We start from the raw sequence: 57671 nt of genomic DNA on the forward strand, positions 1-57671 counted from the left end.
AAGAAGGAATGGTAGATTCAGACCTGTATAAGTTTCAGACCAAAAAATCAACAAAAGGAGTAAGTTAAACCATTGTCGCTTAAGGTTACTATTCGTAAAAAATCCTACGAAAATCTGCCTAATTTAATTCCGCGCTTGACACTCATACTGGAATGTCCCCTATAAACTAGACAATATATAATTACAACCATATACTATTTTATAGCTACACAAACTACCCTTAAGTAAAGTATCGCTAGAATAATGTCATATTATTCTTTTATATTATATTAGTATTATCGCTCGATGATGCTAATTTGCTTTTTATCTTTATGATTTAAAGCTAGCGCATAATTAATTTTATGCCAAACATGTGAACATAAAAGCACTTACTTGAAATAAAGTAACTGTTTTAAAATTCAATAAGAATACATATGCCTTGATGGGTGCAATAAACACCCATTTATGGTGTCTGTGTACTCATTAAAAACCACACACACAATAAAAATATTCCAAAAACTTAAAAAATGTTGATTAACTAACAGCGATTAAGTTGAGAGGATATTTTATTATCAGTTTGTTGCCCGTATATTATTATAGTATATACATTATTTATATTCTAATGTGTGTTCAATAACTGTAAACAAAAAAGCTATTATTTACAATATTAATAACTTTAGTTTACATTTTTGAAAATTTTATGATATACTTCCGGCAACGAATCAATCTATAAGAGGGTTGTGAGCCTGTTTACACTTTACAGGTACACATAACCATTTTAGAAAATAGATAATAAAGGAAATAACATGGCAGAAAAAAGAAAATATAAAAAAAGATATTGTAAATATTGTGAATCAAAAGTTGATTTTATGGACTATAAAGATGTAGGAGCATTACGTTTCTCTCTTTCTGAGCGTTATAAAATTATGCCTCGTCGCCTTACTGGAAACTGTAAACGTCACCAAGATATGATTTCTGTAGTAATCAAAAGAGCTCGTGCAGCAGCATTGGTTCCTTACACAGTAACTCGTAAAGCAGTTGTAACTGCACCATTTGAAAACCTAAGATAGGTTTCAAAGTTCCCCTTTTTAGGGGACTTTAACTACTTAGCAATTCAACACATCATCCACTCATTTTAACAATACATTCAATTTATCATCGCTGTAATAATATGCAGTAAATAATTTCACTACACAACTTTTGTGTATCTTTTTGTGTATCTACACAAATAATTGTACCTTTTATTACATACACAAATATCACTTCTATATTTTCAGTAAACTCCTTATAATAGGTATTTAAGGCATATAAACAGATACACACTCTTATACAAAACTACTCTCCAGTTTTAGTAGTTGGTATATACTCAACATTATTCATAGAAAAAACATAAAGAAAGAAGTTTTCTATAGTGTATGGTTCTAAGAACTCTTTAGCCATTCTAGTAATCTCTAACTCACTTGACTCTTGCATATTATCTCTAAGCCACTCTTGGTAACTAAGTTCTTGTTCAAACTCTTCTTCTTGCTCCTTCATCAGTTGATTTTTTACTAGTGCCATTATGCAATTCTTCCTAAAACATTAGGTTCAAATTCAACATAGTCCATTCTCAAATCTCTTGCTATCCTCTTGTATGTCAACCGCGGTGTTAAAATAGGCAGTAAGAAAGCTTCCAAAAATCTATATCAAAGTATTAATTAGATACATTAGCTTAATTATTATTAAAATATCTTATATTAGGAGTCAATATTACTATGAAAAAATCTTTAATCTCAGTTGCTGCTTCGGCACTTCTTGTTGCAGCTATAACAGGTTGTTCTAGTAATGGTACTAGCTCATCTAGTTCTTCAACTAGTAGTACATCAGGCGGTATCCAATCATCTGTTCAAGCGATAGATGGTTATGTATACAATGCTACAGGTAAAGCGTATTACTTAGCAGAAGATAATGCAAGTATGAAATCAGTTACTTTAACTGCTAATAAAACAACTAAAGATGTTGTAACTAACGTTGTAACACTTGGTCAATCTACTTATTCATTACCAGCTGATACAAATGCTTCTGTTAAGAGTAGAATTAAATTCTTCAACTTCACTAACACTGCATCAAGCACAGCAGGTACAACATTCACACCTGCTGCATATTTTGAAGCGGATAACGTAGATGGATATGACGTAAATGATACATTAATGGGAGCTACAACACTTACTGTTCCAGCTAACTTTAGTATTGCTTCTCCACTAACTCAGTTAGTTTACCTAGCAAATACAGCAATATTTGGTACTACAACTACTGTTCCAACAAGTTTAGTAGATTTAAACACTACAACTTTTGCACAACTTGAAGCTAACGCTACAAAAATTGCTACAAACTTAGGTTTAACAGGTGTTAACCTTCTTACTGCGGATCCAGTTGCTTTAGCTGCTACAAATCCTACATTCAGACTTGTAACTGCATTAATGGTTGGTTCAAATCTTGCAACTGCTACTTCGATTCTTGCTGCTCCTCCAGCTACTACTTTTGCTGCTACATTAAGCAATGTTGCTGCTGCTTTACCAACTGGTACAGGTAAAACACTTGCTACTGCTTTAGCTACATCAGCAACAAACGGTGGATTTAACACTACTGATATTGCTACTATGAATATTGAGGGATCTGTTGCTGCTGGTACAATTAAAACTTTAGTTGCTCCAACAAAAACTGGAAAATTGCCTCTTAATGCTATCACATTTGGCGGTACTGATGTTGCAACATTAACTGCAGCTGGTACTAAGCTTTCAAATTCTGCAATCTCTTTAGATCTTAACATGAGTAATGTTGATGGAAATGTTTCTAATAAAGCATTTACTTTATATGTTTCTTTTGCTGGTAACAAGGCTAATGTTGCTGCAAATGAGTCAAATAATTCTGGTGCTATAAATTTTGCATTCCCATTTGAATTAAATGCTACTAACTCTGTTATTGCTCCAACTGTTTCTGGCGCTTCAATCGTTAAATATGAAGCTAAAGCAAGTGATGGTTCTCAAGTAATTACTAAAAGCGATGTTAATGCTTCTACATTATCTTTAACTGGTGCAGTAACTGTTGCAAGTAATATTGTTAAACTTAATGTTACGTCTATCGCTTCTGCAATAATTGGAAATGCAGATGCTAATTTAACTGGTTCTACAGGTCTTACTACTAGTGGTATTTCTGCTGTTAGCATGTACGTTAAAGATACTGATGGTGCTGTAATTGGTGTAACAGCTGATGGATTAAACTCTTCGCCTCTAGCGAAAGGTACATTCTCAAGTATTACGGGTGGTCTTACAGCTACTGAAGCTCTTAAAGTATTTAATGTTGCTGTAACAGATTATAGAACTACTACTACTGGTATTAATAATGAATCTAACGCTACTTCAATTAAATATAATGGTGGTGCTGAATTAGCAGCTAATGTAGCTGTTCAAATAGTCAATTATGCAGATGCTGCTACTACGGAAGCTAATTTAGTAGTTGTTGTTGCAGAAAATGGAGATACTTCTGAATCAAATGCTACGGTTACTATTTCTGGATTACCTACATGGTTTAGTGCTGAAAAGGCTACTATTGTTACAGGAAATGCTGCATCAACTGCAGATTTCAATACGACCGTAGATACTAACTTGACAATAAAGGATACAATTTCAGTAGCTAGCGTTAAAGTAACTGATGAGTTTGGTAAAGTTAATGCTGTTGATCAAAACTTCACAGTTATGTATAATGCTGTTCCAGTATTAGATAAAACAATTGCTAATTTACAAGATGGACAAGTTAACATGCCTGCTAAACTTGTTTCAGTTGCAAAGGTTGATACTACAACAATCTTGGGTACAGATGGTATTGTTGCTGCTACTTGTGGTATTGTTCTTGATACTGCTGGTGGTTTAGCTGCTACTACTTGTGCTGTTGGACTTGATGGTAATGTAACTGTTAGCTTAGGCGCATTTACACATGCTGGTGGTGACGCGAATACTACAATTACGATTACAGATTCAGTAGCAGGTGGTACTACAGATACTATGAAACTTAATATTGAAGCTGAAACTATTACTTCTGTTGCACTTGGTAGTGTAGGGTCACTAACTACATATAATATAGCTGACACTATAGTAAATATTAAAACTATGGCTCTTCTAAACGTTATTGCTAGTAAAACAGATCTTGCTAATGCTACTGAGATAAGAATGGGAATTACAGCTGGGGCCGAAAATGTTACATTTGATAATTTAACTGCTGCTGCTGCTGCAACACTCATTGACTTTGTTGATAATGGAGTAACATTGACTGAAACTGAATTAGTGGCAATTGTTACGACAGGCACTCCAATTCTTTTAACTGATGCTGATATTATTACTGTAACAATGGTAACAGGTACTGGTACTGATTTTTCTAAAGCTGCAGAAATAGATAAACTAAATACAGGTGATAAGATTGATCTTGATATTTCGACTACTTTATTGGCTGCAAATTACAAAGATGTATATGGTACGCAAGGTATTTTAGCTACAACTACAGATACTATTACTATTACTTCTGATGGTACAACTCCTGTTGCTGCAACTGCTGCAATTGATACTTTTAAATTTGCTACAACTGATACTGCACTTGTAGTTAATGGTTTCGTAGCAGGTACTGATAAGGTTGATTTTATAGCACCTACAACTACTGCTGCAGTAGCTGGTGCTGCTATATTTACAACTGGTACAAATCTATACTACTTTACTAGTGGTGTTAATGGTACTGATGCAGATACTGCTGGTGCTGCAGCAACATTTGCAACTAGTGTAGCTACAGTTACAGCTGCCGGTGCTGATACTACTGCTTATATTGTTATTTCAGACACTGATTCAACATCTATCTACAAATGGGTAGATGTAGGAGGAAGCGTTGATGAGGTTGCTGCAGGTGAGCTTACATTAATGGTGACATTTGATGCAGTTCTTTCTGCTGCTGCAGCTGACTTTACTCTTAATTAATTCGTTCCAAGCTCTCAGCTTGGAACGAATAAGCTAAAGCTCTCCAAGAGCTAAGGTTACTCACTCTCAACTTCGGTTGAGGGTGCATACTTAAAGAGCTCTATCTTCGGATAGGGCTCTTTTTTTTACTTTATACTACTTCCAAACTATCAAATTAAATAACTTCTTAACCAAATCTCTAAAAATGTATCTAACAACTACTAAAAACTAACTCCAGTTTATAATACTCATTTTAAGAATCTACAAGAAATTTCAAGCCCTTAGCTACCTCGCGTAGGCTATATGACCACTTATATTGATTCTGATAGCCTCTTTTATATTGAGTTAGAGTTGGATTGTCAATTATTGGGCTATACCAGACTGTAAACGTCACCAAGATATGATTTCTGTAGTAATCAAAAGAGCTCGTAAAGCAGTTGTAACTGCACCGCCTTTCATTAAACTTTTCCAAACAAACTTTCAATACGCCATCCTGTAACTAAATTAGGAATATTTTTTGCTTATACTTCTATAAAAAAGTACTCATATGCGCATTCTTATCATTTTATTTTTACTACTAACTTCCATTTGTGCGAAAAGCTCAGACTTTTCGCTTATAATAAATAAGCCATTTAACAATGTGCTCTTTGATATTACCCAAGACTATGACAGGCAGATTAGTGCAGTCGGTTATTCGCAAGATTACAAACACTCTTCTAAAAAAAGCAACACTACTTACACCAATGCATTTGATTATCTCTCCAGTGTAGCAAGCTCATACGGCCCACAGATGCATCTGGTCAAAATAGACAAATATGCAAATCTAACACTAAACAGAGCAACAAAAATGAGCCGTTTCAGTGAAGCAGTTGCTGTTGTTAAAACACCTGCAAACGGGTATTTTGTCGGCGGTTATACACTTGATGGTTCTCTTATAATCTTAAAACTTGATTCTAATGGAAATATAATTTTTAACAACTCTTTTGGAACAAAGAACTATGACAGGATGAACAATCTCGTTAAACTAAGTGACGGCGGTGTTTTAGCTGTAGGTTCATCAATCACCTCTCGTTCCCAACATGACAATCTGTTTGAAAGTGGACTAGGACTTAATGATATCTACATTACAAGATTCTCAAAAGACGGAAGAAAACTTTGGAGTAAAAAATACGGAACCGAGTATGATGACAGAGGCATAGATGCTGTTGAAGCGTTTGACGGTTCCATCTTAGTTTTAAGCACTACAAGTTATGATAAAAATAAAAACGTAACCCTTATGCGTATAACTGAAAATGGAAATAAAGTTTGGCTCAAACATTACAAAGCCGATGAAGTAATCACTCCAAACAAGATTATCAGACTTAGAGATAACAATTTTTTACTTTCGCTTAGTCAAAAAGACGAAATGAACAAAGAACAAATTAGACTTATAAAGTTTGACCTGCAAAAAAATGTTTTACTGGATAAAATAGTTCACACTACATATGCGAGCGGATTAAAAGATATAAAAGAGTACTCTGACGGTTCTATTATTGGAGTCGGTTATGTTCAAGACACCTATAATACAGATGCATTAGTTATGATACTTGATAGCAACCTGGATATGCTGAATCAAGAACATTACGGTGAAGAAAATTATGATATATTCAATGCAGTGACAATACTGCATAATTCTCAAGCCGCTGCAGCCGGTATATATACAAAAAAAGAGTCTCAAGAGTCAAATATGTGGATTGTAAAGTTAAACAGAGATGCCACTATGGCTCAAAAGTCTGTTAACACTATAAATATATATGAAGAACTTTTAAAACTATTTAAAGATGAGATAGATTCCGGCAAGTTAGTTATAAAAGAAGACTTGAGTATAGAGTTTATGGACGCACGGCTATATTTTGAAGTCGGTGAATATAAATTGTCTAAAGAACAAAAAACTTATTTAGACAACTTTTCAAAAAAGCTTATTCCCTTTTTACAAAGACATAATACATACATAAATACATTAGAACTAAACGGACATACTTCAAGTGAATGGGGTAACGAAAATTTTACAAACAAATATCTTAAAAATGCCAAATTATCAATGAACCGTTCGTTTTCTACTCTTAGTCATATCTTTAAAAATCAAAATCTAAAAACACAAGCCTGGCTAACAGTTATACTAAAAGGAAGCGGTCTAAGTTATTCTAAAAAAGTTATGCGTAGTGAAAATGAAGATAAAGAAAAATCCAGAAGAGTCTCTTTTAAAATTCTATTAAAATAGACTCTTGAGAGTTAGGCGTTGTAAGTTAGTGCAGACTCTCTAAAGCTCAAACGAACTTTATCTTGTTTTAGTTTTTTATATAGTTTAAATTTAGCTTTTTCAAGCTCTTCATCATTCATTGAAAATTCACTTTTTAATTCTGCATCTTCTATTTGAGCACTATCCATCGCAAAAAGTTTCAACTCTTTTTTTGTTAACTTAGCCTTTAATACACCGTATAAGATTTTATCATCTTCTATAAGTGATTCTATATCCATTTTACAAAATCTTGCAAGCATCTGTCTATAGTTGTTTTCACTGTTGTACTGTCTCCAAACTGTATTTTCCAACATTATATTTTCTCCAATATTTTTCTTAAATCTTTTTCTTTTATGATTATATTTGCCTCTTTTTCCAAGATCTCTCTTGCACAAAAAGCCACTCTTGTCCCGGCATGTGCGAACATACTCAAATCATTTGCTCCATCACCGCATACTAATGTTTCTTCTTCGGATATACCTAGAATGTTTTGAAGTCTAACCAACATATCGCCTTTTGAGAAGTTAAACATCATATCTCCGCCGACAAGTCCTGTCAACTTTCCGTCCTTATGATGCAGTGCGTTTGAGAAATCCGCATCATAACCCAAGATATCTTTTGCATATGTTGTAGCAGTTCTAAAACCGCCGCTAAAACAAACTACAGTCATACCTCTTTTTTTAAGCTCTGCAATAGTCTCGATTGCACCGGGCATATAAGGCAGATTATGACTAATCTTCTCAACCACACTAATATCTAAGCCTTTTAAAAGTCCGACTCTTTGTTGCAATGACTCAAAAAAATCAAGTCTTCCGGACATTGCTTCTTCCGTTATACGGCTGACTTCATCGCCTATACCTAATTCATCGGCGAAAAAATCAATAGTCTCGCCATCCATTAAAGTTGAATCAAAATCAAATACAGCTAGTTTTAGCATCTATATCACTCACTTTTGTTATAATGTCGCAATTATACCCACTTAGGATTTTTTTTGTTTGATAAACTCATAAATAAGCTAAAAAACGATACATATATTACGCTTGAGACAACACCAGGGCACTCACCTGTATTCTCTCCTATCATAGATAAAATAGAAGAATTAGAGTTGCAAAACTACGTAGATGCTTTCTCAACTACAGACAATCCTCTTGCAAAGCTAAAATACAACTCTCTTTTTGCAGCCAAAATGCTTCAAGAGAGATTTAACAAGCCTGTTCTTGCAACTATGAGTATGAGAGACAGAAATAAAATAGCACTTCAGTCTGATCTTCTAGGTGCGAATGAAGTAGATATAAGAGCCATACTTGCACTCACAGGCGATCCTGCTACAATCTCTGACCAACCGCATGCAAAAGGTGTGTTTGAAGCTGACAGTTCTCTCTTGCTTGATATTATAAGTGCATTTAACTCCGGGATGAACTATGCAGGTAAACCGCTGGCTCATAAACCAAAAGAGATTTATCCTTTTGCCGTTGTAAACTCATATGCAAAAAATCCGAAAACACTGCAAAAGAAGATGCAAAAAAAGATAAAACACGGAGCTCTGGGAATAATCACTCAGCCTGTTTATGACTTAGAAAATGCAAAGCAGCTGCTAGAACTAAAAGAAGCTGCAAACCGTGAATCTGGTTCGGACAATAAAAGCGCCGAACTTGTTTTAGGATTTTTCCCAATAACCAAACTCCGAACTGCACAATTTTTATCTGCACATGTTCCTGGTATCAATGTTCCGGACAACTGGATAGAAGCTCTAAGAGTTGCAAATGAAAAAGGTGAAAAAGAAGAGTATAAAGTAGGATTTGAGCTTAGTAAAAATCTTTTTGATTCTCTTAAAGAGTATCATCCAAAGATTCACCTCATGACTGCAAACCAGTTTAAACTGGCAAAAGATATTTTAAAATAAATAGGAAAATTATGATTGATTTAAAACTGCTACAAAAAGATTTTGACACACTTAATGCTAAACTTGTTCGAAAAGGTGTAGATGCTGCACTTATCGAACAATTAAAGATAAAAAATGAAGAGTTAAAAAAAGCAAAATCGAGTTTTGAGACACTACAAGCACTGCAAAACTCTATGAGTAAAGAGTTTGGTATTTACAAAAGAGAAGGTAAGGACATAAGTGAACTCAAACAAAGAGTAGATGCAAACAAGATTGTAATTAATGAAGCACTTGACATTCAAAGAACAAAACAAGAAGAATTAGAAAGTATTGCTATGTCAATCCCCAATATGCCCGATGATAATGTTCCAGACGGTGAGGATGAAGATGACAACGTAGAGATTAAAAAAGTTTTAACTCCTAAAGAGTTCAGCTTTACTCCTAAAGAGCATTGGGAGTTGGCCCAAGAAAATGGCTGGATAGACTTTGAACGCGGGGTAAAACTGGCTACAAGCCGTTTTAGCGTATCTTTTGGAATGGGTGCGAAACTTGAACGTGCCCTTATAAACTTTATGTTAAATTTCAACTCCAAAAGGGGTTTCAACGAAGTCAGTGTTCCTGCACTTGTAAATCGTCAAGCCCTAGAAGGAACTGGTCAGCTTCCAAAATTTGAAGATGATCTGTACAAAATAGACGGCCAAGAACTTTTCCTCATCCCTACTGCGGAAGTCCCTCTTACAAATCTTTTTCAAGATGAGATTCTTGCAGCCGAACAACTGCCTATTAAGATGACGGCATATACCTCATGTTTTAGAAAAGAAGCGGGAGCTGCAGGTCGAGACACCAGAGGAATGATAAGACAGCATCAATTTCATAAAGTTGAACTTGTAGCCATATCAAACCCGCAAAACAGCGATGAGATTTTTGATGAGATGGTAAATTGTGCATCTGATATTTTAACTGCTCTTGAACTTCCACATCGTCTTGTTACACTGTGTACGGGAGATTTGGGATTTAGTGCTGCTAAAACTGTTGATTTGGAAGTTTGGTTGCCTGGACAAAATACATACAGAGAAATTTCTTCCGTATCAAACACTAGAGACTTTCAGGCAAGACGTGCAAAAATCCGTTTTAAAGACGGAAAACAAAACACTATGGTTCACACACTAAACGGTTCAGCTCTAGCTGTTGGCCGTACGCTTGTTGCCATAATGGAGAACTTTCAAAATGAAGACGGAAGTATCACTATTCCAAAGGTACTTGAACCTTATATGAACTAAGTTTATGGTACTTTTTTTGCTTATTAATACCAAATAAGGGAAGTAATGGCTGAAGAACTAGAAGATATAATTATTATTGAAGAGAGTGACGCAGCTGCTTCAGATATAACCCATGAAGTAGATTCTATTTTAGATGAAGAGACTTCAAAAAAGAAAAGAATACTTATCTTCTCTATTGCTGCATTTCTTCTAATTCTTATTATTATTGTCCTACTATTTTTTATTTTCAAGTCTCCGGATGTTAAAAACTCTAAGACTATGGATTTCATAGAAACAAAATTAGAAGAAAACACTACCAAACCTATTCAGCGTACTAAACTGGAAAAGATGATTGCAAAAGCAAACTATCTATACTCTACGGGCTCAAGAGATGAAGCTCTGTTTTTGTATGAAAAAATAGCACTATACAGTGAGGCAATCTCTGTTTATAATCTTGGTGTTGCTCAATTAAAAGACGGCACATATGAATCGGCCCTGCAAACATTCAAAAAAGCTATTATCAATGATGAGAAAAGATGCGTCAGTGCCATAAATGCAGCAGTTTGTTCTTTACATCTAAAAGATGAAAAAAATTTTAACTACTATATAGATTTGGCATATGCTTATCTACCAAATGAAAAAAACTCACCTCAATACTCTTATTATTACGCACTGATAAATTATTATAAAAACAACTATCTTGAGGCACTTAGCGCATTGGAAAATCCTACAAGTGATGAATACCCGACAGCGCAAAAACACTTAAGAGCAAAAATAAATGCACTTTATTCAAATGACTATAAAGCTATTGAAGCCATGGAAAAAAACTTTCAAAATAGTGATTCTTTCAGTATTGCCTTACTATATGCAAGAGTAGGTGATTTAACACTCGCTCAAAAACATCTAAGCAATGCTATAGTGAAAAATATCGAGCCTGTTAAGTCTTCTGTTGCTCAGGCACTGATAAACCTTAAGGCGGGGAGAGTTGCAACTGCAAGCAAACAGATAAAAAATATAACAGATATGTTTCCGCAAGAGGTGTATAAACCATATCCTATTAAAGTAAAACTAAAAGATTCCCTTTTTGACCCGTTAAAAGCACAACTTAGATTTCGAGATAGAATAAAAAAAACAAAAATATTCAACTATCTAAAAATATTTTATTTCTCTCCTTACAAGGTTTTCAATGCCGATCAAACAATAAGCTATATACAAAAAGGAAATGCCAATATTTATGTAGACAATATTTCATCGGCTAAAGTATATTTAAAAAGAAGTGCTTCATCATCTAATGTAAATCAGGGCATTGTTAGAGCAATTAAAAAAGCATTGTCATTTAAACTTAGAGAAGCAAATGCCCAACTTCAAGAACTTGTTAAATCACAGCCAAAACACTCCATACTTCATTACGATCTTGCTTTAACATATGCCCAAATGGGAGATATTAAAGAAGCCAATAAGCACTTTATTTTATCATACCACCTAGATGCAAAGAATTACTTATCCGGTATTTTTGCCATTATGACCAGTCAGCTTATAAATAAGGACTCTACGAAACTGGCTACAATTCTAAAAGATACAATATCTTTGGAAGAACCAAGCGAAGAGATAAGTTTATATAAAACAATTCTAAATATAAGTGACAACAACTTAATATCAAGTGCAGACTGGCTTGAAGAAAATCATGAACAAAAACCATTATATCTTGCCCTTGATACAATTATAGCTTTGGGTTTAAATAATATTGATTATGCAAAAAAAGCCTCTCACAAATTAACTATTCTTCTTCCTAATGAGATAGTGCCTCATATGATGTATATTGACTCCTATTTCTCAGATTTAAAACCTAAAGAGTACGCAAAAGAAGTGCTAAACTATTTAAAGGTGCAAAAATTTGATTTTAACGATCTGTATTATGGGCCATACATTACCAGATACTTGTATACTCAACAAAATCTTATCACCGGAAAACTGTTTTTCTTAAGAAAACAACTACGGGAAGTACTTGAGACTACAAATAAAAACACACATGAAATTACAAGTGCTCTAGCTCTTGCATCTCTCTATGACAAAGCGTATGAAGAGTCATATACTCTATATAATACTCTAATAGATGATTTAAAAGTCAGAGATGCTTATACACTGTTTTTAGGTGCTGTGGCATCTACTGCAGCAGACCATCACGCAAATGCAGTAGCTCTTCTTGAGTTATCTAAAATGAAAGACTCTAGTTTTTTAGAAAGCCGCTATGCACTTGGACTACTATACCTTGAATTACAAAATAATCAAGGCGCAGCAGTTCAGTTTGGAAATATTGGAGATAACGGATTTATATCTGAATACTTTAATTTTGATATAGATTTGAATAAATTACTATTTGAGAGAAATCAAAAAAACAAAGAGCAGTAATCTATTTTTTAATTACTCTTTTTGGCAGCAACATAGCCGCACGGATCAATCCATACAGTATATATATTATAAACATTAGAGCAAAACCTTCAATAGGAAACATAAAAATAAAGAAAAATACAAATAGTATTACAACAAAAAGCTTCATTGCATGTTTCGGGCTTAAATCTACTTTTTTAAAACTTGGATAGCGTATATTGCTTACCATGAGTATAGATACTAAAATGGATAAAAGTACTATTACGATTCCATAATCGTCATGAAATCCGTACTTTTGAAAAAGAAGAACCAACAAAGATATAAAAACAGCAGCAGCAGGAATTGGTACACCTATAAAAACAGACGGTTCACTGCTCATTGTCATTACATTAAATCTTGCAAGCCTAATTGCCCCAAAAATAACAAATAGTGCAGATGCCACAACACCGAAACGTCCGAACTCTTGACCTACAAAAAGGTACATCAATAATGCAGGAGCAACTCCAAAAGCAACCATGTCAGCAAGAGAATCAAACTCTACTCCAAACTTTGAACAACTGTTAGTAAGCCTTGCGATTCTTCCGTCAAGTCCGTCAAATATAAGTGAGAGCATGATTAACCAAGCTGCTTTTTCAAAATTTCCGCCAACGGCACTGATAATACTAAAAACACCGGAAAATATTGAAGCGGCTGTAAAAAGATTTGGGAGTATATATATTAAATTAGAAGGTCTTTTTTTCATTATTTATGAAAAATATCCTATGAGTGTTTGAGATGCACCCAGCTCTTGTCCTACACTGACATTTAGTCTAAAGTTTTGAGGTAAATATATGGTTGTGATTCCATTAACCATCAAACCATACCTGCTGCCTTGAATTAGGTTTTGTTTTGAAATTACATTTAGTTTTATCTCATCAAAGCTCTGCTTTAACATATGTGAAATTTTAATTTTATTTTTACTTTGATCTTCAAGAACCAATTCTACTCTTTCATTTATCTCTCTTGATAAAGCTGTATCTTGAGACAACCTTGCGCCATGCTTAATATCTACATGTTCTAAGACACCGTTAAATGGGGCGCGAAGAAGAGATACATTTAAATAACTGCTATTTATTTCCAGCTTATATAAGTATTCATCATTTTCAAGTTCTTCAATTGAGAGTAAGACTCCATCAACCGGACTCAATACACTCATCTTTTCTAAACTAGGTACCATTCTTTCAGGATTTCTATATACAAATACAAAAAATAAAATCAATAGAAATGAAAAGAACTCTAAAAGGTCAAAGTCTAAAAGTGCAAAAATTGCATATGCTAAGATAGCAAACCCTATACGGCTAAAACCTTCTTTGGCTATTGGGAGTAGATTATTGTTCATCTTCTTTTCCATTATTTTCTGTCTCCATCTCTTTTTGAGACATTTTAGCATCTTCTTTTAATTCTTCTTGTATATCATCAGTATGACTCTCGACTTTTGATTCAATATTATTTTCTTTTTCAAAATTAATAATTATATCTCTTACTTCTTCACCTGTAACATTCTCTTTCTTGTATAAAAGTTTTACCATCTCTTCAATAGCATCTCTATACTCTTCAAGACGAGCAACTACAGCTTCATAACGCTCAGTTAAAGATGCTTTGATAAACTCATCCATGTTCTCAGCCATTTTATCGCTGTACTCACGCGTAGCCTGTTGTCCGCCACCTATAAAAGAGTGTCTGCTTTTTTCTAACACCATAAGACCTGCAACATCACTCATACCGTAAGTCTGAACCATAGACTTAATAATATCTGTAGCTCTCTCCAAATCATTTCCTGCACCTGTAGATATCTCACCTAAGAAAACCTGTTCTGCGGCACGACCACCAAGCAGTACGTCTACTTCAGCCCACATCTCATGGCGTTGCATCATAAATTTATCTTCTTCTGGTTTGTTAAGAGTATATCCAAGAGCGGCAAGTCCACGAGGTACAATAGATACTTTAGAAACTTTTTTAGCTCCCTTGGTTGTCTCAGCAAGAAGTGCATGACCACTTTCATGATACGCAACAATTTTCTTCTCTTTAGGATTAATTCTACGAGATTTTTTTGCAAGTCCGGCAATTGCCCGCTCAACTGATTCATATAAATCTTTTTGAGTTACTGTTTTTTGACTTTTTCTACCTGCTAAAAGAGCAGCTTCATTAACAACATTTGCAAGATCTGCACCTGCCAAACCTGCAGTAAGACGTGCTATTTCTTCTATTTCTACATCATCATCCATTTTGACATTTCTCATATGTACTTTCAAGATTTTAACACGACCCTGAAAATCCGGTTTATCAACCAACACCTGTCTGTCAAAACGTCCTGGACGTAAAAGAGCCTGATCAAGGACTTCAGGTCTATTTGTAGCTGCCAATATAATTATAGGAGTATCGGTTCCAAAACCATCCATCTCCGCAAGAAGTTGATTTAAAGTCTGCTCTCTTTCATCGTTTCCGCCCATCATACCGCTAGCAGCACGACTTTTACCGATGGCATCTATTTCATCTATAAATATAATACTCGGAGCATCTTTTTTAGCCTGTTCAAACAAATCGCGAACGCGGGCAGCACCGACACCTACAAACATTTCAATAAAACTAGAACCGCTTACCGAGAAAAAAGGAACATCTGCTTCACCTGCAACTGCTTTTGCCAAAAGAGTTTTACCTGTACCGGGAGAACCGACTAAAAGTACACCTTTTGGAATTTTTGCACCTATTTCTACATAACGTGCCGGATATTTTAAAAAATCTACAATTTCTTGTACTTCTTCTTTTGCTTCTTCAACACCCGCTACATCATCAAACTTTGTAGTTGGTTTTTCTGAATTAACCATTTTTTTAGAATTACCCATACCAAGCAGACCGCCACCCATACTTTTTTGCATTCTACCTGCAAAAAACATCCAAATAGCGATAATTATTAAAAACGGAAATAACCACCCAAACATCTCCGTGAACCAGTTTGTTTCGCTAAAACCGGAGTATTCAATATTGTTTTTATCTAATAACTCAACAAGTTTTGTATCACCTTTGACTATTCTTGTAGTGTAAAGTGTTCCATCCGTCGATACTGCTTTTATAAAACTCTGTCCAATGCTTACTTTTGCTACGCTTTTATTCTCAACTAGACTTTTAAGTTCTGAGTAGCTTACCTGCTTTGTTTTTCTAGCTCCGGTACTAGCATTATCAATCCCTGTACCTTCTCCAACAAGCATTTTAAATAGTAAAATAATTACTACCGAAAAAATTGCAAATGTTATTAATGGATTATTATTAAAAAAATTATTGTTCTTGTTTGGATCTTGATTTGCCATTTTATTCTCTTTCTTATTTTCTTTTTAAAACAAGTGTTATCCACTCATCTTCTACTATTCTTTCACAGATTTCAAAATCTTTGTAAAAACCTAATACTTTACTCTCATATTTATCTAAAATACCTGACAGAATCAAGATAGCATCATCTTTTAAAGCACTTTTCAAATCTTTTGCAATAAATGTGAGTACATCTGCAACTATATTAGCTACAACCACATCATATTTACTAGAGCTTAAGGAACATGAACCTTCCCATATTTTTAAAAACTCTATATTGTTAAGTTTAGCATTTTCGATACTGTTCTCTACAGAAACAGGGTCAGTATCACAAGCTTCTACTATTGCTCCAAGCTTCATTGCAGCAATTCCTAATATTCCGCTTCCACAACCAACATCTATTACAAAATCACCCTCTTTTACATAACGTGATATTGCCCTTAATGATGAAGCGGTTGTTGGATGATGACCCGTTCCAAAAGCGAGGGCTGGGTCAATAGCGATATTAATCAGATCTGGGTTTTCTTCATCCCAAGTCGGATGAATATAAAACTTATCTATGGCCAAGGGAGTAATACTTTTTTGATAAAGCTCAACCCAATCACTGTTTAAAAATTTTTGCTGTTGACATTCGAGTTCTATTGTTTCGCCCAAAGCCTTTTGCAAAGCTTCACAGAACTGCTCAAGTCCCCATATAATAGTATCAAGTTCATCTTCACTTCTTACAATAAAACCAGAATCCGACTCTTCAAAACCGACCGGTATCGTATCGGCTAAAAAGTCAGAGAATAACTCCTTATGAGATGAAACTTTAACTACTAACTCGTAGTAGTATTCCTGCATTACTCAGCGACACCCATTACGGCACCAAGTTTTTCTTTTAAAACTTGAGGAGTGAACGGTTTAACTATGTAGTTATTTACGCCAGCTTTAAGTGCTGTAATAACCTCTGCTTTACCACCCTCTGTCGTAACCATAATAATTGGTGTGTCTGTAAAACGCTCATCAGCACGAACCTTTTTAACCAACTCAAGTCCATTCATCTCTGGCATATTCCAGTCAGTAATCAGCATCTCAATATCCGGATTAGCATCCATTTGAGCCCAGCCCTCAACACCGTCAGCACCTTCTAAAATATCTTTATAACCTAGACGAGCCAAAGTATTCTTAATAATACGACGCATTGTAGAGCTATCATCAACCACAAGTAATTTCAATTGAAATCCTTTTAAAAAATATATTTTGCAAAATTTATACTCTAATAATAGCTAAATTTTTATTTTTTTACCATTAATCAAGAAGCTTAAACATATTTGGTAAATCTAAAGTGCCTTCATAGTAAGCCTTTCCTATGATAACACCATCAACTTCTTTTGTCGCAATAAGAGCTTCTATATCACTAGAATCTTTCACTCCACCGCTGGCAATCGTACTGATTCCACTCGCTCTTGCAATGTCCAAAGTAAACTCTACGTTTACACCGCTTAGTGTTCCGTCTTTACCAACATCTGTACAAATAATCGCTTCAACACCGGCATCTGCAAACTCTTTTGCCAAATCGGTAGCTCTCATACTGCTTACTTCACCCCAGCCCTCTACCGCGACAAAACCGTCAATAGCATCTATACCTACAGCAATAGGATATTTTGCTGCCATATCTCTTACAAATTGCGGATCTTTAACTGCGATTGAACCTAAAATGATTCTGTCTATTCCTATTTCAAGCATTTTTTGTATAGTTGCTTCATCACGAATTCCACCGCCAAGTTCTAACTTAACATTACAGTTTTGTCTGATTTTTACAATCTGCTCCAAATTTTTAGGCTCTCCTGCAAAAGCACCGTTTAAATCAACCAGATGCACCCACTCAGCACCCATCTCTTCAAACTTTTTCACTAAAGACCAAGGTTCATCTGAATAAATCTTTGCGCTGTCCATAAGACCTTTTGTAAGCCTAACTGCTTTTCCATCTTTTAAATCAATTGCCGGATATAACGTCACTATTTTTCCTTATAGGTTAATAAAATTTTCTAAAATATGTAAACCATTCTTATGGCTTTTTTCAGGGTGAGGCTGGATGCCAATAACATTACCGTGAGCAACCGCCGATGTAAATTCATAGCCATAATCTGTTCTTCCGATTATGTCTGTTTCATTTGCACAATTAACATGATATGTATGCACAAAATAGAGATAATGTTCTTCATCGAGATTCTCAAACAATGGATGCTCTGAAGTAAACATCCTATTCCAACCCATATGCGGGATTTTAAGAGGCTCACTGAACTTAGTTGAATCAAAAGCTTTAACATTGCCTTTTATAAGTCCTAATCCTTCATGTTGCCCAAACTCTTCACTGCTCTCAAAAAGTAACTGCATACCTAGACAGATGCCAAGCATATATTTTCCGCTTGCTGCGAACTCTTTTAATGGCTCTATCATGTTTCTCTCTCTTAGATGCTCCATTGCATCTCCGAATGCTCCTACCCCTGGAAGAATAAGTTTGTCATAATCTTTAAACTTGCTTGGATCACTCTCCACTACCGTATCTTTGCCCAATTTTGCAAATGCATTTTGTACACTTGCCAAATTTCCCATATTGTAATCAACTATCGCTATCATGTTTCATTTTTCACTTTTGTAAATTTTATATAGACTGCCAAACTTATTATCAGCAGCGAAACACCGCCTATAATATACATTGCAAACATAAGCATTTGCGGATCTGTAATAGCAAATTTAAATACCAGCATTAAAGCTTCGATAGACAGAGCAATAATAATCGAACCTAAAAACTTAACCATGGTTTTATGCGGACCGGAAATATTTTGTTCTTTTGTCCGTCCAAGTATCTCTTCTTCTATTAAAGTTTTTGCCAAATCAAATATGGCCAGAGAAAGAGTCAGTAAAATGGTTGCTTTAAACATATCATCTATTATTAGATGAGAGATTGTAATGTTATTTACGAAAAAGCTCTTAACTCCGTGGGAAAATAATAGTACGGCAACTGCAATAAGTGCAAAAGCAAACATCGCATATGAGTATTTAAACAACTTAGAAAAGAATGCGTCAGATGTGTTTAAATGAGCTATCTTCAATACTTCATCAAGCGGCATATCGAGACAAGCTACATATTTAAGATTTCCGTCTTCACAATAGATTGGCTGAGACGCCGTAACGGTTAAATCTTGTGTTATTAAAGATGGATAAGGATCTGTAATAGTACATCTTCCCTCTCTAACCGCTCTGTAATAATAAGCACGATCAGCTCTGATTTTTCCGGCATCCTCATCTATCTGCTTGTTAGCAGTAAATGTCGGGCTTATCTGCACACCTTTATTGTCTAAAAGATATATACCTTCACATCTTTCAAGATCTGCTTTGATCTTTAAAAGACGAGGCATAATCATCTCTTCAGTCAATGAAGGAAGTCTGTTTGGAATGTTTTTAGAAAATAGATAACAAAAATACGCTCTAGCTTTAGTACGACCCTCTGAAAAGTCTTGAATATCAGATGCAACCATCTTTTAATTACCTTATATAAAATTAGCGTGATTATAGCAAAGGCTGAATAACAAAGAGGTTATTCTACTAAAAAGACAATCATATATCTTTATATCAAAACCTATAATTCAGCGTAATATATATATATTTTGCATTTCCTCATTTTCTATATATAATGGTCTTTGCAATATATTTTTAGTAAACAAGTTACTCGCATAAGCAATCATAAAATCAAATTTCTCTAAAGATTTCGGTCTTACTTCTATGCTAAGTGCAGGGACGATGTCTTTACTAAATGCATCTACGTTTGTAAAACTTAACATAAACTCTTTTCTAGTCTCTTGTGCACACAGGGTAATTGACGTAAAAAGCATTACGCCCAAAAGGATTACGGTTTTCATGATCTTCTCCAAATTATAACCTCACTTATCAGCATGCAATAATATAAAAAGCCAACAACGAGAATTAAAGAATTTGATAGATAAAGAAAAAATGTAGCTTATAAATACATTTGGCAGTCTGGCGGTCTTGAATCAAGACCCATAACTTTCCGTGCTTGCTTCACAACAAGGTAGGCTTTTTCTTATACTTATCTTACATATGATTGTACCCAAATAAATCATATGAGTAAAGTAGTAATTATTTTTCTATTGTAGTAAAGCTCATAACATCTTCGCTAAACTCAGTTTTTTTACTTTTTTTCTTTTTAATTCCTCTTGTTTGAGAAAGTGTTTTATTGATGTTGCTTGAGATTACATAGTAACCATTTTCTTCATTATAGTCGGCATCCGGAAGCGCAGTTATGTTTTTATTAGATGCTATGACCTGCAGACTCTCAACACCAAAAGGAGGCTCTACCGCAAACTCGCCTAGACTTATCCATCTTGAAGCATCGTCTGCATTTACAAATTTTACAAACTTAGAATTTCCGCTTCCTTCTTGGAGCTCTAAAAGATATGACAATTTCCCTGTTTTTGTCTGTGTATAGCCGACAATATAAAAGTAACCCATCTTATTCAGTTTTACAAAAAGTTGCACAGTCTCACCATTTCTAAAAAGTAGATTCTCACTTCCCCTGTTTGAGTTTAGAGAGACTTTAAGATTACTTGAACTTATAACACCGGAATTTAAAAGAGCATCAAAGTCTATATTTGCCGGTTTTGTTTTTATGCCCTCATATGCTTTTGCATTGATATTTATAGTTTTTGATGCAACAACCTCGTTTGTCTTTTTACTAAGCAGTTCATAGTTTAAGACCATCATATTTTTTGTAAGAGTATACTCTCCTACTAAAATATACAAAGCATTTTCAGGTTTTTTTACAGATTTTACCTTGGATTTCAACTCTTTAGAAAATACTGAACCAAACTCGGCCACTGTAGTATTGTTTTGCATTAAAGGGGGATATACATATACGTTTTTCTCAATAAAGCTTGTAGCTAAAATTCCAGCTGCCATCTCCAGTGTATTTATATCTGAACTTAACCTTGCCAATTCCAGTTTTACTTTTGCCTTTGTAAGCGATGTACGAACAGGAAGTTTTGCACCAAGGATTATGGCAACGCTCTCGTACCTGTCATACTCTTTTAAAAGTGAATAAGCCTCTGTATATAGTTGTAGTCTTAAAGAAGGTTCTGCATTTTTTATCTCACTCATAATCGTTTTTATCTCTTGATTTAGATTTTGGAGTTTTTTTGTATAAAGTGCATTTACTTTTGCAGGAAAGAGCTTTACTTTTGCTTCTACTTCCAGTTCCCTGTCTGTAAAACTGAATTCAGCCCCAAGAATAGGCAGGTTTGAACTTATTTTTATATTGGATTTTGAGTTTTGAGATTTATCTGTTGTCATTGACTCAAAGTTAGAACGAACCTCACTTTTTATGACTTGACTCAAATCCGCGAGTGCTTCTTTTTTTGCCTCTTTATTCGTCTGAGCAAAACCAATCCCGCTAATATCCGCACTAAGGGCAGTTGTAATTAAAATCCCACACACTATAGCAATCATCTTTATATTTAAAATCTTCATAATGCACCTTATAAAAGTTTTTATTATTATATGATTAAGTATCTTTTATTAGCCATAAGAAATATGGTATAATTTTTCAATATTCAAAAGGCTGTTTTTTGATTCATCTGTATTACAAAACCTCATCTTCACCGCAGATTCAAGAGACTGTTGATGCATTTGGTTTTTGTACTGATATTGATATCAACGGTGTTAAAGCTATACAAGACGATGAGATATATCTTGTTGAGATAAACAAAGCCGATAAAGAACTTCTTCTGCATATAAGAAAGTTACTTCAAGACAAAACACATAATTTAATCTACTTTTTCATAAATGATTCACATAGTTTGATGATTTTTCAATTAGCATCTCTTTTAAAAGTAAAAAACATCATCACCCCAAAACATGATACATCTAAACTCATATCAAACATCAAAAAAGAGTTGGTGCTTAGCAAAAATACTCAAATAGAACATGATATTGCAAGAATATTAATGAGCGAGCACTCATTTATGATTTTTGATTCAAACGGGCTGAAATTTGCAAGCCAAAAGCTATATGATGAGTTTGAATGTAAAGATTTAGAAACTGTAAAATCAAGGGTGTGTCTACAGTTTGATCTGGCAGCTTTTTTAAAGTCGAGACTGGAATAGAATCTCACACCTTACTGGCACAATACGACAATAATTTGTATCTTACACTTTTTGAAGGGTTGGATTTTGAAACCATAAAGCTAAAAGCCTCTACAATACAGACTCATATATCCACCTACACTTCTAAACAAAAGATAAAACCTGTTACAGGGCTCTATGCATTTGATGTGAATGATCTGGAGTTAAACAATATTTTAGAAATAATTGCAGATATATCAAATGAAAATATATCACCTCAGAATATAGCAACTCAAAAGCTTTACAGAATAATAAATCTAGACAATGAACTCGATGACATAAGAGCCATTGACATGCTGCTTCAAGCAACATTTACAAATAAAGTCCCGATTAAACTCCTAAACATATATAAGGGTCTGTGTATAAACACTTCATCGACGATTATGAAAAAAACCGATCAAGAGATATATGTGACGTATGAGCAGTTACAAGGCACTGTAATGCAGTTTGAAAAAGAGACTGTTATGCAATCTTCAAATTTTACAAAAGATATAGTAGCAGATGTGACATACATAGATTCTAAAAAGAAACTCGCCATTCTTAAAAACTTTAGGTTTGTACATGGAAGTGCAAATGCCAGAAAATATAGTCGTGTAACATGCTCTCAAAGAACACCGATTTCAATTATTCACAATAAAAACACCTTAAATGGTGAAATACTTGATATCTCTATGAACTCCGTAGCAATCAAAACAAGACTCTCTCCAAACATAGAATCTCTCAAACTTACTGATGTGTCTCTTAATTTTACTCTTCCTGTGAGTAGTAGTGAAAACGGTTATATGAAACTCACATTAACAGCAACAGTAATTTTTGCAGTGTGTGATGAAAGTTTTTGCAAAGTAGTCGTCAATCTGAAGGAAGATCAGGCTAATGAATCTATACTGATGGAATATGTCTATAACAGACAAAAAAAGATTATTGTCGAGTTAAAAAAACAAACAGCTATGCTAAATAAGATATAATTCTGACAATGAAAAAAAATATAAAGCGTATAGCCATAGTAAGACTCTCAGCACTTGGGGATATTGTAAACAGTGCTGTTATCCTTCAGTTTATCCATGAGAAGTACCCGGATGCAAAGATTGAGTGGATAACCGAAGAAGTTTTTGCTCCTCTATTGAAAAATCATCCTCTTGTTCACGCTGTACATACACTTAACCTCAAAGAGTTAAAAAAATCTAAAAGCCTTTCTCCTTTAAAGCGCAGCATCTCAGAGCTTCGTTCATTAGGTGAGTTTGATATTATCATAGACATACAAGGGCTTTTAAAGTCTGCGATTGTTGCAAGGTTGATCGGCTCAAACACTCACGGTTTTGACAAAAGTTCAGCAAGAGAAGGATTGGCTTCTATGTTTTACAAGACTACTTCACATATAGGGTATGATGAAAACATTCTTAAGAGAAATACCTTTCTGGCAGCTGATGGACTCGGATTTGAGATCAGCGATGAGATGCTGCTAAATAAAAAACCTGTATTTGAGACCGGAAAATATCCGCAGCAAAAAAATGACAAAAAGAATATTGCCGTTGTAATCGGTGCTTCTTGGGAATCAAAGAAGTATCCAAAAGAAAAAGTAGTTGAGCTTTGCGATGGACTAAAGCAAAACTGCATTATCATCTGGGGATCAGAAGCTGAAAAACAAGATGCTCTCTGGATATGTGAGCACTCTTCTTATGCTACGCTTGCTCCGAAGCTATCTTTGGTTGATCTGGTGTCTTTAATCTCCTGTGTTGATTTATTAATAGGAAACGATACAGGACCTACGCATATGGCGTGGGCACAGAATATTCCATCCATCACTCTTTTTGGTCCTACTACAACCAGAATGATTTACGAAACACCTATAAACATAGGAATAAAATCGGATTCAGAAGTTGATATATATAAAATAAATAAAAATGACTTCTCCATAAAAGAAATCAAAGTAGAAGAAATTTTAAACAAAGCAGAGGAACTACTAAAATGATAGGTTTTTACAGCTTTTTGCTTTTGGAAAAATTCCTGATGCTGCTTCCGAGAAAAATCAGAAAGGCTTTTTTTGTCGGCTTGGGTTTTTTTGCATATAAAGTCTCAAAAAGATACAACAAAGTCATAAGACAAAATCTTCAGTTTATTTACGGCGATACAATTGATGAAGAGTTTATCCAAAAGATTGCAAAAAATGCATTTAAACAACTTCTTTTAAATTTTCTTTATACGATGGAAATAAGATATTACAGCATTGAAGAGCTCTCAAAAAAAATCACCTTCGAAAATGATGATATACTAAAAAAAGTACAAGAACAAAAAAGACCTATTATCTTTGTAACATCACATTACGGTTCTTGGGAATTAGCAGGAGCGATGCTTAGCGCACTTCGTGAACCCATCATGATTGTTTACAAAAAGATGAAAAATAAATATTTTCAAGAGTATCTTTTAAGTTCCCGCTCAAAATCCCGTATGAAATACGTAGAGAGAGGCGGAGCAACAAGAGGAATACTCAAGCAACTTCGCAGCGGCGGGGCTATTGCACTTTTAATCGATACAAATGTAAACAAAAGAGAAGCTATCACTGTTGACTTTTTAGGTAAGCCGACAAGCCAGATTAAAACGACTGCTTACTTTGCCAGAAAATTTAACGCGGCTTTGATTCCGGCACTGATACATACAACCGATGATGAAAACTATACAATTAAATTTTATGATGAGATCATACCTCCAAAAACAGACAATGAAGAAGAGGATATCAAAGTATCAACCCAGATGCAGACCGACTGGTTAAGCAAGGAGATTTTAAAAGCCCCAGAACCTTGGTTCTGGCTGCACAGAAGATTTAAAGACGACTATCCGGAAGTTTATCAAAACTGATTTTAAACTTCTATAGTTTTAGTCTCACACTCTTTGGTTCTTGCTTCAAAGAGTTTTAAAATAGTTAGGAAAAATGCTGTAATAGCAGGTCCTAAAATCATTCCCCAAAAACCGAATGTTGCAAGTCCTGCAATGATGGCAAAAAAGATAACAAGTTCATTTACTCTTGTGTCATCCTCTTTTAAGAGTCTGTTATTTATCTCTTTTATGATAAGTGGTTTGACAAACGTATCTGCGATGATTGAAATAACGATAATAGAATAAAGAGCTATAAATACAGCATTATAAGAATCACCTATTGAAAATTCATACAACATAAAAGGAAGCCACATGAGTGCTCCTCCAACTACGGGGATAAGAGATGCAAAACCATACATGATTCCAAATAAAAGTCCGTTATAACCAATAAAAGATACTGCTACACCGAATAAGATGCCTTCAAACATCGCAGTAACGATGATAGAATAAAATACCACACTCATAACGGCAGAAAGCTCTTTTGCAAGTGTTGTAGTCTCCTCGACGGACATCTGAACAACACGTTTTAAAAACTCGACTATAAAAGCACCGTTGTACTGGGCAAAAAAGTAAAAAATAATGATTAAAAAAGCATTTTTCAAAAAGCCTGCACTAAAAGCACCGATAGTTCCAGTTAAAGAGATAGCTTTTGATGTAAGATAATTTACATCGATATCTTTGAGCACATCCGTCACGTACGGTTTTAAAAACTGAAGATAATCAGGCGGATTTGCCATAAACTCTTTAATATAAGCTTCCACGCCTAAAAAAACCTGTGGATCCAGACTGTTTAACTTGATAGTCAATTTTGCCAAAAAATAGCCAAGTGGTGCAAAAAATAAGACTGCCAAAAGCAAACTGGCAATCAGCGCCGCTGCAAACCTTGACTTTGAGAGTTTATATAATAAATCCTGGAGATTAGAAGTTGAAACAGCTAAAAGCGCTGCTATGGTGATGCTTAGTAAAAACGGAGCGTAAAGCAGATACATCCAATAAAGCGAGGTGGCAAACAATATGGCTACAAAGTACTGTGGTTTCATTTTAAAAAAGACTCCCCTCTTCATGTGTAATCGAGATATTTAGCACTTCATAAGTATTTCTTGTAGCTTTTCTTCCCTTTGCCGTTCTCTCCAAATAACCGTTTGCGATTAGATAAGGTTCTAGAACATCTTCGACCGTTCCCTCATCTTCGCTAAGAGCCGCCGCTATCGTGCTAAGACCCATTGCTCTGCCTTTTGCACCTACTAAAAGATTTAAAAGTTTGATATCCATCTCATCAAATCCGTGAGAGTTTATACCCAGTTCATCCAGTGCATACTGTGTACGGGAGTGATTTATACTTAACTCTTCTGCGACCTCGGCGAAGTCTCTGACACGACGAAGAAGACGAAGAGCTATACGGGGAGTACCGCGACTTCTTTTTGCTATTTCCATAGATGCTTCATGGATAATCTCTTTATCAAGCTTTGTTGAAGCCTGAGAGATGATTTTTGCCAACTCATCTGAAGAGTAAAACTGCATCCTAAAACTCATACCGAATCTGTCTCTAAGCGGATTTGAGAGCATCCCTGCCCTAGTCGTAGCACCTATAAGAGTAAACCTTGGAAGGTCTATCTTAACCGTTTGTGCAGCCGGTCCGCTGCCTATGATAATATCTATTCTGAAGTCTTCCATCGATGAGTATAAAATCTCTTCAACTGCAGGAGAGAGACGGTGAATCTCGTCTATAAAGAGTATGTCACCCTCTTCAAGATTCGTTAAAATAGCCGCCAAATCCCCGCTTTTTTCTATCATCGGAGCAGCCGTTACTTTTATGTTTGCATTCATCTCATTCGCAATAATTAAAGCTAAAGTTGTTTTTCCGAGTCCCGGAGGTCCGTAAAAAAGCACATGGTCAAGCGCTTCATCTCGTTTTTTACTAGCCTCTATAAAAACACTGAGGTTCTTTTTTATCTGCTCCTGCCCGATGTACTCACTCCAAGCATCCGGACGAAGAGTCTTTTCTATGCTCTCTTCATCAGTTGAAAAAGTTTCTATCTCGACCAGTCTATCCATTAAATTTTACCATTTAATAAGTATGTTCCTCTTTTGGAAATTCTCTCATCTTAACTTCATCCGCGTAATTCTTGATGGCATCTTTAACTAAAGCTGCACCGTCCATATATTTTTTTACAAACTTGGGAGTGAACTCTTCAAAAAGTCCAAGCATATCGGAAAAGACCAAAACCTGACCGTCAACACCGGCTCCTGCACCTATTCCTATAACCGGAATATCTACACTCTTTGCAACTTCGAATGCAACTTCAGCTTTTACACCCTCTATAACCATACAAAACGCCCCTGCTTTTTCTACGGCTTTGGCATCTTCGATCAGTTGAAGTCTCTCTTTTTCGGTTTTACCTTTTACCTTGTATCCGCCCTCGCTTCTCACGGACTGAGGAAGCAGCCCGATATGACCACATACCGCAATAGCGTTAGATGTCAGATGCTCTATTATATCTGCTTTATCTTCTCCGCCTTCAATTTTGACACAATCAGCAGAAGTCTCTTGAAAGACTCTTATTGCGTTAGCAAGTGCGTCTTCTTTGTTAACATAAGTTCCAAACGGCATATCGCAGACTACGAAACTGTTTTTTGCACCGCTACACACAGCTTTTGTGTGGTACATCATTTGCTCCATTGTTGCACTAAGCGTATCGCTTTTACCGGCAAAACTCATGTTTAGACTATCGCCTACTAAAATCATATCTGAACTAGGTTCCAGCAGCTTTGCAAACAGCGCATCATACGCTGTAATCATCACTAGAGGCCTTACACCTTTTGTTTTTTGTATAGAAGTTATCGTCATTTTTTTATTCATAAAAGTATTTTAACTAAAAACTGATACAATTGCACTAAATAGGAGAATTACTTTATGGGCATAAGAAGTGACTTAGATAGTAACTTTGATTTTGAAATAATTGATGAATTTTTAGACCATTATTCTATGATGGTCGATAGTATGGAAGTCATGATTACGGATCTTGAAAAGCCCAGTAAATACAAAAGAAGTGTTGATGAGCTGTTTCGCGTTTTTCATAACATAAAATCAGCCTCGGGTTATTTAAAAATCCTTCCCATGTCAAAACTTGCTGCTTTTGTAGAAGACGCTCTAGAGCAACTCAGACAGATGGATGAACTTCCCGATGAAGGGACTGTAAGCTGGTTACTTGCCATAAGCGATATGTTTGCCCAATGGCAGGATGATTTAAAACTCGACAATGAGCTTTCTCATATAAAGTATTCTTTACTAAAAATACCATACTTGGAAAAATAATAAAATTGGAAGAAAATTGAAAAAACTTGTAGCATATATAACTTCTGCTTACCCGGAAAAATCTTTTAGTATAGACTTGGCACTTGCACTTGGTGAAAACGGTGTTGATACACTTGAACTCGGTGTCCCTTTTTCAGATCCTGTTGCAGACGGTCCTTTGATTGAAAAGGCAAATCACAAAGCATTGGAGCTTGGGTTTAAGTTTAAACATCTCTTAGAAATATCAGAAATGGTAGCGCCTAAAGTTGATACTCTATGGATGGGCTACTTCAACAGCTTTTACCAGCAAGATATGGATAGACTGATACCTCTCGCTTCAAAGCTTGGTGTTAACGGTCTTATTATCCCTGATTTGCCACATGAAGAAGCTCTTCCTTATAATAAACTTTTTAAATCCAACAACGTAAGCAATATCAGCTTTGTAGCTCCTACTGACAGTGAAGAGAGAATAAAAGAAGTCGTAAGTGACGCACAAAAGTTCATTTATATGGTAGCTTACACCGGTATTACAGGTTCAGGACAGGCTGAGGATTTACAACCGTTTTTAAGTTCTATAAAAAAGCATTCCGATACTCCTGTATATGTCGGTTTTGGTGTAAATGCAGCAACTGCCAAAGAGAAAGTCAAAGGTGCTGACGGTGTTATTGTCGGAAGTGCTTTCATAGACATCATTTTAAAGGAGTCTCTTAGTTATTCTGAGAAAATATTAAAGTGTAGTGAGTTGGCTCAAATCATCAAAAACGAGATTAACTAAAACAACAGATCATCTCACCTGCTCATAAGGTGATTTGAGCTTGTCCGTATCTTCTTTTAATTTTGCAAATACTTTTTTCACCCACTCTTTGTATGACTCTTTCATCAGACTTTTTAGAGAATTCTTTTGAGCATCTATCATCTTTTTTACGCTTAGCTCAAAGCCATCTTCGTTAAATGCCTGGTCAACCTCAGTCATAGCTGCATCTACGCCGACCCAGCTAATTGTTCCAGTTACGACACCGCATAAAAAAGCCCAAGGTCCGCTTGGAGCACAGATGCTAAGACCAGCCAGTGAACCACCGACAAATGAAGATGCCTTTGCCGCTCCTTTTGCTCCAAACTTTAGAAGCATCTTTGACATAATGCTTTTAGAAATCGCACCGCTTATAAGCAGAGTTCCTGTTGCACTTAAACCTTTTTTCGCTGCATCTCTGGATGAGGCTTCAAAGATTTTCTCAAAGTCAGATTCTAGACTTTTGAAGTCTGTTTTATAGTGAGACTCCAAAGTGTTTAAACTCTCATCTAGTTCATCTTTAAAGTCGGTCATTGATTTTTTTATACTTGCATCTATAACATTCGAGGCTCTGTCAAGCCTGTTTGAAAAGTCATTTTTCTCAAAAAGATAAAGATTTATTTTTGATTCTATCTCCTTGTCCAGCATCTTTGAATCACACTGTTTCAGCTTGTATCCGTTTGGCAGATATTGATTATAATAAGGTACTAAATAATCATTTTTATAACCGCAATACAAACTAAAACCTTTTAAGATTATTCTGCTGTACTCTCCTTTTACGGAGTAATAATAGTCGCTGAGCTGGGGTATAGAATCATAAACACTCTCAAACACTTTCTCAACCTCGGCATCTATCACGGCATTCATATCTTCTATTAACGCTTGTTCACCTGAGCTTAATTTTGCATTGATCTGTCTATCTGCTTCTTTGTAAGCGATGTTTATTTGAGTTTGCACATTCTGCATATGCTTTTTTTCATAGAGATGGTTTATACTTAGAGTAATTACAAAAAGAAGCAGTATGGTAGCTATAAAACCAAAAATAAAATAGTTTCTCTTTTTATCATTCTCCTCATAAATAATCGACTTTGAGATTGATACACTTAGAAGTAGTCTCGAATAACCCCAAGCAAATATACCTTGGGATACAAGAAGGTAAAAGACCCAGGCGAAGATGCTCTCTTTAGCTTGCAAAGTGCCTATGGAAGTACTCATAAACTTCCACTCCAAAAGTTCTTTGTAGTGAAGTATCGAACTTAAAAAGTTTAATATCTCACAGCTAAACTCTTTAACCTCATATGCAGGTACCCAAAAGAACTGGTAAATCACAAAAACAACAATCAATATGAAAGTATTTATCCAAGCTGCAACTCTTCTTGAGAGTGCTTCTAAAAAATTTTCTTTTACCTTTGTTGAGAGTCTCTTTTTTACTTGCGTATATATCAGCCAAACAACCGCAACATCAACTCCCAGTATCAAATATATAATCAAATCAAAATATATGCTAGATACCACTAAAAGCACAGATGTAATAAAAGCAACTATCAGTGATACAAAGAGTGTCAGCCATACACTTTTTACAATGATGAACAAAGAGGTGTTACGATGAAATATCGTGTCAGCCACAACATATTTTTTAATAATTTTCATCTCTGAGAGAGAAATCATCAAAAGCGTTGTAGATGCCAATAAGTAGAGAATAAAAACTATACATGAGGAAGATTCTGCAAGAGTAGACCAAGCAAATAAAAAGATAAAGACGAGTAAACTCTTTAGCATCTGTCTTACTTGAAGTTTAGTTTTTTGTTACCTAAAACGGTTGGTTCTTGAAGATGCAAGTCACCCATTTTAAATGATTCGTCTTTAACATTTACATAGACTTCGTTGTACAGCATCTCAATATCATCTCTTCCTTTTAAAATCGAATCCATTACATAGTAAGAAAAGAGTCTGTGTCCTTTTTTCTCAAACATATTGGAGTACTGAGTTCCTCTTCCTGCGAATAAAATTACCATTTTTTTATCATCAAACGTCACTTTTTTGGGCACAAGTCTTGTCGCGGCTACACCTTTTATAAGAGCTGAGCCATCATTTCCGCCGCTAAAACAACTGTCAATTATTGCAACAACTTTGTCTGCACGTGAATCAGAAAGCAATTTGTATATATTCCTCATTTTGAAAAAATCATCATCACTGGCAAACTCAGGTTCTACATCGCTAGGCAGAAGATACGGTTCATTTTTCTGACTCGGAACGGGTATGCCGTGTCCATTATAGTAAAAATATATAGTGTCTCCGGCTTTGACTTGTCGCAAGAGTCTTTTCATCTTGTTTCTGATTTTTCCCATGGTTGCCTCATCGTCAAGTAAGACTAAACTATGATGTTTTTCAATGCCGTATTTTTTTTGCATTAAAGAACTAAAGACCTCGGCACTTTTTTTAGAATACTTTACGTCCGCGGTGTACTCATAATTTTCTATACCTATAGAGATAAGCCACTTTGTCTTGTCTATGAGAGACTCTGGAAGTTTATCTAAACGCTCACCTAGACTTGTAATATGCTTTTTAACTTCTTTTTGAGCGATATCTTTATTTCTGAATCTCTTTTCATGCGGTACAGGTCCATAGGCTTTAGCCAAAAACTTTTTCTTAAAAAGATTTTGACCGCTCAAGTAATCTTCTGCTGCTTCTAAAGCTGTATCCTTTCCATCGATGACGTCCGTGTCGATCTGATAATCAGGTTTAATACCTATGTTATTGATGCTGTTGCCATCGGCCAAGAGATACTCGGCGATGGTAAGTTTTATAGACTCTTCTTTGGTTATAGGCAAAATCGCTTGAACTGTACCCTTGCCAAAAGAACTTTCTCCAAAGATCGTTGCGCGATGATGTATCTGCAAAGCACCGCTAAGAATCTCAGATGCAGATGCACTCCCTGCATTAATCAAAACAACTAAAGGAAGGTCTGTCAAGGTGTTTGTCTTAGAAGCGTTATATACTTTTTCTCCTACGCTCTTTCTGCCTTTTTGGGCAATAATAGTGCCTCTGTTCATAAAAATATCTGCCACTCCGATGGCCTGGTCAAGCAGTCCGCCCGGATTATTTCGCAAGTCTAAAATGATTCCGCGGTTTGAAGTAATGTTTTTCCTGATTGCATCAGATACGTTATCTATGGATTTTTTGTCAAAAGATGATATTCTCAGATAAAGAATATCATCATCAAGCTGTTTTGAGTATACAGATTTTATTTTTATTAAATCTCGAACGATGGTGATAGGAATCATTTTGTCTTTTTGTAAAATAACAAGATTGATGGAAGTATTTACTTTTCCCCGCATTAAACTTACCGCTTTGTTCAAAGGCATATTCTCAGTAGGAAGATCATTGATTTCTAAAATAATATCACCCGCTTTTATTCCTGCATGAAAGGCAGGTGAATCATCCAAAGGAGATACCACCGTTAATCTGTTGTCTTTTTTACTGACAGTTATTCCAAGTCCGCCAAAAACACCTTCAGTCTGGATCTTAAGCTCTTGCATATGCTTTTTATCTAAGTAGCTTGAATGGGGGTCTAATGAGTCCATTGACGAATGTATCAACATGTCATAAATCTCTTCATACGAGTACATTTGCTTCAATAAAAAGTCTATAATTGTTTTTATTTTTTTATTTAAACTCTCTGAAGAGGATTTTCCATATTCTCTATCATAAAAACTAAACTTTGCATCGATTTTTTTATGATTACTTTCACTCAAAAGAGATGTAGTTTTTAAAAACTCTTCTATGCTTTTATCTGTAATCTGATCTTTTGTGTATGGTTTGTAGTAGTATTTTTCTATGTTTGAGATAACTTTATCATACTTTTCTTTGGCATCAATGGCAAATAGAGAAGTCCCAAAAATAGCAATAGTTAGCGCTATAATTATTATTCTCATATTTTCCCTCATCATTTGAATCTTATGTCCTCAGATAATAACATCTAACATAATGATTTGTCAATTTTATTTTAGTAATAAAGAGGCACATCTGCATCATCTGGTAGTTTAACATCTCTTTTTACAAAATCTCAAGACAAAATATAATCTTTATGAAAGAGATGACTTTCTCATATTAGTTTAGTTGTTTATACCTTTTGCACCCATAGGCATTCCCCAAGTCACATGATTTTTTATATAGCTCTTTTGCTGTATTTATATTATATTTTTTATTTTTTTTTGTCATATAAACATCTGCTGCAAAAACACAACCTGTGCTGTTTCCCAAATCGCAAGTTTTTTTAAACAAATCCACTGCTTTTTCAAAGTCTTGCTCTAAAGATTTACCCTTATAGTACATGCTTCCTAGATTCATACATGAGTTTGCATCTCCACCGTCAATTCCTTTGGTGTAATACTCAATAGCTTTTTTATAATCTGCTTCCAGCCCTCCGCCTGATTCATAAACTCTTCCTATAGAAGAACAAGCCCCTGCATATCCATTATCACAGGCTTTGCCCCATAACTCTACGGCTTTAGAAACATCCTCTTGCACTCCAAGTCCACGATAATAAAGATGTGCCAGATAAAAACATCCTTGCCCTGCTCCACTCTCACAAGATTTGGCAAACACTTCCTGTGCTTTTTTATAGTTATACTGCTTCATAGCTGTTTTTCCGTCACTTATTAAATCAGCATATATATTTGCACTAAATAATAAACACACACCCAAGATTAACTTTTTCATCTGTGCTCCTTACCTGTGAAGGTGTTTTACTTATAAAGATTATATCATATTAGTAACTAAAGAATGGTCTCCCTACGTGGACTCGAACCACGAGCTATCCCTTAGGAGGGGACTGCTTTATCCAGTTAAGCGATAAGGAGAAGAAGTGTAAACGACATTATATTAAATCAATGCCGTGAGTGTCATTAATTTAATTTATCATGTAGGTTCGGGGATTAAATTCTTATTATGCGAATAAGAGTGTTTTTGCTATTTCTACATTTAGTCCTGCTTTACTGCAAGCTGTTTCCATGTTTTCATTATTATCTAATAGTCTTAAAAGTACTTTTACTTTTTCTGTCTGTTCTATATTTTTTATTGACATATATTTTCCTTTGTTTAAATTTTGAATTAAATCATTTAACAATAGGGGGATAACAAGTTGACGGGTTCTAAAAGGTGTTTAATTTTGCTTAGTATTGCATACGTAAGTTTAGTTAAATTGTTTAAAAGAATATTGTTATAAAACCTATATAAAGGATTTAGTTTTGGTTGCGGAAACAGGATTTGAACCTGTGACCTTCGGGTTATGAGCCCGACGAGCTACCGAACTGCTCTATTCCGCGACATATTAATAAATCAAGATATGCATGACAAATGACATGTTTATCTGATAGAATCAAAAAATTAAGAATTAAATTTGTGGGAAATAATTTTTAAGTAAGTATGGTGCGCCCGACATGATTCGAACATGTGACCGCTGGTACCGCAAACCAGTGCTCTATCCAGCTGAGCTACGAGCGCACACCATCTCTATTTTGAGAGGATGAAATTATAGCACCTTTAGCTTATAATATTATAAATATTGAACTAAATTTCTGTTTTTCTTAAAATCTTCTCTATCTCTTTCTCTTGAATAAAAAGTTCATGTGTTTTTTTTACATATGCGTGGAGCATTTTTTTCAAATCGTTATTTCCGTCTCTGTTAAAATCTTTAGCCATATTTTCTTCTAAAAATGGTGCAAAGTCGTCTTCTACATCAACATCAAAGCGACGACCACCTATATGCAAACCTATTTTTTTACTCATAAATCTCTAGCCTAAGATACTTTCTATTTTTTCAACTATTTCTTCTATTTCCATGTCTTTCATCACATTTGCTTCCGTTAGTTTCTCTATTTCGTTGTTTTTAGCTTCATTTTCAGCTTTTAACGTAACTATCTCTGTACGATAAGTTTTGTTTTCTTCTTTTAAAGTATTATAGTTCTGTAATATCTGTGAGACTTTATCGTTTAGTTTATCTAGGTTTGTTTGACTTTGCATTAAGATTCCAATCTGTGTTATATGCCTATAATTCTATCACAAAAACTATAACCTTTTCTTTACCGCTAAAGGATAGCTTCGTTTTTAGTTTAATTGGTATAAAATACTAATGATATTTGAATTTAGTAATTTACTAAAAAAGTGATGTAAAGATGAAATATGATACTTTAACCCAAGAACAACTTGAAGAAGCTGTTAAAACATTTAAAGACAACTTGGCACTGGAACCCTATCAAGCAGAACTTATAAAACTTCAACAGCATATAGAACGGAATAAGCTAAAACTAATCATTTTATTTGAAGGTCGAGATGCAGCGGGAAAAGGTAGTGTCATCGGTAGTGTGAGTCGTTACATGAATCCCAAACACTATAGGATTGTCGCTCTTGGTCGTCCTTCAGAAGAAGAGCGCACAGAGTGGTACTTTCAAAGATACATAAAAAATTTTCCTCATGGCGGTGAACTTGTCTTATTTGACCGCAGTTGGTACAACAGAGCTATGGTCGAACCTATATTTAATTTTTGCTCGGATACAGAATATGAACTGTTTATGAAAGACGTTGTCCCTTTTGAAGAGTCCTTGGTTGACAACAACACAGTACTGGTAAAACTTTACTTCAGTGTAAAAAAAGAGAGACAGGCAGAGAGGTTTGAACAGCGTCGTACAGATCCGTTAAGACAATGGAAACTAAGTGAAATCGATCTGCAGGCACAAAGTATGTGGGATCAATTTACACAAAAAAAATATGAAATGTTGCTAAGAACAAGTACAGATAAAACTCCTTGGCATATAGTTCGTTCAAGCGATAAACATAAAGCTCGACTAGAGACGATAAAACTGATTTTAAATCAAATAAATTATGAGGGCAGATGCAGAAGTTTAGAATATGAAGCAGATTCTAAAATAGTATTTTCAGCAGAAGATGAGTTAAAACTAATGAAAGAATATGAACAAAAAAGATTAAACAATGAATGATACATTAAAAAATCATAGAGGTTTTTTAGACACTCTCAAGCACTTAATCCGTAAACCATCTGTTGTGGGTGCAGAGCATCCATTTTTTTTATCACTAAAGCGTGAACTTGATGAACTCGGAATAAAAACAACTCTTTATGAAGGTATTTTAGTAGCTCAGGGAAGTGAACCAGAGAGAGGGATGCTGTCTGCACATATAGATAGACACGGTTTAATCTGTACAGGACCAAACGAATTTCAGTATGCTGCATTTATGACTCAAAACCGAGGCGATTTAACCGGAGACTCTTTTTCTGAACAAACGTACATGGATATTGTAGAAAGGTTTAAAGAACAGGTTGTGCAGGCTTATGAACCTTGGTCTGGGAGCTACTTGGGATTAGGTACTATTGATAATGCATATATATGTGAACGAAGAAAAAATCTTGTTTTTGAAGTAAAAGGATTAGAGCATCTGATTTCAGGGACTCCGGTAGCATTTGTTGATACTTTAACAAATAAAGGCGGGTTTTTATCTGCTCAACTAGACAATGTACTTAGTGCGGCAGTTATTGTGCATCTCTACCAAAGCGGATACAAAGGCACAGCATTTTTTACAGCACAAGAAGAATCAGGAAAAAGCTGGCGTTTTTTACTCGAGTGGTTTCGCAGATTTGACACAAACACAGACCAACTTTTAGTCCTTGATACAAGCCCTTATCCAACTCGTGAAATTGCACAGAAACAAGATATAGTTCTTCGTAACCGAGATGCCAATGCTGAGTTTAACTCTCCTTTGACTAAAAATATTGAAGAGTTATGTAAAAAGAATGATATTGTTTACAGCTTTAAGGACATTTATCTAGAGCAAAACAATAAACACTTAGAAGAGCAGGGATTAGCAAAAAAATCGCTAGGAAGTACAGAAATGGGCAGACTTATTTCATCAAGTCAAGGAGCAATTCAAGGAACTACCCTTCAGGTTCCTACAATAGGATATCATACAACATCTGAGACAGCTTCTGTAAAATCGGTCTCAAGCATGTTAAAAATACTCAAAGAGATGTATATAAAGGAGAGTTCCTGATGTCAGAAAAAAAGATTATAGGTAAAAAAGAGATTATTTCAATCATTGATTTGGATTTGTATAACTTAGATGCCAAAGTAGATACCGGGGCAGACTCAAATGCCCTGCATTGTGATGATATATATATAGATGATGATAACTTTGTGCATTTTACATTGCTTGATGAAGTTCATCCTTCATATCACGGTAAAAAGATGAAAATGCCTCTGTTTGAAGTTAGAAAAATAAAAAGTTCAAACGGGCATATACAAAATCGTCCATCTATCAAGGTATCAGTTGATTTTTTTGGTAAAAAGTATAAAACAGTCATATCCTTGACAAATAGAGCTGACATGAAGTATCCTATGTTAATAGGTAGAAAGTTTATGAGTGGTAAATTTTTAGTTGATGTTTCGCAGGAATATCTTACAAAACAAAATGAAACAAAACAGGAAAAGAGATGAGAGTCTATATATTATCAAGAAATCAGGAACTTTATTCTACAAAGAGGTTGCTTGAAGCGGCACAACAAAAGGGTTGGGAAGTTCGTGTAATTGATTATTTAAAATGTAGTATTGAGATTATGAAAGGTCAGCTCCATATTAGTTATCTAGGTGAAGAGTTACCTGCACCGGATGCTATTATTCCAAGAATCGGTGCCAGCAGAACATTTTACGGCACTGCCATGGTCAGACACTTTGAGATGATGGATACATTTAGTGTAGCAGGAAACCTGGCAATTGCCAGAAGTAGAGATAAACTCAGGAGTCTGCAAATCCTTTCAAAACATGATGTAGACATGCCAAAGACTGTTTTTGCTTCCAATAAATCTACTGCGAAGGATGTTATTGCACTAAGTGGAGGAGCACCGCTTGTTTTAAAAATCTTAGAAGGGACTCAGGGTGTCGGAGTTGTTTTAGTAGATACGACAAAAGCGGCAAAATCAGTTTTAGATGCTTTTTACGGTATGGATGTAAACCTGCTTGTTCAAGAGTTTATTGCCGAAGCAGGCGGTGCTGATATACGAGTCTTGGTTGTTGGAGGAGAAGTTGTCGGTGCAATGAAGCGTCAAGGTGCAGAGGGTGATTTCAGATCCAACCTGCATCAGGGAGGAAGTGCAACTGCTCATAAACTTACCAGAAAGGAAAAGTCTACTGCACTTGCCGCTGCAAAAGCTATGGGTCTTGGTGTTTGCGGGGTTGACATGATTCCATCGGCTCGCGGTCCGCTTGTCATGGAAGTAAATTCATCACCAGGATTAGAAGGTATTGAAAAATCAACTGGTATTGACATAGCAGGAAAAATCATGGATTATATAGAAAAAAATGTCACTCCAAAATCAGACACGACTACAAAAAAACGCAAAATTAAAAGAGATAACATAGGAGCATAGATGCCTGATGAAAAGTTTGTTTTAGGTGGTGTTGAAGTTCCTAAAGGGGTAAATACGACTATAAATATCGATTTACCAAAACTATATAACACTCCGACTCAGCTGCCTGTAAGAGTTATCAGAGGCAAAAAAAATGGACCAGTTGTGTTTATCAGTGCAGCTATTCATGGGGATGAGCTTAACGGCGTCGAGATTATCAGAAGATTAAGAAAACTAAATATACTTAAAAAATTAAAAGGCACTCTTATTTTAGTACCTGTCGTCAATGTATACGGGATGATGAATCTATCAAGATACCTGCCGGACAGAAGAGATTTAAACAGAAGCTTTCCAGGAAGTTCAAAAGGCTCACTAGCAAGCAGAGTCGCAAAAATCTTTTTTGATGAAATCGTATGTAAATGTTCATTGGGCATAGACCTGCACACAGCTTCTATTCATAAGTCAAACTTACCTCAAATAAGAACAAATATTGACAATGAATATACTTTTAAATTAGCTCAGGCTTTTGAAGCACCGGTGGTGCTTCACTCTGAACTTAGAGATGGTTCTCTGCGTGCCGTGGCACAAGAAGAAGGTATTCCAATTCTGTTATATGAAGCCGGTGAAGCTTTAAGATTTGATGAGACAAGTATAAGAATAGGAGTCAAAGGCTTGGTAAATGTTCTCAGAGCAAATGAGATGTTACCAAAGGTCATAAGTAAAAAAACTCCAAGAACACCAATCATCACCAAAAGCAGTAAATGGATAAGGTCCATAGAGAGTGGAATGCTAAGAACCATAAAAGCTCTTGGAGACACCGTTCATAAAGATGAAGTGATAGCTTACATTGACGAGCCGCTAGGGGATAAAATATTTGAAATCTTTTCACCGTTTAACGGCATCATCATAGGAAAATCCGAAATTCCTCTTATCCAAGAAGGAGATGCAGTCTTTCACATAGCAAACTTTAATAACCTAGACTTAGCTGATAATAAAATAGAGTATTTTGGAGAGAATGCTATTGAGCAGAGCGAATTTCATGAGTTAAACAATGAAGAGATAATTGAATAATATATTCAATCTAGTTCATAACTACATATTATGAACTAGATTTACGGCGAATAGAAAGTCGGCTATAAAGTAAATCTCTTTACCTTAGTCTTCTTTTGGTTTTGGTTCAGATTCCAAACATTTTTCATTTTGTGCTTCACATTTTTTTATACATGCTTCAGAACCATTTTCTTTTTCTTCACATTTTTCTATACATACATCATTTTTATCATCACATGATAAATCTTCAGCATTTAGAGATACCATTAGTACACTTGCTAATAATAGTAGTTTTGAAATACTCATTTAACTAATCCTTACTAAGTAAATTTAATATTTTAATAAGATTGTTTTGTTAGGATAGCACCTAGGTTTAACTAAAACCTGATTTATCCTGTTACAAAACAACATTCCATTGTGTTTTACAGGTGTACATCGATACAAACCGCCAAGCTGTATTGATGTACAAACAAATTAAACTTTCTATTACGCGTAGAAATTATACTCCCAAATCCACCATTTTTAGCTAAAATTTTTCTTAAAAAAACAATGTCATTTAGCTGCAATTTTAATGTTACTTTTTTTTAAAAAAGTAGTATAATTTTGAACTCAAATTAATAAATATACTTTATAAACAAAAGTATTGAGTCACAAGAAATATTACTTAATATTTCAGGTTTTTTGGCTGTGTTTGATATCTTATTCAAACAATTATTTTATGTAAAACATAATTATTTTATCGAGGACACAATGAACGTTTCTGATGTAGTGTTTGAAATGGAACTTAGTGGCGTTGATGCGGCAGACATTGCCGATATCGTTAAGCTTTACGAAGGTAAAGTTATGAATAGTGCAGCGATTGATGAAGAGCTTCTTAAAAGAGGTTATCCAAAAATTTTCACTATTGATTATGATGCGTATGATGAATACGACAGCTGGGAAGATGATGAGTATAGCTCAATAGAAAAATTTCCACATAAACAACAATATTCAGACTAGAGAGACAAGGTATGACAAATAAAGAATTGATAAGTGCTTATTATCAGATGTGGAACGAAAAAGACTTTGAAAAAGCAAATTCTATATGCGATGAAGATATTCGTTTCCGCGGTTCACTTGACATAACGGCTAACGGCATTGAAGGTTTTAAAGAGTACGCTCACATGCTTGCAAACGCATTTCCGAACCTCTACCATGCCGTGGAGATGTCGGTTTATGAAAACAACACCGTTGCAACCTATGTCACATACACAGGAACCCATGAGGGACAACTGTTTGACTATGCTCCTACCGGCAAGCGCATATGTTATTCGGGTGCTTCTTTTTTTCAGATTAAAAATGGAAAAATTGCGAGTATTAATATTCTAGGCGATTTAAACTCTCTACATAAACAACTTAGCGAGTAGTCTAAACAACTCTTGCTATCTTATGCTATAGTTATATATATCATATAAAGGATAGCAGGTGAGATTATTTTTTATACTACTTATACTAAACATTACTCTATTCTCTGCAACAATAGACACTAAATTATTTGAAGATGCAAATAAAGATGTTTACTATGACGAAGTAAAAAAGAAAATCGCTATTGACGCGAACAAGGGAGTCCGCAGTGAAGAGTCGATTAAAAACGAATTAATACACTTAGCCAGACTGCAAGATGCCGCATCACAAAAAGTTCAAATAGATAAATATGATTTAAGCGCACTTCAAAATATCGTTGTAAGTATTAATGATTACCATGATGCTGTTCATAGTGCGGCGAATGTTGAGTATAAACTTATACAAAACTCTAAAATTGTAAATGACATACAATCAAAATTACTCTTTTTAAAGCAAGCCTTAGAGCGAATCACAGAAAATGAAAAACCAATGGTGCTCTCTTACCAACTGCAGTTTGCCTACTATAAGCTGCAACAAAGAAATATAGAAGCAAAATCTCTTCTTCTTAAAACACACAAGAATGAAATCATAAAATCATTAGTAAATGCTCTATCATCACTGAAGTGTTTTACAAAAGAGACTTTTACTAAAAAGCTGGCTTCATATGACAGAGAGATGGAAGAAGCATTAAAAGAAAAAATATCTCAACAACTCCAACATGAAAAAGCACTGATAGAAGATAATACGAAAATAGAGACTATTGCTAAAAAGATTGAGATTGCACATGCAAAATATCAAAAGATACTTACACAAAAAATAGAGGTTCAAATACAACACTCTCTTTGTATGTTAAAGAAAAAAGAAAATGTAGATTTTTATAATACAACAAGCAAGATTGAATCACTTATTGATAATATAACGACGACAAAAGAAAAAGAAATATATCTGGAACAGATAAATATTTTAAAAGCAATTTCTAAAATTGAATTTGGGTCTACAAAATTATTCCTCATATCTACACTCCAAGAGAGCAAGGAAGCCTTTTTATCATTTAAAGAATTTTTAACATCCTCTTTGTTTATATTTAATGAACGTGCTATCAGCTTGTGGAGCTTGTTTAAGGCACTTGTATTAATAATCTTAGGTTTTATACTGGGCTCAGTCTATAAACGTTGGATAGCCAGAATCTCTAAACGATGGTCAAGACTAAGTATGATGTCTATCCGTTTGGCTTCCAACATTGGCTATTACCTTGTAGTCTTTATTTTCTTCATCATAGCCATAAGCAGTCTTGGGATTGATATGACTTCAATCTCTCTTATAGCAGGAGCTCTTTCTATCGGTATAGGTTTCGGTCTTCAAACAGTGGTCTCAAACCTTATAGCAGGTGTTATTTTAATGTTTGAACGCACTATCAGAATCGGTGATACAATTGAGATAAACGACCTGCTTCACGGTACGGTAACGGATATGCGTATACGTTCAACTACTATTAAGACATTTGACAATATCGATATAATAATTCCCAACTCATCTTTCATTCAAAACAATGTAATCAACTGGACTCTGGAAGACAGAGTCAGAAGACTTCATATCCCATTTTCTGTAGCTTATGACACAGAAGTTGAAGATGTTAAAGAAGCCGTATTAGGAGCACTTAAAAAAAGCACTCTTTTTTACGTTCGCAACAATGATGAAAGAAAACCCGACATCAGAATGACCATGATGAATAACAGCAGCGTAGATTTTGAGCTGATCGTATGGGTTGAATGGGACATGAGACAAAAAAACATGTCTACAAAATCAGATTTTTTAATCTTGATATACAATGCACTCAGAGAGCATAACATCAAGATTCCTTTCCCTCAACTTGATGTATCTATAAAGCATCCACAAGATAATGTATAAAAAAGGAGGATAATATGCAAAACATTGAAAAGTTAATTGACGATCTTCATTTAGAGGATTTGCAAAATGAGATGCATCCCTCATTTTTTGATGAGAATGAAGGATATGATATGCTCATTATCCGTATTCCAGTAATTTCTAACGAGTTAAACGCTAAATCAATAGGTTTTATAATAACACAACAAAGTAGTTACTACTACAATAAAAACGAAAAAAAATTTGAAGAGCTTACCGGTCGTTTTGAAGGTCCTTATCATTTTATTGACAAGCTTACAGACAAAATGTTGAAATCGTTTATAAAATATCAAGATGCAGTATCAGATATGGAAGAGAAGCTCTATAAAGATAATATGGATGAACATTTTATTACACATTGGCTTGAACTTAAACTCGATATATTACGTATCGAACGTATGTTATTAAGAATTGCAAATACATTAAATGAACTGATTGATTATTATACAAAAGTAGAGGGATTTCCGATTAACAACTACGTAGATATTCATGAACACATCGACAGAACTATGCGTTCTGCAACTCACCAACTTTCTAAGCTTGACTATCTGTATAGTTTTTATAATGCAAAATCTAATGACAAGATGAACCGTATGATTTATATTTTGACGATAATCTCGGCTATATTCCTACCGCTTAACCTCCTGGTAGGTTTTTTCGGTATGAATACGAGCGGTTTGCCTTTTACAAGCGGCAGTGTAGGGACGTATTATGCTATGTCTCTTATGTTTTCATTATTTGTCATAACAACTTTATTAGTCTACAAATGGCGCAAAAAAGTCTAATCTGCATAAAGAATAATATATAAATTGATAACATCAAATCAGCTATAATTTCATATATGAAAAAAGAAGCAAATTTTAACGTAGTATCTCCTTATCAACCTGCAGGCGATCAGCCGACTGCCATCAAAGCATTAAGCGAGTCCATACTAAAAGGCAACCGTTATCAGACCCTAGAAGGCGTCACAGGCAGCGGTAAGACACACACAATGGCTAGAGTCATTGAGAACGTCAAGATGCCGACTATCATCATGACTCACAACAAGACTTTGGCTGCACAGCTTTACAGCGAGTTTAGAGAGTTCTTTCCAAATAATCATGTTGAGTATTTTGTGTCCTACTATGACTACTATCAGCCTGAAGCCTACATACCTCGCCAAGATCTTTTCATAGAAAAAGACAGTGCCATCAACGATGAACTAGAACGTATGAGACTATCATCAACTGCAAATCTTTTAAGTTATGATGATGTTATTGTCATAGCATCCGTGTCGGCGAATTATGGTCTTGGTGATCCAGAAGAATACATGAGTATGGTTCAAGCACTCGAAGTCGGAGATGAGATTCCTCAGAAAAAACTTCTTCTGCGTCTTGTTGAGATGGGCTACAGCAGAAACGACACATACTTTGACAGCGGACACATTCGTGTAAACGGTGAGAGTCTTGACATTTACGCACCATACTTTGAACAAGAAGCCATTCGTATAGAATTTTTCGGAGATGAGATTGAAGCTATCTATACTTTTGATATTATTGACAACAAAAAACTAGAAGAGCATAAAAAGTTTACTATTTATGCAACATCACAGTTTAGTGTGAGTCAAGAAAAAATGGCAGTTGCTATTAAGCGCATCGAAGAAGAGCTTGATGAGAGGCTTGCATTTTTTCAAAAGGAAGGAAAACTTCTAGAGTACCAAAGACTAAAACAAAGAGTTGAGTTTGACTTAGAGATGCTACAGACTACGGGCATGTGTAAAGGGGTAGAGAACTATTCAAGACTCCTTACTAACAAAAAACCAGGCGAGGCTCCTTTTACTCTGCTTGACTACTTTGCCGTGAACCATAAAGACTATCTGGTTATAGTAGACGAGTCTCATGTTTCACTCCCTCAATACCGCGGTATGTACGCAGGAGACAGAGCCAGAAAAGAGGTTTTGGTCGAATACGGCTTCAGACTTCCAAGCGCTCTTGACAACAGACCTCTAAAAGCAGATGAATACATCAACAAAGCACCTCACTATCTTTTTGTATCAGCTACACCATCTGAGTACGAGTTAGAGATGTCAAGTGTTAAAGCAGAGCAGATTATCCGCCCTACCGGTCTACTTGACCCGATACTTGAGATAAAACCGTCTGATAATCAGGTTGAAGATATTCATGATGAGATTAAAAAAATCACTGCCAAGAATGAAAGAGTATTGATAACAGTACTGACAAAAAAAATGGCCGAAGCACTCACAAAATATTTAGCAGACTTGGGCATAAAAGTTCAGTATATGCACTCAGACATAGACACCATAGAGAGAAATCAGATTATCCGTGCACTCAGACTCGGTGAGTTTGACGTTCTCATCGGTATCAACCTTCTTCGTGAAGGACTAGACCTTCCGGAAGTTTCCCTTGTTGCAATCTTAGATGCCGATAAGGAAGGTTTTTTAAGAAGTGAGACTGCACTTATTCAAACCATTGGTCGTGGAGCCAGAAATGAAAACGGAAGAGTTATACTTTATGCAAATAAAATAACAAAATCAATGCAAAAAGCGATTGACACGACAACACAAAGAAGAGAAATACAAGAAGCTCATAATAAAAAGCATGGGATAACCCCAACAACGACTATTCGCAAACTCGACGCAAATTTAAAAGTAGAAGATTATGGCGATATTTACCAAAAGCACAAAAAAATGGATAAGATGCCGGCATCGGAAAAGAAAGCTTTAACAAAAGAGCTCTCTTTAAAAATGAAACAGGCAGCAAAAGAGTTAAACTTTGAAGAAGCTGCAAGACTTCGTGATGAGATAATGAAAATAAAACAACTTTAGGATAACAATGGAAGATACTTTCAGTAATTTAGCGACTTATGGATACATAGGACTTTTTCTCTACTCACTTGGCGGTGGGTTTGTAGCACTAATAGGTGCGGGCGTATTATCATTTATGGGTAAAATGGACCTTTCACTATCTATACTTATAGCTTTTAGCGCAAATGCTTTAGGTGATGTACTCCTTTTTTATATGGCACGATATCAAAAAAGCATGATGATGGAAGGTCTGCGCAAGCATAGACGTAAATTGGCTCTTGCTCATGTTATGATGAAAAGAAAAGGCTCATGGATAATACTTATTCAAAAGTTTGTATATGGAATCAAAACACTTATACCGATTGCAATAGGACTTACTAAGTATGATTTTAAGAAATTTGCTATTTTAAATGTACTCAGTGCCGGTGTATGGGCATTAGTATTTGGATTAGGCAGTTATTATTCAGGAAGTGCTTTGATAAAACTTGCTGAGATTATAGGTGAGAAACCTTGGATAGCACCGATTATTTTGGTATTTTTTGGAGGGGCTTTGTGGGTTTACATGGAACAAGCCACAAAGAAAAAATAAAAATTCCAACCAAAGCTAGGCTAAAAGCCTGCTGTGCTGGAGATTGGTGCAAGATGCGCGAAAGCTAAAAGTTTAGCTTCCTAGGATTGGTCCGTATGGAGCATAATCGGGATGCTCTCCGTCTTGATATTTTTTGTAATTTTCTATAAACATCTCAGCCAACTTATCTCTTGTTACATCAAAAAGTTCTTTATCTTCCCAAGCATTACGAGGATTTAAGATTTCTGGCTTAATATTATCAAGTGTTGTTGGAACGTGAAGTCTGAATGTCTTAGTAACATCAAACTCACTGTTTTTGATGCTTCCGTCTAAAATAGAATTGATACAAGCACGAGTATCTTTGATACTCATTCTTTTACCTACTCCATATCCTCCACCGGTCCAGCCAGTGTTAACTAGATAAACATTTACACCGTGCTGATCTATTTTTTTACCAAGAAGGTCGGCATAAACAGTTGGATGCAGTGGCAAAAATGCTTCACCGAAACACGCACTGAAAGTTGCTACAGGCTCAGTAATACCACGTTCAGTTCCTGCAACCTTTGCAGTATAACCACTTAAAAAGTAGTACATGGCCTGTTCTTTAGTAAGTTTGGAAACAGGGGGTAATATACCAAATGCATCTGCAGTTAAGAAGATGATATTTTGAGGATGACCTGCCATCAAGTCACATTTATGATTTTCAATATGACCTATAGGGTAAGACACACGAGTGTTCTCTGTTTTAGAACCGTCTTCATAGTTTACTTCACCCTCACCGTACATTACTACATTTTCTAAAAGAGCATTGGTTCTTATAGCACCGTATATCTCGGGTTCGCTTTTTTCATCAAGGTTTATAACTTTGGCGTAACATCCGCCTTCAAAGTTGAATACACCGTGATTATCCCATCCGTGTTCATCATCACCGATAAGTGCACGTTTAGGATCTGTACTTAAAGTTGTTTTACCTGTTCCGCTTAGTCCAAAGAAAAGTGCAGTATCACCGTTTTCACCAACATTTGCAGAACAGTGCATTGGAAGTTTACCTTCTAGCGGTAACCAGTAGTTCATCATGGAGAAGATACCTTTTTTCATCTCTCCGCCGTACCATGTACCGCCGATGATCGCTATATTATTTTCAATATCGAACATTACGAACACTTCTGAGTTCATACCGTGTTCTTTCCATTTTTCATTGACTGTTTTACAAGCATTAAGTACTGTAAAATCAGATTTGAAAACTTCAAGTTCAGCACCTGTAGGACGAATAAACATATTTTTCACGAAGTGTGACTGCCAAGCTATTTCAGATACAAAACGTACTGATCTTTTTGATGCAGGAGATGAACCGCAGAATACATCTGTTATATATAGGTCTTTGTTTGAAAGCTGTTCTTTTGCTACCTCTAAAAGTTCTTCGAAAATCTCAGGGCTAACTTTTTTGTTTACATCACCCCATGCTATATATTTATTTGAAGGATCGCGGTCTACAAAATATTTATCTTTTGGACTACGACCGGTAAATATACCTGTATCTACGGCTGTAGCACCCTTTTTTGTCAGAGCACATTCACCATTTTTAAGCTCATGTTGAATTAATTCCTCATAACTTAGGTTGTGGTAAACCTGACCAATATTTTTTAATCCTAACTCTTGTAACTCGGTTAAATGCATAACTTACCTTTTGGGTACTTTTTTTAATAGCGAAATTATACACTCACTAAACATAAATTAAATATAAATATTGAGTCTAAATGCAGAAAAATTACTTTAAGGATTTTTAGATAGAATTACATCTCTTAAAACCCGCTCGCATAACTCAGTTGGTAGAGTATTACCTCGACAAGGTAAGAGTCACTGGTTCGAGTCCAGTTGTGAGCACCATGAATAACTTATTTTATTTCTTTATTTAATTTTATATAAAACACCTTACATTACAATTACTGAATTTAATTTAAAATCGTTTAACAGACCAAATAAAGGTATCACTTATGAAATATATGGTTTTGATGATCTTTCTTTCTACTATGCTTTTCTCATATGAAAAATATATAATTGTTGGAAATTATAAAAATAGTGTTTATGCTACTAATGCTGTTAAGAGGCTAAAATGGCTTTGTGTAAATGACACTAAACTAAAAAATTTGGTAAAAAAGAATTCTCTAAAAATAATATCTAAAAAAATGGGGAAGTATGAAGTAGTAGCTCTGCAAGCCTTGAATAGTGATGTACAACTACTAGGAACTATTAAAGCATTAAAGAAATATTATGATGGTCCTTACGTACTTTCTAATAATCAAAAAAAAGAAAAAGTAAGCAAAGAAAATCTCCATACTACTGTAAAAAGTAAGATAAAGACCAAACCTGTTACTGTTGATTCCAATGAGATAAAAATCAAACCTGTCATTCTTGATTATACCGAGATAGAGGCCAAACCTATTATTGTTGATTATACTTGGGACAAAGCTACTAAAACATGGGTAGAATCAGTTCCTGAAAAAAAGAAATAACACTAAAAAGGTATTGAATTAATAAGTGGTGCCAGTTGCAAGCACCATTATTTTAAAATCTTAAAGACCCTTTTTTCCCATCTTGTTCGACTTGAATTGCTGATCTAAGTATATAAAGATACACACCCGTTTTTTTATAAAGAATTTTTTGATATATCTCTTTTGAGTTTGTAGGGTCATAGCCTATAGCTTCTACTTTATCTCTTTTGTCGAGTATAAAACAGTCATTTGCTATGGCATACATGCTCAGGTTCATAGAATCTTCATCTTTTTCCATCGGTGCTTTTTGTAGCTGAAGAATGCTCGGACAGGCCAATGTTTTTTTCTTTAACATATCAGCCTGTGCCAAGTCTAAAAAAAGAAGAACAATTAATAATGTATATCTCAATTATTAATCCATCTGATATTTAAAGATGATACTCGCATAACCTGTTACTATATTGTCAAAATCATATTTAACCAATCCGTCAGTGGCACTTGAATTTAAACTCATAAATCTGGCACCAACTTCAAAGTCCGCTCTTTTACCTAAATGAATATTAACGCCGACATCTCCACCAACATAACCTTCATTTATCTTTACGGTTTTAGAGTTTGTTTTATCTGCAAGCTTCATATCCACTTTACCTGCATTTACACCAAAGAACACATTAGCCATCTTAGAAATGTTTAAAAGATATTGAAGCTCAACACCATACGCTCTGGCATAATCAAAGTCACCGCCGTCAAAAGCTCTTGCACTCAAAAACAATCTATAATCGTTTGTCTCAGCACCTATCTTGACACCGCCATGATTAAAGTTAACCGTTTTTTTCTGATCCGTTACACCACTGGTTGTACGTTCATAATCAAAAGCGCTGTAACCGGCTTCAAAACCTATCAATGAGTTTGTATCAGAACCGTATATTGAATCATAAGTTGATTCAGCTGCAAGAGACGAAGCTGCCAATATAGTGGCAACTATTACTTTCGTTAATTTTTTCATCATTACACACCCCTTTGTATTTAAGACCATTATACCTTGTCGCTTTTAAAGCAGACTTTAAAGAGATTTATTCATCTCTCTGGCACAAACAACACCACTGCTAAACGCCCACTGGAAGTTGTATCCTCCAAGTTCTCCCGTAACATCGACAACCTCACCTATAAAGTGTAGGTTTTTTGCAGCTTTCGCTTCCAAAGAGTCAATATGTAACTCTTTTGCACACACTCCCCCTCGGCTGACTTCAGCTTTAGAAAAACCGAAGTTACCTGCGGGAGCAAATTCATAGTTGTGTATCGCTAAAAGTTTTTCTTTAATTTCGTTAGTTAGTTTTTTGCACTCGATATCTTCTACCTTTATTGCTTTTAATATTGCGACAGAGAGTCTCTTTGGCAGAGGTATCACAGAACTCACCAGTTTTTTGCTTCCCTTTACAAGGTCCAATATCTTTTTATTTGGCAGGAAATCTATGGAGATATTCCCTTTTCTCCAATACAAAGATGCTGATAGGACAACAGGTCCACTGATGCCTTTATGCGCAAAAAGCAGGTCTTCATCCAAGATTTTGTCATCGACTTTTATATTTACATAACAACTCAGGCCGCTTAACTCTTTCATCCAAAACTGATCTTTTTGAACAGTAAGACCGACCAGAGCAGGTGTAAACTCTTTTGCATCGATGCCGAAACTTTTCGCAATACTAAGTCCAATATCACTGGCACCAAGAGTCTTAAAACTTTTACCGCCTGTTGCGACTACAACTCTTTTTGCTTTCAAAGAACCTTTTGATGTCTTAATCTCAAAAATATCATCTTTTTTTGTGACTTCAAGAATTTCTCTATTTAGAATCAAATCCTGATGCTTAGTCAATCTTTTTAAAACATTTATTATCTCATCAGAAGAATCTTTACAAAAGTAATACCGATTTTTACGTATAACCGGAGTAATTGAGTTATCGGATAAAAATTTTAGTAAATCTTCTTTTGAAAATCTATCTATCACGCTTGATATTAACTCTGAATCTCCGTCAAAATTATCAGTGCCGACACTTACATTTGTTATGTTGCACTTTCCTCCGCCGGAAACCTTCAGTTTTTGCGCGACTTTAGCATTTACATCTATAATGGCGACACTAAATTTTTTACTAAGATGAGATGCGCACATCAAACCACTAGCACCCGCACCCAAAATTAAAACATCATATATTTTCATAACGCAATTATAGTATAATGTCAAAAAAATTATAAGTAGTAATAATGAGCAACAAACTTCACATAGTCTCTCTTGGCTGTACAAAAAATCTTGTCGATACGGAAGTAATGATGGGAAAACTGCAAAACTTCACCCTTACAGATGCGCAAGATGAGGCTGATGTAATCATTGTAAACACATGCGGTTTTATAGATGCAGCTAAAGAAGAATCTATAAACACTGTTCTTAGTCTTCATGACGCAAGAAAAGAAGATTCCGTCTTAGTTATGGCAGGATGTTTAAGTGAGAGATATAAAGAAGAACTTGCCACTCAGATGCCTGAAGTTGATATCTTTACAGGCGTTGGAGATTATGACCATATTGATGAACTTTTACAGGAAAAGAAAAGCCGTTTTTCCGAAGAAGTCTTTTTGATCGATGGAAGCGAAAGAGTCGTGACAGGCTCAACTTACCATGCATACATCAAACTCTCGGAGGGGTGTAATCAAACTTGTAGTTTCTGTGCGATTCCATCTTTTAAAGGAAAACTAAACTCTCGCAATCTGGATTCAATTGCTAAAGAAGTAGAAGGTCTGGTTGCAAAAGGCTATTATGATTTCAGTTTTGTATCTCAAGACAGTTCTTCATACATGAGAGATCAAAACGTCAAAGACGGACTAAGTCTGCTGATTCAAAGAATCGAGCTTATTGAGGGTGTAAAAAGTGCTAGAATCCTCTACCTTTACCCATCAACTACGACTATCTCTCTTCTTAAAAACATAGCAAAAAGTAAGATCTTCCATAATTATTTTGATATGCCTATCCAGCATATAAATGATGAAATGCTTCATATGATGAAACGTGGTTTCGGTAAAGAGAAGACTATGGAATTATTAAATTTTATGCGCTCACTTCCAAACTCTTTTGTTAGAACAAGCTTTATCGTCGGGCATCCGAACGAAACAGATGAGATGTTTGAAGAGATGTGCGAGTTTGCATCTTCATTCGGTTTTGACAGAATCAATGTTTTTTCATACTCTGATGAAGAAACGACTCCGGCATATGACATGAACAATAAAATCTCAGATGAAGTCATAGCATCTCGTGCACAGATTCTTGGAGATATTGCATCTGAGTGTACAAAAAAATCTCTGCAAAATGAAGTAGGAAAAGATATTGAACTTATTATAGACGGTGAAAGTGATGAGCATGAGTACCTTTTAAGTGCAAGAAAAACTATCTGGGCACCTGAGATTGACGGTGAGATTTATGTTAATGACAGAACTAAAGATGAAGATTTAGAGTTTGGCAAGATATACAAAGCTAAAGTCACCGATCTTGTCGGCAACATCCTGACTGCAACAGTAGACAATGCTTGAATTATCTTCATTAGAGATACTAAAAAATAAAAAAAACCTCTTAGCCTTCTCCGGAGGCGCGGATTCTACTACCCTTTTCTTTTTGCTTTTAAAACAAAACATAAAATTTGATATTGCCATAGTCAACTATAACCAAAGAGTACAAAGTGTAAAAGAAGTCGAGTATGCAAAAGAGTTGGCATCTAAATACGATTTAAAATGCCACACACTTGTAGCTCCAAAAATAGAGAAAAACTTTGAATCAAAAGCAAGAGAAATCAGATATGATTTTTTTGAAAGCCTAATCTCCGAATACGGCTACGAGAATCTTTTAACAGCCCATCATCTTGGAGACAGGTTTGAGTGGATGCTGATGCAGTTTTGCAAAGGTGCAGGATGTGCCGAGATTGCAGGGATGCAAAAAGTCCAACAAAGAGATTTTTACACTATTGTACGCCCTCTTTTGCATCTGGACAAACAAGAACTCTACGACTATCTAGGCAAAGAAAACATTAAATACTTTGAAGACGAAACGAACAAAAACGAAGATATAAAGAGAAACTCCTTTAGACATAACTACTCTGCCCCGCTTTTAGATAAATATCTAAGCGGGATTAAAAAAAGCTTTGACTATATAGATGAGGACAGACAGACTCTTATACCCGAAGTGAAAATTGAACATATCGAGGATTTAACATATTTTAAAAGCCTTAAAAATCCAAGAGCAAACATATTTATCATAGATAAGATTTTAAAATCGAAACTCTACATGTTAAGTGCAAACGAGAGAGAACTGTTAAAAAATGAAGGCGCGCTGGTTGTCGGCAGAAAATTTATAGTCTCTCATAATAAAGAGTTTATCTTTATAGCTCCATATTCTAAAGATGATTCTTGCATAAATATGTCTCACGAGTTTAAAGAGAAGTGCAGGCTTTTAAAGATTGAGCCTAAACTTCGTCCATTTTTCTATAAAAATGAAGAAATTTTTACAAAGATAAAAGAGTTACTTAGCTGAGATTTTTTGAGTGTTGTAAACTTTCATGGTGAATGATGAGTTTATCATCTCAGAATCTCTTTTAAAATTTATCGGGAAGTTGATTCCGATTATCCAGTCAGCTTTATTTACTGCATCCAAGAACTCATAAAAACTTTGCGGTGAGTTTATAGACGAAGTTGTGTTTACTTCATATACTGAAAATTCATCTTCATTTGCAAGTGCTTGTTTTTTAGATAATTGCAATGATTTAAAATGAGAACTGTACCTCTTTTGGAATCTCTCAGTAGAAAATGAATTGTCAAATGCTGTAATTATATGTGCATTATCAGCTTGAAGCTGTTTTAATTTTTGCAGTGTTGAATCACTAAAATCCTGATATCTTCTAAGTTCTATTCTATCTTTATTTAATGCACTTCTTTGTTCCCTATACTCTTTTCCCTTTGGAATCAAAACTAAAAATGAAAAAAGAAGAACAAATATAAGTAAAAATATAGATAAGGATAAAAGATAAATGCTCTGTCTTGATATATTAATCTTCATCTTTTGACCCTGCTTCTTCTTTATCTGATTTCACTGCATCGGTTTGCATCTCATCTTCGTCTATGTAGTTCGTAGAGACAAACTTAAGCCATCCGTTTGGAGCAGGATAAAAACTGCTGTATGTTCTGTTAAAGATAGAACGCAGAGGCGCCTGAAGCATAAAGTTATAGACATCTTTATTTGGAGTAATACCGTGAAGTATAAGTCCATTTTTCAGTAAAGATGCTTCTGAGAGTGTAATCCTTTGAGGTACCAAATCAAAAAGATTTGCTATTGAATCTTTAAGTACCGTATTTTTAGTGTTTATTCTTTCACAAAGAAGTACCTCTTTTTCTATAAAAGTAATCTGTTTCTTCATATTGACGATATTCGACTCAACCTCAGCTCTCTTTTGAATAATCTCCTGAGTGTTTTGCTCAAATCGGTAATCTTTAAAAACTAGGAAAAAATAAGTTAAGAAAAGCATAAATAGCGTAATACCGAAGAAACTAAAAAGCAGTTGTAGTTCTGATGAAATAACATTCTTTTTTCTAGGACTTATATAGCTGTATTTCATTTTAGCTCTGCCTTTGCAATCTCACAAACTTCAGCACATAAATCTACATGTCTGACATAGACATTTAAAAACATTTCTTCCTCGAGATACCTTTTTAAATCTCCACTTACACCTACACCGTCTGCCACATAAATATTTTCAACAAACTTACTTTCGTATCTTTCATCTTTGTAAAAATGATTTATAGAGCTTTGAATAAGCGAAAATCTCTGATAGTCTTCGTTAAAGCCATCAGTGTCAACCGATGCGGGTTCACTTTCTTCATTTGAAAACTCTTCCTCATCATCTGATTCTGCGAACTCATCAATTTCATCTATAGCATCTAAGTCTTCTATATCTCCAAAATCGTCTAAGCCCTCAATATCGCTAATAGCGTCTATGTCATCTAAATCTATGCTGCTCTCTAAATCCAGGTCTATGTCATCTTCGCTGTTTTCATCCATCATAAGTTCTTCATTGTCGTCACGGTGTTCCATATCTATATGCTCACCAAAAAGAAGCTTAGAGTTATCAAAAACAGACACTGTTATGTAATTATCTTCTACAAGAATATAAAGAGCCAGATTTGTATCTATCTTATCTTTAAAAAAGTTTGACAAAATCACAAATGGAGAAAATATTAGATCAACACCGATTTTTGAATAATTTTTTTGTAAAGCTTCCAAATCAGGTTTTGACGTGTAATACGCCCATTGATTTTTATAGCACATATATTTTGATGATTCAAGATTATAAAAAACCGACATCTCTCTACTTGAACAAGTTGGAATAGCTCCCTGAGAAGATGATGTATCTAAAATCGAGATATAATGAAACGGAGATTCTGAGGTAAAAGAGTCTATATACTCACGCATTTTATCATTAACGTTTATAGTATCAAAACTTTCCAAGTGGCTGTTAAGCACACTTTTTTTATTGCACTCTTCTACATAGACTGTAGTTTGTGAACGCCCAACAACAATATTGACAAATACTTTATTATATAAAGATTCAAAAATCTTACTTAACACTGCTCATCTCCACAAAGTGGATGTGCTTTGTTATAGTTTTGTTGTTTCAATGCACTACCTAATTTTGTATATATTTGTGTTGTTGCCATAGTAGAGTGCCCTAATAACTCACTGACATCAGCTATTGGAGCATTACTGTTTAGTAACGCTGTCGCGTATGAGTGGCGAAGCTGATGAGGCGTGACTTTTAGTCCTACTCTTTTAAAGACTTTATTAACTGTATATCTTAGACTGTTTTCGCTTAATCTTTCATCATTTGCCTCAAAAAGAAATATTTTTGGGCAATTATCAGACATATATTTATCTATCAACTCTTTAGTTGAGTGCAGAAGCGGCACATCTCTGTGTTTGTTTCCTTTCCCCAAAACTCTGACCCATTCATCAGATATATCCTTTAGTTTTAAAGATGAAAGTTCTGAAATCCTTAAACCTAAAGTGTAGAGAATTGTTACAACTAGTTTTTCATAAAAACTTGCATGTTCAAGCGCTTGGAGGATATGTTTGTGTGAAATCGGTTTTGGAAGTGTTTTTGGTACCTTGATACTTTCATCTGCCTTGAGAGAAATCTTCATCCCATTACCATTTAAAAATTTCACAAAAGTTCTAATCGCACTAAGTTTTTTACTTATAGTCTTTGGATTCAGATGAGAGATTTTTATGCGGTAGGGCATAAGATTCATGGTAGTTGATTTTTCTTCTTCTAAAATCTCGACATACTCCAAGGCTTCTTTGATCGCCTCGTCATAACTTTTTATGGTCAAGTCGGAGTAACCTCTAAAATCTTCTAAAGATTGTAAAAAATCTACTCTTTTGCTACTTATTGACTTTTTCAAGAAGTTTCTCAAAATCATCGTGATATTTTGCTGCACTTTCAACCAAAGCACTGTCAGTGACTACGCTTGGTGCGAGTTTTATATAAGCACTAATCATGATGTTGCATATTGTCCTGATCTTGGCTTTATCAGCTTCTGAAATAGTTTCATGTCCTGCAATCAAGTTAATCTCATACATATATTTTTTGGCATCTGCTACATAAGAAACATACTTTAAAGAGGTAATAGACTGAGCCATTACCGTTGATGCCATACGGTTGTAAACATCCAGACTGAAAGCTTCTTTTGCAAGAGTCAAAGCCTCTTTATAATCACCAATTTCATAATAGTATTTTGCTTTTAACGATTTTTCATAAGATGGATTTATTAAAAAATATATGCCCATTGCTACAAGCATTACAAAAGCTACACTTGGAATCAGTACTCTAGATCTCATAGTTATCTAACCTCTCTTTGAGATATGCTCTAGCGTCTTCTAAAGCCATATCACTAACATCTAAAGGCTCAGTTGCATAAAAATGCAAAGTGCCAAAAGGTTTTGGTACTACAAATTTATCCCAACTCTTAAACTGCCAAAACTTTGTAGGCATAATTCTTACAAGAATAACTTTTGCCTTTGTTTTTCGCGCCATAACCATTATACCATCTGCAACTTCATGTCGCGGTCCTTTTGGTCCATCTGGAGTAATACCGATGTCATAACCTGTATTTAGACTTTTTATTCCTTGCATAAGGACTCTGGCTGCATTTCTGTTTGAAGATCCTGATATTGTATCTAATCCAAAGTATTTTATTGTTTTGGATATTAGTGCTCCGTCAAAGTGTGAAGAGATTAAAACATTTGCATGCGGTGTTTTTCTGTAGTTCATATAAAAGTGTGAGAACATTAAAAGCTCTCCATGCCAGCAGGCAAAGATAGTCGGCTCGTCATCAATAGTCTTTGGAGCGTGAAACTCTTTTTTATTTGTTAAGTAAATAAGTCTTATTAGCACAGAAGCTATATATGGGATAAAGAATAAAGCAAGAGAACGGGAAATCTTTTTACGCAACTACTTCCCCTGTTAAAATCGTTCTTCCTATAGAAGTTATTTTAACATCTCTAAATTCTCCCAAAAGCTCATCTGAACCTTTTACTTTTACAACTATATTATCATCAGTTCTACCGCTGACATAATAGTCTTGAATAAGATCTTCAAAATAAACTCTATATGTCTTACCTAAAGATGTGGCATTAATCTCATCTAGAATCTCAGTATGAAGACTTTGAAGCGTTGTAAGTCTATCAGATGCTATCTCTTCATCAACCG

60 protein-coding genes, 4 tRNA genes and 1 riboswitch (1 of these 65 running past the window's edge) are annotated in these 57671 nt (G+C 35.0%); of the genes, 27 read left to right on the forward strand and 37 right to left on the reverse strand.

Annotated features, from left to right (window positions below):
- The first annotated feature begins 785 nt into the window (after positions 1–785).
- Positions 786–1049 carry a 30S ribosomal protein S18 gene (gene rpsR / locus ABYK18_RS01955; protein ID WP_373034910.1) on the forward strand — a complete coding sequence of 88 codons (264 nt, stop codon included), beginning with the start codon at positions 786–788 and terminating at the stop codon, positions 1047–1049.
- Between the two features lie 265 nt (positions 1050–1314).
- Here the strand turns inward: rpsR and ABYK18_RS01960 are convergent, their stop codons facing one another.
- Positions 1315–1539 (reverse strand): hypothetical protein, encoded by a 225-nt coding sequence (locus ABYK18_RS01960; RefSeq protein WP_373034911.1) that lies wholly within the window; start codon positions 1537–1539, stop codon positions 1315–1317.
- A 194-nt stretch (positions 1540–1733) separates the two neighbouring features.
- Between ABYK18_RS01960 and ABYK18_RS01965 the strand changes: the two genes are divergently transcribed.
- Both ABYK18_RS01965 and ABYK18_RS01970 read left to right on the forward strand, forming a co-directional pair.
- Positions 1734–4976 carry a beta strand repeat-containing protein gene (locus ABYK18_RS01965; RefSeq protein WP_373034912.1) on the forward strand — a complete coding sequence of 1081 codons (3243 nt, stop codon included), beginning with the start codon at positions 1734–1736 and terminating at the stop codon, positions 4974–4976.
- Positions 4977–5502: 526 nt separating this feature from the next.
- Complete coding sequence (locus tag ABYK18_RS01970; protein ID WP_373034913.1) at positions 5503–7215, forward strand: hypothetical protein; 1713 nt, start codon at positions 5503–5505, stop codon at positions 7213–7215.
- A gap of 11 nt (positions 7216–7226) precedes the next feature.
- Here the strand turns inward: ABYK18_RS01970 and ABYK18_RS01975 are convergent, their stop codons facing one another.
- Together ABYK18_RS01975 and serB are read right to left on the reverse strand one after the other, a co-directional pair.
- Positions 7227–7547, reverse strand: coding sequence for a hypothetical protein (locus ABYK18_RS01975; protein WP_373034914.1), 321 nt, complete (start codon positions 7545–7547; stop codon positions 7227–7229).
- Entirely contained in the window at positions 7547–8170 is a 624-nt protein-coding gene (gene serB / locus ABYK18_RS01980; protein WP_373034916.1) for a phosphoserine phosphatase SerB, read from the reverse strand. The genes ABYK18_RS01975 and serB overlap by 1 nt, the downstream gene beginning before the upstream one ends.
- 54 nt (positions 8171–8224) lie before the next feature.
- On the opposite strand from serB, the gene ABYK18_RS01985 reads away from it, so the two are divergent.
- From ABYK18_RS01985 to ABYK18_RS01995, 3 genes are read left to right on the forward strand one after another with little or no spacing between them, the layout of a single operon-like run.
- Positions 8225–9136: a methylenetetrahydrofolate reductase gene (locus ABYK18_RS01985; protein ID WP_373034918.1), complete on the forward strand. Its 912-nt coding sequence runs from the start codon at positions 8225–8227 to the stop codon at positions 9134–9136.
- An 11-nt stretch (positions 9137–9147) separates the two neighbouring features.
- The gene (gene serS, locus ABYK18_RS01990) at positions 9148–10395 is read left to right on the forward strand and encodes a serine--tRNA ligase (RefSeq protein ID WP_373034919.1); all 1248 of its coding nucleotides are present in this window, start codon (positions 9148–9150) and stop codon (positions 10393–10395) included.
- Between the two features lie 45 nt (positions 10396–10440).
- On the forward strand, positions 10441–12783 hold the full coding sequence (locus tag ABYK18_RS01995; protein ID WP_373034920.1) for a tetratricopeptide repeat protein: 2343 nt from the start codon (positions 10441–10443) through the stop codon (positions 12781–12783).
- A gap of 1 nt (position 12784) precedes the next feature.
- Here the strand turns inward: ABYK18_RS01995 and pssA are convergent, their stop codons facing one another.
- The 10 genes from pssA to ABYK18_RS02045 all read right to left on the reverse strand — a co-directional run bounded on the left by pssA (position 12785) and on the right by ABYK18_RS02045 (position 21633).
- Complete coding sequence (gene pssA, locus ABYK18_RS02000; RefSeq protein WP_373034921.1) at positions 12785–13504, reverse strand: CDP-diacylglycerol--serine O-phosphatidyltransferase; 720 nt, start codon at positions 13502–13504, stop codon at positions 12785–12787.
- 3 nt (positions 13505–13507) lie between these two features.
- A complete protein-coding gene (locus ABYK18_RS02005) occupies positions 13508–14140 on the reverse strand; it encodes a phosphatidylserine decarboxylase (protein ID WP_373034922.1) in 633 nt (210 codons plus the stop codon).
- Positions 14130–16106: an ATP-dependent zinc metalloprotease FtsH gene (ftsH, locus tag ABYK18_RS02010; RefSeq protein WP_373034923.1), complete on the reverse strand. Its 1977-nt coding sequence runs from the start codon at positions 16104–16106 to the stop codon at positions 14130–14132. Before ftsH ends, ABYK18_RS02005 begins: the two co-directional genes overlap by 11 nt.
- 13 nt (positions 16107–16119) lie before the next feature.
- Positions 16120–16947 (reverse strand): 50S ribosomal protein L11 methyltransferase, encoded by an 828-nt coding sequence (locus ABYK18_RS02015; protein WP_373034924.1) that lies wholly within the window; start codon positions 16945–16947, stop codon positions 16120–16122.
- Entirely contained in the window at positions 16947–17321 is a 375-nt protein-coding gene (locus tag ABYK18_RS02020; RefSeq protein WP_373034926.1) for a chemotaxis response regulator CheY, read from the reverse strand. The genes ABYK18_RS02015 and ABYK18_RS02020 overlap by 1 nt, the downstream gene beginning before the upstream one ends.
- A gap of 73 nt (positions 17322–17394) precedes the next feature.
- Complete coding sequence (gene hisA / locus ABYK18_RS02025) at positions 17395–18105, reverse strand: 1-(5-phosphoribosyl)-5-[(5-phosphoribosylamino)methylideneamino]imidazole-4-carboxamide isomerase (protein WP_373034928.1); 711 nt, start codon at positions 18103–18105, stop codon at positions 17395–17397.
- A 9-nt stretch (positions 18106–18114) separates the two neighbouring features.
- Positions 18115–18726: an imidazole glycerol phosphate synthase subunit HisH gene (gene hisH / locus ABYK18_RS02030; protein WP_373034929.1), complete on the reverse strand. Its 612-nt coding sequence runs from the start codon at positions 18724–18726 to the stop codon at positions 18115–18117.
- Positions 18723–19628: a PDC sensor domain-containing protein gene (locus ABYK18_RS02035; RefSeq protein ID WP_373034930.1), complete on the reverse strand. Its 906-nt coding sequence runs from the start codon at positions 19626–19628 to the stop codon at positions 18723–18725. Before ABYK18_RS02035 ends, hisH begins: the two co-directional genes overlap by 4 nt.
- 108 nt (positions 19629–19736) lie before the next feature.
- Complete coding sequence (locus tag ABYK18_RS02040) at positions 19737–20009, reverse strand: hypothetical protein (RefSeq protein ID WP_373034931.1); 273 nt, start codon at positions 20007–20009, stop codon at positions 19737–19739.
- A 109-nt stretch (positions 20010–20118) separates the two neighbouring features.
- Positions 20119–20195: riboswitch (cyclic di-GMP riboswitch) on the reverse strand.
- Positions 20196–20247: 52 nt separating this feature from the next.
- Complete coding sequence (locus ABYK18_RS02045; RefSeq protein ID WP_373034932.1) at positions 20248–21633, reverse strand: FlgO family outer membrane protein; 1386 nt, start codon at positions 21631–21633, stop codon at positions 20248–20250.
- Positions 21634–21731: 98 nt separating this feature from the next.
- Here ABYK18_RS02045 and ABYK18_RS02050 point away from each other — a divergent pair, with 98 nt between their 5' ends.
- The 4 genes from ABYK18_RS02050 to ABYK18_RS02065 are packed head-to-tail and all read left to right on the forward strand — an operon-like array spanning position 21732 to position 25139.
- Positions 21732–22268 carry a hypothetical protein gene (locus tag ABYK18_RS02050; protein ID WP_373034933.1) on the forward strand — a complete coding sequence of 179 codons (537 nt, stop codon included), beginning with the start codon at positions 21732–21734 and terminating at the stop codon, positions 22266–22268.
- Positions 22269–22303: 35 nt separating this feature from the next.
- A complete protein-coding gene (locus ABYK18_RS02055; RefSeq protein WP_373034934.1) occupies positions 22304–23251 on the forward strand; it encodes a PilZ domain-containing protein in 948 nt (315 codons plus the stop codon).
- An 8-nt stretch (positions 23252–23259) separates the two neighbouring features.
- On the forward strand, positions 23260–24255 hold the full coding sequence (gene waaC / locus ABYK18_RS02060; RefSeq protein ID WP_373034935.1) for a lipopolysaccharide heptosyltransferase I: 996 nt from the start codon (positions 23260–23262) through the stop codon (positions 24253–24255).
- Positions 24252–25139 (forward strand): lipid A biosynthesis lauroyl acyltransferase, encoded by an 888-nt coding sequence (locus ABYK18_RS02065; RefSeq protein WP_373034936.1) that lies wholly within the window; start codon positions 24252–24254, stop codon positions 25137–25139. The genes waaC and ABYK18_RS02065 overlap by 4 nt, the downstream gene beginning before the upstream one ends.
- Positions 25140–25141: 2 nt before the next feature.
- On the opposite strand, the gene ABYK18_RS02070 is transcribed toward ABYK18_RS02065, so the two are convergent.
- The 3 genes from ABYK18_RS02070 to panB are packed head-to-tail and all read right to left on the reverse strand — an operon-like array spanning position 25142 to position 28017.
- On the reverse strand, positions 25142–26197 hold the full coding sequence (locus tag ABYK18_RS02070; protein WP_373034938.1) for an AI-2E family transporter: 1056 nt from the start codon (positions 26195–26197) through the stop codon (positions 25142–25144).
- A gap of 1 nt (position 26198) precedes the next feature.
- Positions 26199–27212 carry a Holliday junction branch migration DNA helicase RuvB gene (gene ruvB, locus ABYK18_RS02075; protein ID WP_373034940.1) on the reverse strand — a complete coding sequence of 338 codons (1014 nt, stop codon included), beginning with the start codon at positions 27210–27212 and terminating at the stop codon, positions 26199–26201.
- 13 nt (positions 27213–27225) lie between these two features.
- Positions 27226–28017 (reverse strand): 3-methyl-2-oxobutanoate hydroxymethyltransferase, encoded by a 792-nt coding sequence (gene panB, locus ABYK18_RS02080; protein ID WP_373034941.1) that lies wholly within the window; start codon positions 28015–28017, stop codon positions 27226–27228.
- Positions 28018–28071: 54 nt separating this feature from the next.
- On the opposite strand from panB, the gene ABYK18_RS02085 reads away from it, so the two are divergent.
- Together ABYK18_RS02085 and trpA are read left to right on the forward strand one after the other, a co-directional pair.
- A complete protein-coding gene (locus ABYK18_RS02085; RefSeq protein WP_373034942.1) occupies positions 28072–28473 on the forward strand; it encodes an Hpt domain-containing protein in 402 nt (133 codons plus the stop codon).
- Between the two features lie 16 nt (positions 28474–28489).
- Entirely contained in the window at positions 28490–29227 is a 738-nt protein-coding gene (gene trpA / locus ABYK18_RS02090; protein ID WP_373034943.1) for a tryptophan synthase subunit alpha, read from the forward strand.
- 9 nt (positions 29228–29236) lie between these two features.
- On the opposite strand, the gene ABYK18_RS02095 is transcribed toward trpA, so the two are convergent.
- From ABYK18_RS02095 to ABYK18_RS02135, 9 genes are all read right to left on the reverse strand, one after another.
- A complete protein-coding gene (locus ABYK18_RS02095; protein ID WP_373034944.1) occupies positions 29237–31021 on the reverse strand; it encodes a hypothetical protein in 1785 nt (594 codons plus the stop codon).
- 5 nt (positions 31022–31026) lie between these two features.
- Complete coding sequence (locus ABYK18_RS02100; protein WP_373034946.1) at positions 31027–33177, reverse strand: S41 family peptidase; 2151 nt, start codon at positions 33175–33177, stop codon at positions 31027–31029.
- Positions 33178–33352: 175 nt separating this feature from the next.
- The gene (locus ABYK18_RS02105; RefSeq protein ID WP_373034947.1) at positions 33353–33964 is read right to left on the reverse strand and encodes a tetratricopeptide repeat protein; all 612 of its coding nucleotides are present in this window, start codon (positions 33962–33964) and stop codon (positions 33353–33355) included.
- A gap of 64 nt (positions 33965–34028) precedes the next feature.
- Positions 34029–34104: transfer RNA gene (locus tag ABYK18_RS02110), tRNA-Arg, on the reverse strand.
- A gap of 86 nt (positions 34105–34190) precedes the next feature.
- Positions 34191–34328, reverse strand: coding sequence for a hypothetical protein (locus ABYK18_RS02115; protein WP_373034948.1), 138 nt, complete (start codon positions 34326–34328; stop codon positions 34191–34193).
- Positions 34329–34492: 164 nt separating this feature from the next.
- Positions 34493–34569 (reverse strand) — tRNA-Met (locus tag ABYK18_RS02120).
- Positions 34570–34670: 101 nt separating this feature from the next.
- A tRNA-Arg gene (locus ABYK18_RS02125) sits at positions 34671–34747 on the reverse strand.
- Positions 34748–34813: 66 nt separating this feature from the next.
- Positions 34814–35032, reverse strand: coding sequence for a hypothetical protein (locus tag ABYK18_RS02130; RefSeq protein WP_373034949.1), 219 nt, complete (start codon positions 35030–35032; stop codon positions 34814–34816).
- A 6-nt stretch (positions 35033–35038) separates the two neighbouring features.
- Positions 35039–35266: a hypothetical protein gene (locus ABYK18_RS02135; RefSeq protein WP_373034950.1), complete on the reverse strand. Its 228-nt coding sequence runs from the start codon at positions 35264–35266 to the stop codon at positions 35039–35041.
- Between the two features lie 152 nt (positions 35267–35418).
- Between ABYK18_RS02135 and ppk2 the strand changes: the two genes are divergently transcribed.
- From ppk2 to ABYK18_RS02160, 5 genes are read left to right on the forward strand one after another with little or no spacing between them, the layout of a single operon-like run.
- The gene (gene ppk2, locus ABYK18_RS02140; protein ID WP_373034951.1) at positions 35419–36240 is read left to right on the forward strand and encodes a polyphosphate kinase 2; all 822 of its coding nucleotides are present in this window, start codon (positions 35419–35421) and stop codon (positions 36238–36240) included.
- Positions 36233–37306 (forward strand): peptidase M42, encoded by a 1074-nt coding sequence (locus tag ABYK18_RS02145; RefSeq protein ID WP_373034952.1) that lies wholly within the window; start codon positions 36233–36235, stop codon positions 37304–37306. Before ppk2 ends, ABYK18_RS02145 begins: the two co-directional genes overlap by 8 nt.
- Positions 37306–37749: an ATP-dependent zinc protease gene (locus ABYK18_RS02150; protein ID WP_373034953.1), complete on the forward strand. Its 444-nt coding sequence runs from the start codon at positions 37306–37308 to the stop codon at positions 37747–37749. Before ABYK18_RS02145 ends, ABYK18_RS02150 begins: the two co-directional genes overlap by 1 nt.
- A complete protein-coding gene (gene rimK, locus ABYK18_RS02155; RefSeq protein WP_373034954.1) occupies positions 37746–38678 on the forward strand; it encodes a 30S ribosomal protein S6--L-glutamate ligase in 933 nt (310 codons plus the stop codon). Before ABYK18_RS02150 ends, rimK begins: the two co-directional genes overlap by 4 nt.
- Positions 38679–39728, forward strand: a complete 1050-nt coding sequence (locus ABYK18_RS02160) for a succinylglutamate desuccinylase/aspartoacylase family protein (protein WP_373034955.1) — start codon at positions 38679–38681, stop codon at positions 39726–39728. It abuts the gene before it with no gap.
- Between the two features lie 84 nt (positions 39729–39812).
- On the opposite strand, the gene ABYK18_RS02165 is transcribed toward ABYK18_RS02160, so the two are convergent.
- A complete protein-coding gene (locus tag ABYK18_RS02165; RefSeq protein WP_373034957.1) occupies positions 39813–40013 on the reverse strand; it encodes a hypothetical protein in 201 nt (66 codons plus the stop codon).
- Positions 40014–40457: 444 nt separating this feature from the next.
- Between ABYK18_RS02165 and ABYK18_RS02170 the strand changes: the two genes are divergently transcribed.
- The 6 genes from ABYK18_RS02170 to ABYK18_RS02195 are packed head-to-tail and all read left to right on the forward strand — an operon-like array spanning position 40458 to position 46405.
- Entirely contained in the window at positions 40458–40706 is a 249-nt protein-coding gene (locus ABYK18_RS02170; protein WP_373034959.1) for a hypothetical protein, read from the forward strand.
- Positions 40707–40717: 11 nt separating this feature from the next.
- Positions 40718–41113, forward strand: a complete 396-nt coding sequence (locus tag ABYK18_RS02175) for an ester cyclase (RefSeq protein ID WP_373034961.1) — start codon at positions 40718–40720, stop codon at positions 41111–41113.
- 58 nt (positions 41114–41171) lie between these two features.
- Entirely contained in the window at positions 41172–42998 is a 1827-nt protein-coding gene (locus ABYK18_RS02180) for a mechanosensitive ion channel family protein (RefSeq protein ID WP_373034962.1), read from the forward strand.
- 14 nt (positions 42999–43012) lie between these two features.
- On the forward strand, positions 43013–43798 hold the full coding sequence (locus ABYK18_RS02185; protein WP_373034963.1) for a magnesium transporter CorA family protein: 786 nt from the start codon (positions 43013–43015) through the stop codon (positions 43796–43798).
- Between the two features lie 56 nt (positions 43799–43854).
- The gene (gene uvrB, locus ABYK18_RS02190; RefSeq protein ID WP_373034964.1) at positions 43855–45837 is read left to right on the forward strand and encodes an excinuclease ABC subunit UvrB; all 1983 of its coding nucleotides are present in this window, start codon (positions 43855–43857) and stop codon (positions 45835–45837) included.
- A gap of 7 nt (positions 45838–45844) precedes the next feature.
- On the forward strand, positions 45845–46405 hold the full coding sequence (locus ABYK18_RS02195; RefSeq protein WP_373034965.1) for a DedA family protein: 561 nt from the start codon (positions 45845–45847) through the stop codon (positions 46403–46405).
- Between the two features lie 72 nt (positions 46406–46477).
- Here ABYK18_RS02195 and pckA read toward each other — a convergent pair whose 3' ends face one another.
- Positions 46478–48061 carry a phosphoenolpyruvate carboxykinase (ATP) gene (pckA, locus tag ABYK18_RS02200; RefSeq protein WP_373034966.1) on the reverse strand — a complete coding sequence of 528 codons (1584 nt, stop codon included), beginning with the start codon at positions 48059–48061 and terminating at the stop codon, positions 46478–46480.
- 134 nt (positions 48062–48195) lie between these two features.
- Here pckA and ABYK18_RS02205 point away from each other — a divergent pair.
- Positions 48196–48271 (forward strand) — tRNA-Val (locus ABYK18_RS02205).
- A gap of 107 nt (positions 48272–48378) precedes the next feature.
- The gene (locus ABYK18_RS02210; RefSeq protein WP_373034967.1) at positions 48379–48897 is read left to right on the forward strand and encodes a hypothetical protein; all 519 of its coding nucleotides are present in this window, start codon (positions 48379–48381) and stop codon (positions 48895–48897) included.
- A 52-nt stretch (positions 48898–48949) separates the two neighbouring features.
- Here ABYK18_RS02210 and ABYK18_RS02215 read toward each other — a convergent pair whose 3' ends face one another.
- Genes ABYK18_RS02215 through ABYK18_RS02225 form a run of 3 tightly spaced genes read right to left on the reverse strand, consistent with a single transcriptional unit; the run spans position 48950 to position 51091 of the window.
- A complete protein-coding gene (locus ABYK18_RS02215; protein ID WP_373034968.1) occupies positions 48950–49285 on the reverse strand; it encodes a hypothetical protein in 336 nt (111 codons plus the stop codon).
- Positions 49286–49288: 3 nt separating this feature from the next.
- A complete protein-coding gene (locus ABYK18_RS02220) occupies positions 49289–49885 on the reverse strand; it encodes a hypothetical protein (protein WP_373034970.1) in 597 nt (198 codons plus the stop codon).
- A 54-nt stretch (positions 49886–49939) separates the two neighbouring features.
- On the reverse strand, positions 49940–51091 hold the full coding sequence (locus tag ABYK18_RS02225; protein WP_373034971.1) for an NAD(P)/FAD-dependent oxidoreductase: 1152 nt from the start codon (positions 51089–51091) through the stop codon (positions 49940–49942).
- Positions 51092–51135: 44 nt separating this feature from the next.
- Here ABYK18_RS02225 and rimO point away from each other — a divergent pair, with 44 nt between their 5' ends.
- Entirely contained in the window at positions 51136–52449 is a 1314-nt protein-coding gene (rimO, locus tag ABYK18_RS02230) for a 30S ribosomal protein S12 methylthiotransferase RimO (RefSeq protein WP_373034972.1), read from the forward strand.
- A complete protein-coding gene (gene tilS / locus ABYK18_RS02235) occupies positions 52442–53443 on the forward strand; it encodes a tRNA lysidine(34) synthetase TilS (protein WP_373034973.1) in 1002 nt (333 codons plus the stop codon). The genes rimO and tilS overlap by 8 nt, the downstream gene beginning before the upstream one ends.
- On the opposite strand, the gene ABYK18_RS02240 is transcribed toward tilS, so the two are convergent.
- The 7 genes in view from ABYK18_RS02240 to miaB are tightly spaced (each overlapping or abutting the next) and all read right to left on the reverse strand, a layout consistent with a single transcriptional unit that may run on beyond the window.
- On the reverse strand, positions 53432–53965 hold the full coding sequence (locus ABYK18_RS02240; protein ID WP_373034974.1) for a hypothetical protein: 534 nt from the start codon (positions 53963–53965) through the stop codon (positions 53432–53434). The genes tilS and ABYK18_RS02240 overlap by 12 nt on opposite strands.
- A complete protein-coding gene (locus tag ABYK18_RS02245; protein ID WP_373034975.1) occupies positions 53955–54521 on the reverse strand; it encodes a hypothetical protein in 567 nt (188 codons plus the stop codon). The genes ABYK18_RS02240 and ABYK18_RS02245 overlap by 11 nt, the downstream gene beginning before the upstream one ends.
- Positions 54518–55531 carry a hypothetical protein gene (locus ABYK18_RS02250; protein ID WP_373034976.1) on the reverse strand — a complete coding sequence of 338 codons (1014 nt, stop codon included), beginning with the start codon at positions 55529–55531 and terminating at the stop codon, positions 54518–54520. The genes ABYK18_RS02245 and ABYK18_RS02250 overlap by 4 nt, the downstream gene beginning before the upstream one ends.
- Positions 55525–56364 carry a tyrosine-type recombinase/integrase gene (locus ABYK18_RS02255; RefSeq protein ID WP_373034977.1) on the reverse strand — a complete coding sequence of 280 codons (840 nt, stop codon included), beginning with the start codon at positions 56362–56364 and terminating at the stop codon, positions 55525–55527. The genes ABYK18_RS02250 and ABYK18_RS02255 overlap by 7 nt, the downstream gene beginning before the upstream one ends.
- Positions 56345–56800, reverse strand: coding sequence for a hypothetical protein (locus ABYK18_RS02260; protein ID WP_373034978.1), 456 nt, complete (start codon positions 56798–56800; stop codon positions 56345–56347). Before ABYK18_RS02260 ends, ABYK18_RS02255 begins: the two co-directional genes overlap by 20 nt.
- The gene (locus ABYK18_RS02265) at positions 56790–57413 is read right to left on the reverse strand and encodes a lysophospholipid acyltransferase family protein (protein ID WP_373034979.1); all 624 of its coding nucleotides are present in this window, start codon (positions 57411–57413) and stop codon (positions 56790–56792) included. Before ABYK18_RS02265 ends, ABYK18_RS02260 begins: the two co-directional genes overlap by 11 nt.
- Positions 57406–57671 carry the 3' end of a tRNA (N6-isopentenyl adenosine(37)-C2)-methylthiotransferase MiaB gene (gene miaB / locus ABYK18_RS02270; RefSeq protein WP_373034981.1) on the reverse strand. The gene runs 1036 nt beyond the window's last position, so only the last 266 of its 1302 coding nucleotides appear in the window; its start codon lies beyond the right edge, outside the window; the stop codon is at positions 57406–57408. Before miaB ends, ABYK18_RS02265 begins: the two co-directional genes overlap by 8 nt.

It is taken from the genome of Sulfurimonas sp. (genome assembly GCF_041563495.1).
Taxonomy (GTDB): Bacteria; Campylobacterota; Campylobacteria; order Campylobacterales; family Sulfurimonadaceae; genus Sulfurimonas.

What these genes read in the sequence shown, in the direction of transcription:
- ABYK18_RS02175 (WP_373034961.1), top strand. Translation starts at nt 40,718, where the DNA reads ATGACAAATAAAGAATTGATAAGTGCTTATTATCAGATGTGGAACGAA.
- panB (WP_373034941.1), bottom strand. Translation starts at nt 28,017, where the DNA reads ATGAATAAAAAAATGACGATAACTTCTATACAAAAAACAAAAGGTGTA.
- ABYK18_RS02115 (WP_373034948.1), bottom strand. Translation starts at nt 34,328, where the DNA reads ATGTCAATAAAAAATATAGAACAGACAGAAAAAGTAAAAGTACTTTTA.
- ABYK18_RS02105 (WP_373034947.1), bottom strand. Translation starts at nt 33,964, where the DNA reads ATGAAAAAGTTAATCTTGGGTGTGTGTTTATTATTTAGTGCAAATATA.
- ABYK18_RS02260 (WP_373034978.1), bottom strand. Translation starts at nt 56,800, where the DNA reads ATGAGATCTAGAGTACTGATTCCAAGTGTAGCTTTTGTAATGCTTGTA.
- ABYK18_RS02035 (WP_373034930.1), bottom strand. Translation starts at nt 19,628, where the DNA reads ATGGTTGCATCTGATATTCAAGACTTTTCAGAGGGTCGTACTAAAGCT.
- ABYK18_RS02015 (WP_373034924.1), bottom strand. Translation starts at nt 16,947, where the DNA reads ATGCAGGAATACTACTACGAGTTAGTAGTTAAAGTTTCATCTCATAAG.
- rimK (WP_373034954.1), top strand. Translation starts at nt 37,746, where the DNA reads ATGAGAGTCTATATATTATCAAGAAATCAGGAACTTTATTCTACAAAG.
- ABYK18_RS02005 (WP_373034922.1), bottom strand. Translation starts at nt 14,140, where the DNA reads ATGAACAATAATCTACTCCCAATAGCCAAAGAAGGTTTTAGCCGTATA.
- ABYK18_RS01995 (WP_373034920.1), top strand. Translation starts at nt 10,441, where the DNA reads ATGGCTGAAGAACTAGAAGATATAATTATTATTGAAGAGAGTGACGCA.
- ABYK18_RS02135 (WP_373034950.1), bottom strand. Translation starts at nt 35,266, where the DNA reads ATGCAAAGTCAAACAAACCTAGATAAACTAAACGATAAAGTCTCACAG.
- serS (WP_373034919.1), top strand. Translation starts at nt 9,148, where the DNA reads ATGATTGATTTAAAACTGCTACAAAAAGATTTTGACACACTTAATGCT.
- hisH (WP_373034929.1), bottom strand. Translation starts at nt 18,726, where the DNA reads ATGATAGCGATAGTTGATTACAATATGGGAAATTTGGCAAGTGTACAA.
- serB (WP_373034916.1), bottom strand. Translation starts at nt 8,170, where the DNA reads ATGCTAAAACTAGCTGTATTTGATTTTGATTCAACTTTAATGGATGGC.
- ABYK18_RS02130 (WP_373034949.1), bottom strand. Translation starts at nt 35,032, where the DNA reads ATGAGTAAAAAAATAGGTTTGCATATAGGTGGTCGTCGCTTTGATGTT.
- ABYK18_RS02040 (WP_373034931.1), bottom strand. Translation starts at nt 20,009, where the DNA reads ATGAAAACCGTAATCCTTTTGGGCGTAATGCTTTTTACGTCAATTACC.
- ABYK18_RS02045 (WP_373034932.1), bottom strand. Translation starts at nt 21,633, where the DNA reads ATGAAGATTTTAAATATAAAGATGATTGCTATAGTGTGTGGGATTTTA.
- ABYK18_RS01965 (WP_373034912.1), top strand. Translation starts at nt 1,734, where the DNA reads ATGAAAAAATCTTTAATCTCAGTTGCTGCTTCGGCACTTCTTGTTGCA.
- ABYK18_RS02160 (WP_373034955.1), top strand. Translation starts at nt 38,679, where the DNA reads ATGCCTGATGAAAAGTTTGTTTTAGGTGGTGTTGAAGTTCCTAAAGGG.
- ABYK18_RS02195 (WP_373034965.1), top strand. Translation starts at nt 45,845, where the DNA reads ATGGAAGATACTTTCAGTAATTTAGCGACTTATGGATACATAGGACTT.
- waaC (WP_373034935.1), top strand. Translation starts at nt 23,260, where the DNA reads ATGAAAAAAAATATAAAGCGTATAGCCATAGTAAGACTCTCAGCACTT.
- ABYK18_RS02225 (WP_373034971.1), bottom strand. Translation starts at nt 51,091, where the DNA reads ATGAAAATATATGATGTTTTAATTTTGGGTGCGGGTGCTAGTGGTTTG.
- ABYK18_RS02240 (WP_373034974.1), bottom strand. Translation starts at nt 53,965, where the DNA reads ATGAAGATTAATATATCAAGACAGAGCATTTATCTTTTATCCTTATCT.
- ABYK18_RS02150 (WP_373034953.1), top strand. Translation starts at nt 37,306, where the DNA reads ATGTCAGAAAAAAAGATTATAGGTAAAAAAGAGATTATTTCAATCATT.
- uvrB (WP_373034964.1), top strand. Translation starts at nt 43,855, where the DNA reads ATGAAAAAAGAAGCAAATTTTAACGTAGTATCTCCTTATCAACCTGCA.
- rpsR (WP_373034910.1), top strand. Translation starts at nt 786, where the DNA reads ATGGCAGAAAAAAGAAAATATAAAAAAAGATATTGTAAATATTGTGAA.
- ABYK18_RS02185 (WP_373034963.1), top strand. Translation starts at nt 43,013, where the DNA reads ATGCAAAACATTGAAAAGTTAATTGACGATCTTCATTTAGAGGATTTG.
- ABYK18_RS02210 (WP_373034967.1), top strand. Translation starts at nt 48,379, where the DNA reads ATGAAATATATGGTTTTGATGATCTTTCTTTCTACTATGCTTTTCTCA.
- ABYK18_RS02165 (WP_373034957.1), bottom strand. Translation starts at nt 40,013, where the DNA reads ATGAGTATTTCAAAACTACTATTATTAGCAAGTGTACTAATGGTATCT.
- pckA (WP_373034966.1), bottom strand. Translation starts at nt 48,061, where the DNA reads ATGCATTTAACCGAGTTACAAGAGTTAGGATTAAAAAATATTGGTCAG.
- ABYK18_RS02085 (WP_373034942.1), top strand. Translation starts at nt 28,072, where the DNA reads ATGGGCATAAGAAGTGACTTAGATAGTAACTTTGATTTTGAAATAATT.
- rimO (WP_373034972.1), top strand. Translation starts at nt 51,136, where the DNA reads ATGAGCAACAAACTTCACATAGTCTCTCTTGGCTGTACAAAAAATCTT.
- ABYK18_RS02095 (WP_373034944.1), bottom strand. Translation starts at nt 31,021, where the DNA reads ATGCTAAAGAGTTTACTCGTCTTTATCTTTTTATTTGCTTGGTCTACT.
- ABYK18_RS01975 (WP_373034914.1), bottom strand. Translation starts at nt 7,547, where the DNA reads ATGTTGGAAAATACAGTTTGGAGACAGTACAACAGTGAAAACAACTAT.
- ABYK18_RS02100 (WP_373034946.1), bottom strand. Translation starts at nt 33,177, where the DNA reads ATGAGAATAATAATTATAGCGCTAACTATTGCTATTTTTGGGACTTCT.
- ABYK18_RS02220 (WP_373034970.1), bottom strand. Translation starts at nt 49,885, where the DNA reads ATGATGAAAAAATTAACGAAAGTAATAGTTGCCACTATATTGGCAGCT.
- ABYK18_RS02070 (WP_373034938.1), bottom strand. Translation starts at nt 26,197, where the DNA reads ATGAAACCACAGTACTTTGTAGCCATATTGTTTGCCACCTCGCTTTAT.
- ABYK18_RS02170 (WP_373034959.1), top strand. Translation starts at nt 40,458, where the DNA reads ATGAACGTTTCTGATGTAGTGTTTGAAATGGAACTTAGTGGCGTTGAT.
- ABYK18_RS01970 (WP_373034913.1), top strand. Translation starts at nt 5,503, where the DNA reads ATGCGCATTCTTATCATTTTATTTTTACTACTAACTTCCATTTGTGCG.
- tilS (WP_373034973.1), top strand. Translation starts at nt 52,442, where the DNA reads ATGCTTGAATTATCTTCATTAGAGATACTAAAAAATAAAAAAAACCTC.
- ruvB (WP_373034940.1), bottom strand. Translation starts at nt 27,212, where the DNA reads ATGGATAGACTGGTCGAGATAGAAACTTTTTCAACTGATGAAGAGAGC.
- ABYK18_RS02065 (WP_373034936.1), top strand. Translation starts at nt 24,252, where the DNA reads ATGATAGGTTTTTACAGCTTTTTGCTTTTGGAAAAATTCCTGATGCTG.
- ABYK18_RS02245 (WP_373034975.1), bottom strand. Translation starts at nt 54,521, where the DNA reads ATGAAATACAGCTATATAAGTCCTAGAAAAAAGAATGTTATTTCATCA.
- ftsH (WP_373034923.1), bottom strand. Translation starts at nt 16,106, where the DNA reads ATGGCAAATCAAGATCCAAACAAGAACAATAATTTTTTTAATAATAAT.
- ppk2 (WP_373034951.1), top strand. Translation starts at nt 35,419, where the DNA reads ATGAAATATGATACTTTAACCCAAGAACAACTTGAAGAAGCTGTTAAA.
- ABYK18_RS02145 (WP_373034952.1), top strand. Translation starts at nt 36,233, where the DNA reads ATGAATGATACATTAAAAAATCATAGAGGTTTTTTAGACACTCTCAAG.
- pssA (WP_373034921.1), bottom strand. Translation starts at nt 13,504, where the DNA reads ATGAAAAAAAGACCTTCTAATTTAATATATATACTCCCAAATCTTTTT.
- ABYK18_RS01960 (WP_373034911.1), bottom strand. Translation starts at nt 1,539, where the DNA reads ATGGCACTAGTAAAAAATCAACTGATGAAGGAGCAAGAAGAAGAGTTT.